The following is a 57,671-nucleotide window of genomic DNA, read 5'->3' as shown; positions in this document are numbered from 1 at the left end:
CCGCAGCAGCTCCTCTTCTGCCAATGGAGCCGGATCTCTAATATGAATATGCTCCGAATCCGAGGACAACCAGGTCCAAAGGGCATACACGCTTTTCCACTTCCGGTAGTGGTCACGGTACATATTGAACGCCACCTGGAACAGCCAAGACTTAAAGGGACGCTCTACATCATACTTCTCCAGCTTGCGGAGCACACGTACCCATACCTCCTGGAACAAATCCTCCGCATCCTGCCGGTTCAAGGTAAGATGGCGGCAGAACCGGTATAAATCATCCCTATACCTGACAATGAGAAGCTCAAGATGCTCATGTTGACCGGACTTGCATCCTTCAACGAGCTGTTTGTCGGTCATCATCTGTTCTCCGCCGCCCTTTCAACCTACATTACGAAGTGTTTTGGATATTGTTCGAAAATTCACAAAGTTATTTTCGGGAAAAGTTGCGACTACTGTTCATGGAACGCTGAGAAACGAATCTCCTATTCAAACAGAACAAACTCACCCTAACGGGTGGGATATGCTCGTGCCTTCCTTCATAATAACATTTCATTAAATAATCTCCCTCAAAATAAAGAGCTATCCCAACAGCCATTGATATGGCTTGGGACAGCTCTTGATAAGATCTTAATTTCAATTCTTCATCCGCGGGTCCAGCACATCGCGCAGGCCGTCGCCCATCAGGTTGAAGCCGAGGACGGTCAGCATGATGGACAGGCCCGGGAAGACTACGGTCCAGGGGGCCTTCTGGATAAACTGCCGGGAATCGGAGAGCATCTTGCCCCACTCCGGGTCCGGCGGCTGGGCGCCGAGTCCAAGGAAGCCCAGGGCCGCGGCTTCAATGATGGCTGTAGCGATGCCAAGGGTGCCTTGGACAATGATCGGCGTCAGGCTGTTCGGCAGAATATGGCTGAACAGAATCCGCCCGTTTTTCATCCCGATCGCCCTGGCCGCCGTAATGTACTCCTCGGACTTCAGGCTCAGCACCTTGGCCCGGACCAGCCGCCCATAAGTCGGAATGTTGACGATGGCAATCGCGTAGAGCGCATTCTGCAAGGAAGGCCCAAGAATAGCTACAATAGCGATGGCCAGCAGAATACTCGGAAAAGCCAGCAAAATGTCAAACAGACGGGAGATCATCATATCCATCCATTTGCCATAGTATCCGGCGAGTATGCCCAGTGCGGTGCCAACAATGATCGAGCCGATTACGGAGAAAAATCCTACCCAGAGTGAAATCCGTGCCCCGTAGATCACCCGGGTGAACAGATCCCGCCCCAGATCATCCGTACCGAACCAATGCTCCGCCGACGGCGGCTTCAGGCGGTTCACTAATTGCTGGGCCTTGAAATCATACGGAGCGATCCATGGCGCGAGCAGCGCAATCAGTACAAAGAACAGGATAATGCCAAGCCCGGCCATGGCCGTCTTGTTCTTACGGAAGGCCTTCCACGCATCGCGCCAGGGGCCGGAGGCTTGATCCGCCGGAGCCTCAGGAGGTGGAGCCTGTAGTGCTGCCTGTCCCATAGCTGCTCCCCCTCATTTGTAATTGATGCGCGGATCAATAGTGGCATACAGCAGATCCACCAGCAGATTGATGACCACAAAGATAAAAGCGATAATCAGAATCCCCGTCTGAATCACCGGATAATCCCGCGAGCTGATCGCTTCATAGATATAACGCCCTACCCCGGGCCAGGCGAAAATCGTCTCGGTCAGCACCGCCCCTCCGAGCAGCGCCCCCGTCTGCAGGCCGATTACCGTCAGCACCGGAATGAGTGCATTCTTCAGCGCATGCTTATAGACCACGAGGAACTGCGACATACCCTTAGCCTTGGCTGTACGGATATAATCGGAATTCATCACCTCCAGCATACTGGAGCGGGTCATCCGGGCAATGACCGCCATCGGAATCGTGCCAAGCGCAATACTCGGCAGAATGAGATGCTTAATGACCGTCCACAGCTGGTCCCACCGCCCGGCCAGAATTGTATCCAGCACGTACAGGTTGGTTATCGTCTCCACCGGATTGCGCTGGTCCATCCTGCCGATGGATGGCAGCCAATGGAGCTTCAGCGCGAAGAGCAGCTGCTCCATCAGCCCCAGCCAGAATATCGGCATCGATACCCCAATGAGCGCGATGATCATAGCCGTATAGTCGAACCAGGAATTCTGCCTCCAGGCGCTGAGGATACCGGCGTTCACTCCGACGAAGGTTGCGAACAGCATACTGGCAGCCGTCAGCTCCAGCGTAGCGGCCAGATACGGTACGATTTCCTTGGCAATCGGCGTTTTGGTACGGATCGAAGTCCCCAGGTCCCCCTGCACCAAATCACCCATGTAGTTAAAATATTGCTGCAGCCAGGGCTTGTCGAGGCCAAGCTGGTTACGCAGCGCCTGCTTGGATTGCTCCGTCGCCTTCTGGCCGAGAATGGTCTCGGCCGGATCACCCGGAATGGCATGGATGATGGAGAAGACGATCAGGGTCATGCCGATCAGCACCGGAAACAGCACCATCACACGTTTTATGAGGTAAGAGTTCAATTCCGTTCACCTTCCAAAGGTGTATTTATTCAAAATAAATCTCACTGTAATATTCTGTCCCTGTCGGTCCGGGAACAAAGCCCTTCAGATTGGCCTTACCGGCCAGCAGCGGTGTGGTATGAACCAGCGGAATCCATGGCGCATCGGCTTTGATCATCTCCTGAGCCTGCTTGTACAGCTCGGTGCGCTTGCCCTGGTCTATCTCCTTCTGGGCGCCGGTCAGGAGCGTATGCAATTCTTCATTCACATAAAAGGCACGGTTATTGCCGGGAATAGCATCCTTGTCCAGCAGGGTGTACAGGAAGTTGTCAGGGTCACCGTTGTCGCCGGTCCAGCCGAGCATGAAGATATCGTCCTTCTCCCCGGCCTTGGTGTCATCGAGATAAGTGGCCCATTCCGGGGACTCAATCACAGTCTTGACCCCGATCTTCTCCCACTCTGCTTGAATCGCTTCGGCTACCTTCTTGCCGTCAGGCATATAAGGACGGGATACAGGCATCGCGTACAGGGTCACCGGGTCAGGCAATCCGTCAGGATAACCCGCTTCGGCCAGCAATGCTTTGGCTTTGTCCAGATCATACTCATAATCCTTCACGCTGTCGTTATAGCCCCACAGGGAAGGCGGCATAGGATTGACCGCAGCCTGAGCCTGGCCGGCGAAGAATGCATCGATAATCTCCTGCTTGTTGACCGCATGGCTGAGTGCCTGTCTGACCTTCACATTGTCAAACGGCTTCTTCTTGAAGTTGAAGCCGAGGTACGCCACATTGAACGGCGGACGCTCAATCTTGGTCAGAGCGCTGCTATTCTCCAGCGTGGACAAGTCGTCCGGGCTCAGGTCTTCCATCAGGTCGATTTCCCCGTTTTGCAGCGCCGTGAAGCGGGCCGAGTTGTCCGGGATCGAGCGCACGATGACTTTGTTCAGCTTGGGAAGCCCTTCCTTCCAGTAGGCAGTATTCTTATCCAGCGTGATGGAATCGTTGCGCTTCCACTCCTTGAACACGAACGGGCCCGTCCCTACCGGCTCATTCTTGAAATTCTCCTTCTTCTCCTTGATCCCAGCAGGACTGGCAATTCCGAAGGTGGTCATGGCGATATTCTGCAGGAACGGCGCCTGCGGCTGGTTCAGTACAAATTGAACCGTCGACTCGTCCACCGCCTTCACTTCCTTGATCACCCGCGACCCGTCCGGGCCGAACATGGAGTCATAGTAGTCGAAAGAATCGCCTTCGAATTTGTATTCACTGGCCGGATCACTCCAGCGCTGGAAGTTGAACACAACGGCCTCGGCGTTGAAATCGGTTCCGTCATGAAACTTCACGCCGGGATGCAGCTTGAAGGTGTAGCTCAGCCCATCCGGCGTTACTTCCCAGCTGTCGGCAAGGGAAGCCTGGACTTCGGAGGTGCCCGGCTTATATTCGAGCAGCGAATCGAAGACCTGATGGGCAATCTTCAGCGACTCCCCGTCCGTCACAATCGCCGGGTCAAGGGAAGCCGAGTCGCCCCCGCGCCCCAGAATCAGGGTATCCTGTGCTGTCCCGGATGTCTCAGGTAGGCTTGCCGGAGCGTTCGTTGCCGCCGTATTCCCTCCGGTATTTCCTGTGTTGCCTGCGTTGCCTGTGTTGTTCCCTCCGCCGCAGCCGCTGAGCGCGAGCCCCGCGCCAAGCATCAGTACCAATGCGAGATTACCCCATTTCTTCATCTCCAGAAAGCTCCCTTCTTTCATTGAAATATCAAAGTGTTTATATAGAGCGGTGCAGGTAGCACAGCTATAAACCAAGGTTCTTCTGTATATGGCTCTAAGATGCATGCGGATCAGGCAAGCGGTGTATTGGCTTCTCCATCATAGAGATGACAGGCTGTGAAGTGTCCGGCTTCTGTCTCGAGCAGCGGAGGTCTGATCACCCGGCACCGCTCCATCACGCGCGGACAACGCGTGTTAAATGCACATCCGACTGGCGCATTGGCCGGACTCGGTACCTCCCCCTGCAGAATGATCCGCTCCTTGCGGATATCGGGATCAGGTTCAGGAACCGCAGAGAGCAGGGCCTGCGTATAAGGATGTTGCGGCCGGGCATAGAGCGTATGCTTGTCCGTAATTTCGACAATCCGCCCCAGGTACATTACTGCTACCCGGTCGCAGATATGCTTCACCACACTAAGATCATGGGCGATAAATATGTAAGTTAAGCCGAATTCCCGCTGCAAATCCTGCATGAGGTTAATGACCTGGGACTGGATCGATACATCCAGCGCAGAGACAGGCTCATCCGCGATAATCAGCTTCGGATGGAGTGCCAGCGCTCTGGCAATGCCAATCCGCTGGCGTTGTCCGCCCGAGAACTGGTGAGGGTAACGCTGCAGATGCACCCTGGACAATCCGACCACATCCGCCAGCCGCTCCACCTCTGCCTTACGCTGCCTGGCATTGCCGGTGGCGTGTACAATCATCGGCTCTTCGAGAATACGCTGCACAGTATGACGCGGGTCCAGAGAGGAGAACGGGTCCTGGAAGACGATCTGCATCTCCCGGCGCTGCTTCCGCATCTCTTCCGCAGACAGCTTCGTAAGCTCCTGCCCTTCGAACCAGATCTCACCCGCTGTGGGCTCAATCAGCCGGAGCAGCGCGCGGCCGGTGGTCGATTTGCCGCAGCCGCTCTCTCCTACCAGACCGAAGGTCTCGCCCTTGCTAACAGCGAAGGAGATATCATCCACAGCCTTCACACTGCCGCGGTCCCGGCTGAAGAAGCCCTTGTTCAGCGGATAATACTTCCGGAGTCCCTTGACCTCAAGCAGGCTCTCACTCATACCGCATCCTCCTGTGGACTGTCATGCAGCCAGCATCTGCAGCTGTGCTGTTCCTCTTGCCGTGTCAGCGCCGGAAGGCTCTGCATGCAGAGCTCCATGACCTCCGGGCAGCGCGGTGCGAACCGGCAGCCCTGCATATCTGTGCTGAGAACCGGCACATTACCCGGAATGGAGTAGAGACGTTCCTTAGCTTCATCCATCCGGGGGACGGAGGCAATCAGTCCTCTCGTATAAGGATGCAGCGGATTTTTGAAAATATCTCGAACACTGCCTTCCTCCACCACCTTGCCGGCATACATCACAGCCACACGGTGGCACATCTCAGCCACTACGCCAAGATCATGGGTAATCAGCATGACAGCAGTGCCTTGCTCCTCATTCAACTGGCGGATCAGCTCCAGAATCTGGGCCTGAATCGTTACATCCAGCGCGGTTGTCGGCTCATCGGCAATCAGCAGCTCCGGGCTGCAGGAGATCGACATGGCAATCATGACACGCTGGCGCATGCCTCCCGAGAGCTGATGCGGGTACTCGTCGATGATCGCTTCCGGCCGGGGAATTCCAACCTTGCGCAGCATACCGACAGCATGCTCCCGCGCCTCCTTCCTGGAGAGGCCGCGGTGCAGGCGTACCGTCTCCATAATCTGCTGGCCAACTGTGAATAAGGGATTCAGCGAGGTCATCGGCTCCTGAAAGATCATGGAGACCGAATCTCCCCGGATCTTGCGCATATCCTTCTCCTTCAGCGGGACAATATCGCGGCCCTTCAGCAGGATGCGTCCGTCTACAATTCTCCCTGAGGGGCTTGGGACAAGCTTCAGAATAGATAGGGAAGTAACGCTCTTGCCGCAGCCCGATTCCCCCACCACGCCCAGAACCTCGCCCGGGTTAATGTAGAGATCGACACCATCCACTGCAGGAACCTCACCGCGGCCCGTTAAAAAGTGAGTATGCAGGTTTTCAATGCTCAGAATCGGCTGGATCAAGTCTCTCCCTCTTTTCTGTTAAAAATTGAACGAAGGTCAAATGACTAGTTAGGAAAAATTATTTAAAAAAGTTAGATATATTAACCAATACCTAACATACTAAGTGATATAATTAACATTAGATACATATTACTGTTATTTAATGTATAACATTGCTATGGATATCCTATCTAGGCAAGGGGAATTTGTGCATATAACTAACCCTATGAATTTTATATGAATATATCAGAGCATAAAAATCCGGGGAAAATATACTTATCGTTATTTGTACAGCGACAGCCACTTCTCCAGTTGATGCTTCAGCACATCCCGGTAGTACAGCGGCTCCATAATCTCAGCCTCTTCCTTGTATTTCATAATCCAATGGACGAAGCCGATGTCCTGCTCCACAGCGACCTTGAAGTGCAGGCTGCGGTTCTGGCGGTCCACTCTGCTCGGCTTCACAAACATTTCCTCCTGCTTCAGCCGTTCCATCATCCGCTGCGAGAATTTGACTCTGAATTCAACCTGCAGGCTGTCCTGCTCCAGGGACCACTTCTGCTCCATGAAGGACTGCAGATCGAACTGATCTTTGGAGAACCACCTGTCCAACTGATTCACACTGGAGAAGCCGTTAATATGAAAGGTACGGATAATTCCGAAACGGTGACAGAAACCAATCAGGTGAAAACGATTCTCTAGCGGGACCAGGCAATAGGGATCAATCCGGATACCTTTTTCTTCGTAGGCATTCTCACTATAGTCGGCCTGTATGCTTCTCTGCTTCATCACGGCATCCAGAATGTCGGTCAGAAAGAGGGGCTGGTCTCCCTGAGATCTGCTATTTTCCGTCCAGTTTGGTCCGGCTTCCTTTTTCGTACGCTCCATTGTTTCTTCCCTTTCTGCCTTTTGCTTATAATCTGCCGCCATCACTTTCTCGTATGCATCTTCAAAGCCCGGGGGCAGCAAAGGTTTGATCTCCGCCATAATACTGCGCAACTGTGAAAAAGCCTCTTCTTCCTCTTCTGACCAATCCAAGGGGTACAGCGCGAAATTTCCGATAAAAGCATACCCCTTGCCGTGTCCCATATGAGTAATGGGGATATGCATGGCACTGAGCGCATCCATATCCCGATAAATCGTTCTCTCGCTGTTGCCGCATCGTTCCGCCAGCTCACGGGCCAGAATTCCCGGTTTGGCTTGAACTAGCGTAATGATGCGCATCAGCCGGATCAATCGGTCTGTCATATTCAGTTCTCCTTGACTTATGGTAAAATAGACCCATTATTTTTAAATAAACTAGTTATATATATCTATAACCAAGGATGTAATAACCGAGATAAGAAAATATAATAGAACTATTTTACTATGTTACCACATTTAGATATTACGCCTTTCTTTATCTGCTCCGCCGGGTGTGATACTATATTTGAGCCCTATGTATGGGTAATTCCTATTCTATCTACGCAGCTTCCCTGCAATTATCTCATTCCTGTCCTGCTGAGCGGCAGATTCTCTGCCTCCAGTCGTTTATACAGTGATTCCGCTTCTCTGAGCAGCTGCATATCCCCGGAGCGGGCAGCCATCAGGAGTAGTTGATCGGCCTGCCTGTGAAGAATCTCCGAGGGCACTTCCGGCTTGTTCTTCATCCGGGCCTCCTGGGCTTCCGCGATTAGCGCCTCTGTCTGCAGCAGTGCCAGATGCTTCTCCACATGGAAGCAGGAATGTGCCCCCAGCAGGTCGGTACGATGGGAATATTCGATTCCCAGCTTCTTGAGCGGCAGCTCGCGGATACGCTCCACCGTAGGCTGCTTGTATTGCCATTGCAGCCAGAGGGCTTCATGTATGCCTGCAGGCATACCCGCCATGATGAATTCCAGGGCGATGTACCTGCGCTGCCCGGAATGGATTTTGCCAAGCTTCAGGAGCAGTGATCTCCCCTCTCCTTCTTCTGCACTACACCCGTAACATCCTGTTACCTTGACATGACTTTCGAGCCAGACACGCAGCTCAATATCCCTGGCTACCACCTTGCGGCTCTTCTTGCGGAAATCTTCGCCTTGCGACACTCCTTTCCACTCCACCAGCAGCACTACTTTCTTGGCACCGCCCGCCAGAATACGCTCCTGGCTCCATGTAAACAACGTCTGAATACTTGCTTGCATATTTCCACCTCTTTCTTAATTTGGGTCTTCTATTAATGTACCAATATTGGCGGACAACTCCTTGTCATGGAATGTATGTTCGGTCCTATAATATCGACAAAAAAAGAGCCAACCTCCCCCTAAAGGGGATTGCCTCTTTACGAAAGTCTATCCTTTTGTCAAAATATGACGAACAAAGTTTTACGCATTACATCAATCTAACCCGTCTGCCCGCCTTCTCATGCCGGAAGAACAGCCCAAGGGCCCAGGTTGCACACAGCAATGCGAAGAGGAAGAACAGGAGTGACCACACAGGGGCCGGTAAAATGGTTAATCTGGACAGATTCGCTGCATCCCCTGCCCGGGAAGGTGTCACAACGGAAGCATAGACCAGGAATAAGGTCCCCATTACGGACTCCTCCAGGGTCAGGAACGCAAGAAACAGGTAGTACACCTTGCTGACCTTCGGCCAGAGGAACAGCATCGCAGCATTCAGCAGAATGAAGCCGCTCAGCCAGATCATCCCGAAGCCACCCCTCACATAGAGCACAAGCATAATTAGCGCAACCATGCTGGCCAGAACCAGCCCCCATTCCCGCTTATCTCTACTATAGAAATAGAAGAGCAGCAACGCAAACAGTGAAGCCAGAGGATAACCCGCCAGCGACACCAGGATCGCCTTGCCTCCGGCAGCAATCGCCGAATAGGTCACACCGCTGTGATCAGAATACAGCTCAATGCGCAGCACATTGCCGGAGAGCAGCAGAGTCATCAGCGCGTGGCCGAATTCATGGAACATGGTATCCAGATTACGGAATAAGGAGGAGAACGGAATAAACCGGGTTAACAGGGCGGAGCCCGCCAGGAACAACAGTGTTTTGAGCCATTTATTCATTGAATACAGCCCCTTTCCGTTCACAGTATACGTTAATTTGCAGCGACACTCAATATCGCGGGAACCATCTCTGGCTTAACGCTGTATTACCTGTATGGTTCTCTGTATGGTTCTCTGTATGGACCTGAAGGGTAATTATGCCTACAGCCTTCCAGGTTGTTCAAACGGCAAGCAGCTATGATAAAATAGGAAGACAATAGCTCTAACAGGTGGTGATCAGTTGATGAAAAGACGGGTAACAGGAGTGATGCTGAAGCTGCTGGGTTCGTCCCTGCTTCTGCTTGGCCTTACTCTCACTTGGCCTGCCCCCGAGGCCAAGGCCAATTATCTGAATGATATATACAATGGAATACAGAGCTTCTCGGAGCTTCCCGGAGAAGTCACCAAGCTGCAGGAGAGTTACCAGAAGACTGCAGAAGAGCTTCAGCAGACGAAGGAGGATCTCGGTGAAGCCAAGGACCAGCTGACGGACAGCCTGCAGCAAATGCAGACGTATCAGTCCCAGAATGCCGCCCTGCAGGAGCAGAACCGTCAGCTCAGCCAGGTCGTGGACGAGCTGAAGAACGACCGGACAGCGAGAGAGAATTATTTCAACCGGATCAAGGTGACGGTCATCTCCGGGATTGCTCTTCTTCTCGGCTACTTCCTGCTGATCCGGGTGCTGCGCTTCACAATGCGCCACCGCTCCAGAAGAAGTGACCGGCTGCGTTAAGGAGGATGAATGAAGAATGAATATTGACATTCAGGATGAAGGCGACAGCGGCAGCGGACAGGCGGTTGCTTTTACTATTCAGGAGAACGAGGAGGTCCATGTGCTGCACCCGCAGCAGATTATTGCTTACCAGGGCCCTTCGGCAGGACGTGCCGACCGGTTCATGGATGTGAAGGGCATGTACCGCAAGCGCAAGCTGATCCGGGCGGATCTGACCGGCCCTTGCCGGTTCACAGCCGCGCTGCCGCCCGGCTACCGGGTCAAGACCATCCAGCTCGACAGCAAAAGCGATCTGCTCTACGACTTCAGGCATCTCTTCTTCTACAGCAAGGGAGTCACGATGCAGACGAGAGTCCTGAGCATGAAGAATATGCTGATTACCCGTGATATCGTCAAGGTCAAATTCTCCGGCCGCGGCAGCATAGGCATTCTGACAGAGGGCACGGTCTGCGAAGCGGAGCTGCATCCCTTTGATCCGCTGTATGTCGATGCCGGGAGCATTATCGCTTATCCTGAGAACGCCAAGCTGGAGCTGACGGTCTACGGCAACCATCTCGCCAGCCAGCATATGAGCTATCACTGGAAGATGACCGGCCACGGGCCTGTGCTGTTCCAGGCCGGACGCCAGAGCAGACGCTTCGAGCGCGACAATAATGAAGATGGCATAATCAAGCGATTCCTGCGGGAGGCACTGCCCTTCGGCGGTGTATTTATTAAGTAAGTGGAAACGGCATTGCCGTCTTTTTAAAGGACGGTACCGTTTCAGCGAGAAATAGAAGGATAAGTTATCGTGTGAAACATATAAATTCTAGAGTAAAGGGCTGGTGCAACCCAGCCCCTCCTCATCAAACCGTACGTGAGGTTTTCCCTCATACGGCTTTCCGATGTTTGTCATTCATCGGCATGCAGATTACAATAGCGTTTTTAGTCCATATTGGATGGTCAAATATCTAACTTCTGACCGGGATCTCATCCATCTTCCTCGTTGTCTCTTCTTCGCATACCACCGGGTAAATCGTTGCAGAATATACCAATCCAGTTTTGCTAACCTCTTTTGGCTGTACTTTGTGTAATAGTAGTTTCTCCATCCTTGAATCTTGGGATTGAGCCATTCCACGTGTTCCGCAAACGATTTCGAACGCATGCTGGGCGGTGCTAATCTTTCTTTAACCACGCCTCGAATTCGTTCCTCCGCCTTCTTCGTTAGCCACTGCTGCGTGGTGTAATACACCTTGCCTTGGGATGTTTCTGCCTTCTTTTTCCGGTGGTGCATTCCTAAGAAGTCGAATCCTTCGTCTCCTGTCCATAAGCCGACAATACGGGTTTTGGTTGGGTGTAGCGTCAGCTCCAGACGTTCCATGATTCTGCGTATGAGTTCATACGCATGTCCGGCGTCCTTTTTAGTTTTACAGACCACCACAAGATCGTCTGCATACCTCGTGAGTTCACCTACTCCTTTCCCGTGTTTTTCCCACAGTCGGTCAAAATAGTTCAGATAGATGTTCGCCAAAAGTGGTGAGATCACTCCACCTTGTGGTGTGCCTAAATCGGAACGTCTTACGTTTCCTTCTTCCATGACTCCCGCCTGAAGCCACTTCCGGATTAACTTCAGGATTCGTCTGTCATTGATACGCATTTGTACCAATTTCATCAGTTTCTCCTGGTTAATATTGTCGAAGTAACCTTGGATGTCGACGTCGACTACCCAATTTCCTTTGCGGTTGCAGGCTTTCCGGATTCGATCCAGTGCTCCTTTCGCACTTCGCTTCGGGCGAAATCCGAAGGATACTTCTTCGAAATCCGCTTCGAAGATCGGTTCAATGACGAGTTTGGTTGCCATCTGCACCACTCGGTCGCGCACGCTGGGTATGCCCAGCGGTCTTGGTTTCCCGTCTTTCTTTGGGATATAGTGCCGCCGTACGGGCTGTGGGTGGTAGTTACCATCCTTTAATGCTCGCTCGCAGTCTTTGAGAAATTGCACTTCTCCTTGTTTCTCAATATCCGCGAGCGTCACCGTATCTACTCCGGCAGCCCCCTTGTTCGCTTTCACCCGTTTCCAGGCTTCACTCAGCACATCCCAGCGGTAGACTTTGTCGTACAGTGCATGGAATTTACGCTTGTTGTTCTCCTTGGCCGCATGACCTAGCTTTTCTTGGAGTTCTTGAACTTTTTCCTTAGGTGTCGTTAGCCTACTGGCATTCACTCACTCGTACCTCCTCCAAAAGCATAAACAAAGCAGGGCTCCTTCTCTCCCTAAGGTTATGTTGTCCTTAGGTTCCTCGGTACTATGAGCCCCTCGGACTCCCTTCCCACAGACGGTTCATTTCATCTTTTGGACTTATAGAGCGTCTTTTTACGGGTTTCTAAAAAAAAAATCCTCCCGTGTGGGGGAGGGTCTCCCCAGTTCACTATGTCTTCTTTCCTTCCATGCCGATCCCCATACGCCGGAGGATTCTTCACTGCCGTTCCAAGTTCTCTGCAGCTTCCATGGTCTTCACCCATATAAGCGAGGTTCGACTTCCTCTCTTCCCCCTTGCGGGGCCTTTATGACGACGCGGCAGGATTCACTTCATGTTACGGCCTGGCGGGTTGCTCGCCCTGTCTCTGACCGGACTTTTGTCGATGCGCTTCTACGCACGGATTTCGCCGTACGCAGGCATCCTAGCTACACGGGGGCTTGGCCCCTCCCGTGACCGGACTTTCACCGGTTAGAAGATACGCGCTTTCTGGGCACGCCTTATATTTTAAGCAAAGAGCGCCCGCATGTGTAACGCGGGCGCTCTTCTATATGTCCTGTGCGGAATTACGCAAGTGGAAACGGCATTGCCGTCCTTTAAAAGGACGGTACCGTTTCAGCGAGAAATAGAAGGATAACGTATAGCGTGAAACCTATACGTTCTTATATTCCAGGTAAGCGTTCAGCATCCAGGCTGTCTTCTCTACACTTGTCCGGATTCCGATCAGCAGATCGGCGGTAGGCTGGTCGCTGACCTCCTCTGCGCTAGTAATGCCCTGCTTCAGCTCTTCAGCTACGGCAGCGAAGTCTTGAACCAGCTGTGCCACCATTTCCTTCGCGCTCTCACCGCCCGCGGCTTCCTTCAGGCTGGAGAGCTTCAGGTACTCTGCCATGGTGGAAGCAGGGCGTCCGCCGATGGCGAGCAGCCGTTCAGCCAGCTCATCCACATAACCCGCAGCTTCGTTGTACAGCTCTTCGAATTTCTCATGCAGCGTGAAGAATTGAGTTCCGCTGACATACCAGTGGTAGTGATGCAGCTTCACTCCCAGCAACGTCCAGTTCGCGGTCTGACGGTTCAGGACAGCATGCAGTGCAGTGTGGCTATTAACTTGTGTACTCATTCAAAAAACCTCCCGGAGTGTGTATTTTACAACGTATTGTATTTAGACTCATTCTAAATCTATATACAATTTAACATACTTTTTTACGTATTGCAATCTATTGTCCTGCAGCCTTGATGTATTGCACATTCTAGCATTCTTCCGGGAGCCTATCCTATAATTTGAATCACAATTCTGCAAAAGCACATGGATTGACATAAATCACCTGAACCGGAAGAGAAGCTTACATCCCTCCCGTAGGATGTCCCTTATACCGTAGGGATATCCTTCTCTGCCGCCCGTCCCAAGCCGCTGCGGAAGATGGCGCGCATCTCCTCCCGCTTGCTTTTGGGACTAAGCACATATACCGTATCTCCAGGTTCAATAACCGTGCTGCCATGCGGCGTCACAATGGTCTTGTTCCGTATAATGGCCGTGAACAGAATATCGTCCGGCAGGCCGATCTCTGCAATCTGCATGCCCGCAATCGGCATCTGCCGCTCAATTCCGATATGATTGAATTCGGAATCGGTCTTCCCGAGCGCGACCAGCTCCATCAAGGAGGGCTGGGACCCAGGCTCCCGGCCCACCAGCCTCAGCCGCGAGGCCAGAGGCGAAATGGTGGTTCCCTGAATCACTGCCGAGGTCAGGACCACGAAGAATACGACATTGAAGAATAGCCTGCCATGCGGCAGCCCCGCGAGCAGCGGGTAGGTCGCCAGGACAATCGGGACGGCTCCCCGGAGCCCGGCCCAGGAGATCAGTAGCTTTTCACGGAAAGAGAACCGCGACACAAGCAGGCTGAGGAATACGCCAAGCGGTCTTGCTAGGGCCATCAGGATGACAGACAGCAGCAGCCCTTGCCAGGCCACAGCCGCCAGCTCCTGCGGGAAGACCAGCATCCCGAGCAGAATGAACATGGCAATCTGCATCATCCAGGCGAAGCCATGATTGAAGTTCATAATGGTGCGGTGGTACATCAGCTCGGAATTCCCCAGCACCAGGCCCATAACATAGACGGCAAGCAGCCCGCTGCTGTGTACCATGGCCGAGACCCCGTAAGTCAGAACTGCGAAGCCGACCGCCATGACCGGATACAGCCCGGTGGAATCCAGATTAATCCGGTTAATCAGATACACTGCAAGCTTGCCAATGATGATCCCGATCAGCAGCCCTACCCCCATCTCCCAGAAGAACGACAGCACCAGGCTCCAGACTGCAGTATCCGGGTGCTGCACCCATTCAATCAGCGACACGGTAAGGAATACAGCCATCGGATCATTACTGCCGGATTCGGCTTCAAGCGTCGAGGTTAGCCGTTTGTCGATATTTTTGCCGCCCAGCACGGAGAATACCGCCGCTGCATCTGTGGAGCCGACAATGGCCCCGAACAGGAAGCTCTCCGCCCAGGGTACACCGAGTACGAATTTGGCAAAAATACCAACGATCACCGTAGTCAGCAGTACCCCGAGTGTAGCAAGCGACAACGCCGGCTTCAAAATCGGGCGAATATCCTTCATGCTCGTCTGCATGCCGCCCTCAAACAGAATCACCACCAGGGCAAAAATGCCGGCAATCTGCGTGAGTGAAGCATTGTTGAAATAAATAAAATGGCTGAGCACCATGCCGGCTGCAATAAACAGGACCAGAGCAGGCATGCCAAAACGGGTGGAGAATTTGGTGGAGAGCACGGCGATCAGCAGCAAAGCCGCCAGCAGCAGGATGATTTGATCTGCAAGATGAGTCATGAACCGGTTCACACCTTCCCCGGAGCCGGGTATCCGCCATAGCCCCATTTACTTCATAATAATGTTTATGATTCCAGGGCAGAAAAAAACCCCGGTGGGCTGAATTCCACGGAGGTTATTATGCCGTCCTTCATTCTCTTGAATACACCTGCAGCTCCTGAATCGACCAATAGTTGCCGCCGGAGCCTGTCTGGGTAATCTTGATATGCCGGGTCTTGACCGGAGCAAACGTAATCTTGGTCTTCTCCAGCTGGCCTTTGCCCGCTGCGACCTGTCTCCAGCTCTTGGCATCATCCGATACCTGGACAGTGTAGCCGCGCGGATAATCATATGGCGATAAAGGGTAATCCATGTCTATAGCTTCTACCGTATGTTCTGCGCCCAGATCAATCTGGAAATACTCCCCCGAAGCCTGATGCTTGACCGTATCCCAGCGGGTCCGCCGGTCTCCGTCAATGGCACCTGCCGGATTGGAAGCCTCCTTACTCACACTGGACGTCACCTTCCAGCCTGCCCGGTCCAGCGGGACAAGTCCGGTTGCTGTAATCTGTGTCTTCTCTGACATCACACCAGAGCCGGACACTCTTACAGCATAAGTATAAAGTGTGCCTTCCTTCAGCTTGCTGTCGTTATACTCCGTTCCCTTCACCGCTGTAGCGATGACCTTCAGCTTCTCGTCCGGGCCGTCCGCCCGGAGCACTTCATAGCTTGCTCCGGGGGCTTCCAGCCAGTTCAGATGCATCGATAATCCCTTGACAGCAGTCGCCTTCAGGCCCTGCGGCGCCGTATCCGCTACCTCGGAGGAAGGCTCCAGAATATACTGCACGCCTTCTCCCGGAGCCAGCGTCTCCGTGAATTCCAGCTCCGGCGAAGCGGCTCTGCCGGTTACATAGCTGCGGGCCTCCTCATAAGTATCGCCCTTGCCGAACCGTTCTCCTTCGTACACTGTCTTCTTCGGCATTGTGACCTTGACCTTAACGGTCTGCTCGGTGCGCTCGAAATTGACGAAGTTCACCAGCACCTTGTTCGATGTCGCCTTGCTCCCCGCCAGCGGCTCAAGCGTGGAGGTGTCCACTGCTCTTACGTAGACCAGCTTATCCTTCAGCTCCTCCTTATTGCTGATCTGGTAGGTCAGCGGAGCGCCGTGTGTGGCATAAGCCAGATCCAGCCTGCGCATGATACTGACGCGGGATTCTTCGCCTTCCTTGGTGTAGTAGATCTCTGTAGCCGCCGGATCATGATCCTCCAGATTAAAGCCGTATTTGAACAGGCTGAAATTCTTGAAGAAGGCGGCATGCTGCACGAACATATCCGCATAGCCGAGATGTGCCCGCATAATCCGGTCGAACACCGCCGAGGTCCGCTGCTTGGCCCCGTATTGATACGCATCTACATGAGAGTCCGAGGTGCCGAACTCGGTGGCGAGCATTTTTTTGCTAAGGCCGTCTACCGATCCCCCGAAGGTCTTCAGGTTCTCCGTGAAGCTCCCGCCCTGTCCGAAAATATAGGAATCGCCATAAGAATGTCCATTCGTCAGATCCGTTACCGCCTCCAGCTCATCACGCTGCTTCGGGTCGCGTTCCCAGCCGTCGGGGTCTCCGCACTGCTTCACCGGCCCCTTCTGGTTGCCGCACGAGTCTTCGCTGTAGCCCGGCCAGTAGGCCCATCCGGGTGCAACCGTCTGCAAATGGGGCGCGATCGTCTTACCCTTGCTGTTCAGCCACTCGGCTATAGCCAAATTTATCGCTTTGGAACGGTTGAACAGGCCCGGTTCGTTATCCACCTCGTAATACTGGAAGTACGGGCTGTACTTCTGGAAATAATCCGTCAGCTTCTTCTCCGCATCCCCCGGCAGCGTTCCGTCCGCCTTCAGCTTGATATCGCCTGTGTACAGATAGAGCGCTACGGCCTGCATATTGTAATCCTTCAGGACCTTGTAGTACTCCTCCATCTTCTCACAGGAACGGCCCACATCGCTGGCACAGCTGGTACGCATGATATTGCCGCTGTAGGCTACGCCCAGCCACTTCATAATATAGGGCAGATGCGTAACCGCCCCCTCGTCAAAATAAAACTGCTTGTTATTGACCACCGTCCCGGTCACCGTATAGCTGCCGTGAATCGGCTCCTTAATCGGAGACTTCAGCGCCTCCAGACTGAGATTATCCCATGTCCACCAGTTGTACTTATCCTCAGCTTCTGAGGAATAGATTCCCCTGGCCGTCCGCAGCGTCAGCTCGTTGGTGCCGCTGATGAGCTGCTCTTTGGGAATGTACAGCTCATAGGTTTTGCGGAAGTCGTATTTGCTGCCTGTTCCGGCAATCCCGGCGATCTGAATGATGCCTGAGAGCTGACGGTTGGAGAATACGCCCATCTGGGGTACGGATTTGTACGCATCGATAATGCTCACGCGAAATAAGACCCCGTGCTCCGGGATCTTATCCAGCTCATACTGAATCCGCAGCTCCGGGTTGGTCTCCCCGTGCAGGCCGGAGGGAAGTGACTTCAGCTCTGCCGACCTGGCAGTGGTTGAGGCTATGCTGAGCGTCTTCTTCACCCCGCTTGACCCTGCCGCCTTGAACTCATCGGCAGAGCCGTCATGCTTGCCAAGCTTCCATAGAACCGTTCCTTCCGGCATCTCAGGACCGGCATCCTTAGCCGCCGACAATGAAGACAGATCCACATCCGCTTCACCGTCCTTCGTCCCGTAATCTCCGAAGATAGAGACGGACAACAGAACCAAGATGATCAGTGCTGCAAATTTTAGTAGCCTGTGGAGATATTTACCGGGTTTCTTTTGAACTCTAGTCCTCATTCCCTTGTCCTCGCTTTCTTCCGGAATTCTATGCTGTACCGGGATAACGTTACGCTTCTTCTGCTGCGGGGCTTCCTTAAGGAAGCGTCAGCGCACTCTGGGGAATTATCATCTGCTTCTGGCTCTGGCTTCTCCACATCAGACTGACGCTGGCATCCCCGCGGTTCTCGTAATACTCTACCTTGATGGCGTAGGGGGTATTTGCGGAAAGTGTGATGCTGCCCTCCTTGCCCGCGCTGCTCTGATTCTTCCAGCTGTCGATCAGGAGCTTGCCGCCGATCCATACGCGGATGCCGTCATCCGAAGAAGCGGTAAACGTATACTTTTCACTGTAGAGAGGCTTAAGGGTCCCGGTCCAGCGTACCGAGAATGCATCCTTGGGCAGGCCGGAGGCTGGTGAATTGCCATGCCAGTTGAATTGAAGGGTGCTGTCGTTACGGGTAAGCAGCGGTGTGCCGGACAGGTCCATATTGCCATAATACTGGCCCCTCAGGCCATTCCTTGAGCTTACAGCCGCCGCATGGGTTTTGGTACCCACCGCAAGCTTATAGTCCTCCCGCGATACCGTGTATTTATGATTCATAAAGCTTTGAATTTTCACGGTCGGGTTATTCTCAACCAGCATCTTGCCCCATGTCATCGTATATACCCATTTGCTTTGTTTTTGAGACATGATGACAGGGTCTGGAAGCTCTCCGCTCTCCCCGATTCCGATCGGTTTGCCGCCCGCAAGCTTCAGGAGGCTGTCATAATAGGACTGCTTGAAATCATTGTCATAAATATCGGCGGCCAGAATATCCACCTTGGCGGTGCCGGGAAAATAGGCGTGATACGGCTCAGACGACTTATTGGGGGCATTCGGATTCCACACCCACAGCAGATTGTTCAACTTATGCTTATTCACCATGCGGTCATAGACCAGGTCCCAGAGCTTCGCAAAATCATCCTTCTGCCCCCACCAGAACCAGCCGCCGTTCATTTCGTGATAGGGCCGCCATAACACCGGAACTCCGGCATCGCGCAGCTCGCCCAGATACTTGGCCACTTCATCCAGCTCAGCAACTAATGCTTTGTACTGCGGCGTTCCGGGAGTGACGTACTGCTTGAATTGATCCTGGCTAAGCGGCTTCTGCACATTGGTCCATACCGGCGCGGTTCCCGGCAGATTCTGATGGAAGGTCATGGCGACAATGCCGCCGCCCTCATGCCATCGTATGGCGCTGTCCACGACAGCCTGACGCTGTCTGGCAATGATCTCCTTAGACTGGTTGCCTATGGCTCCCAGCTCATAGCCATGCAGAACGGCATAGCGGCCGCTTGTTGTGCGGAGCTTATTATTGAATTCATCGGGGCTCTCCAGGTAATCATGCTGGCCGGATATCATCCCCTTGCCGCTAAGATCACTAAGATAGCTTAACAGTGCGGAAGCCTCCTTGGAGGCCGATGGATTAATGGGTTTAATGGGCCCCATGGGAGCGGAGGCGGCAGGTGCCGTAACCTTAGCGGCTGCGGGCAGACTGCGCCCTTCCCCCCATGGAAGTAATGAAAGGATAAGGATTAGAGGAAAAATAATTGTATATAGCCTGTACTTACGGTAAGTGTTCAATGTAATCTCCTTTCTCCAGCCACACTCTCAGGCAGGCCCCGGAGGTTAAGCCTCGCGGATTATCTACCTTTCTATAGCTTAGTAGCCCTGCTGGTAAGCAGGGCCATTAAGAGTGGCTTACAGGATTTATAATTGTAACGTCTTAACCAGTAACAGCGCCAATGATGAACACAGCTGCGGACCTTATGAGCTTAGGAAGCGGACGGGAGGAACAGCGCGCTTGCCGGAACGGTACCTTTGGATTGGCTTGGACTCTGCCACATTAGCCGCGCTTTTGCATCCCCTTGATTCTCATAATACTCTACCTGAATATCATACAGCTCGCCTGCGGTCAGGCTGATGCTGCCCATGCGTTCGGTGCCGCTCTGCTTCACCCAGCTGTCAATCACAAGCTCACCGTTAACCCGTACGCGGATACCGTCATCGGAATTGGTATAAATCTGATACGTCTCTGTGTACAGCGGCTTAATCTTCCCGCTCCAGCGGACAGAGAAGAAGTCTATACCGATAGCAGCATCCGGCGAGCCTTGGCGCCAGTTGAAATCAAGCACCGCATCGGTGCGCACTGCAGCGGGTTCGCCCGATAGCGTCATGTTATTGAAGTATTCCGCGTACAACCCATTGGCAGCAGGGACTTCTACCGGCAGATCCACCGGTGTTGCTGTAGGAGAAGGAACGGGAACAGGAGCCGCTGTCGGTGTTGGTGCCGGTGTTGGCGTTGGTGTCGGTGCTGCTGTCGGCGTTGGTGCCGGTACTGGCGTCAGTGTTGGTGTCGCTGCTGGTGTTGGTGTTGTTACTGGTGCCGGCGTTGCTGTTGCTGCTGGTACCGTTGTCGGTACTGCTGTTGCAGCCGGAACAGGTATGGATATGTTGCCTGCTCTGGAGAAAAGCGCACTTGCAGGTACGGTTCCCTTCACCTGGCTAGGGCTCTGCCACATCAGATGGACATTGGCATCGCCAGCATTCTCATAGTACTCTACTTTGATATCGTACAATTGCCCGGCAGTTAAGGCTATGCTTCCTGTGCGGGCAGTTCCGCTCTGTTTGACCCAGCTGTCAATGACCGGTGTGCCGTTCACCCACAAGCGGATACCGTCATCCGATGTAGTATAGAACTGATAAGTCTCACTGTAAGCCGGCTTAATCTGTCCGGTCCAGCGAATTGAGAAGTAATCTACGCCCAGTGCGGCATTAGGAGTCCCCTGACGCCAATTGAAGCTGATGACATCATCGTTACGCACCATAACCGGTGTCCCCGAGAGCGTCATGTTCTTGAAGTATTCTCCAAGCAGGCCATTCTGGCCAGGCTTACTCTCCGGGTCGCCGAAGGTTGGGACCGGCTTCTGAGTCGGCGCAACGGTTGGTGTTGCCGTCGGCGTTGGCGTCGGTGTTGCGGTTTGTGTCGGTGTTGCTGTTGGTGTCGGTGATACTGTAGGCGTCGGCGTTGCCGTTGGCGTTGCGATTGGCTTAGGAGCCGCCGCCGGAGCAGACCAGGCCTTATATTGGTCACGGGTTAGTGTGTAACTGTCATTCATGAAATTCTTGATTGTCGCCGTGCTGTTATTCTCATAGAGCATCTTGCCCCAGTTCATCATGAACACGTAATTCTGCTGGTTCAGCTTTAGCTTCGATATATTTGGCATTTCACCGTTCTCGCCGATGCCGATCGGTTTGCCGCCAGCCAGGCTGGTCAGATCATCATGATATTTATTGGAGTAGTCGTTATTATATATATCTGCTGCCAGCACATCCACTCTGTCCGCACCCGGATAAGTCCGTGGATAGGGATCGGAGCTTGCATTAGGCGCATTCGGGTTCCATACCCAGAGCAGATTATTTAACTGATGAACGTTCACGAACCGGTCATACATAATATTCCACAGGGCTGTAAAATTATCTTTCTTCCCCCACCAGAACCAGCCGCCGTTCATTTCGTGGTAAGGTCTCCAGAGGATCGGAACCTTAGCATCCCGCAGGCTTTTCAGAGAGACCGCTACTTTATCCAGATCGGTGATCAGTGCATTATACTCTGGCGTTCCGGGGGTTACGTATTTGTTAAATTGCGCCTGGGTGATCGGCTTCTGCACATTGGACCATTCGTACTTGGTGCCTGGCAGATTCTGGTGGAAGGTCATGGCGACAATGCCGCCCGCTCTGGACCAGTTCGTCGCACTCCAGACGATATTTTTGCGTTGTGCAGCTACTCCGCTCTCACTCTGCCCACCGATTGCTCCCAGCTCATAACCATGCAGTGCTGCGTATTGTCCGCTTGTTCCCTTCAGCTTGTTGCTCAGCTCATCCGGACTCTCGAAATAGTCATGCTGGCCTGTAATGATTCCATTTCCCGAGATATCATACAGATTGTTCAGCAGCTTGACCGCCTCCGCTGAGGCGTTAGGGTTCACCGGCGCTCCTTCAGAGGAGGCAGCCTTGACGGTGGAAGGGGCGATTCCCAGTCCCACAGGTACAGCAGACAATACCACGGCCAGCGACAGCACAGCGCAGAGCAAACGAGACTTACGGTAAGTTTTCACAATATTCTCTTCCTTTCGGTAGCCAGGCTGCCACTCTTGCGAAGGCCCTATAGCTTTGCGTCCCTGTCTTTCGATCAGGTTTGCCTTTGTCGTTTTGGAAGGATCAATCCCTCTTACCGTAAATTATCGTCTTTATGCAATTTTTTTGTAGAGCAAACGCGAATTTCTCCGAATAAATAGTTCCGAGTACCTGTTTTGATTCTGTAACAAATGGTTAAATAGATAAGTTAGACCTACGAAATGAACTGATGTAGCGCTATATCCTCCCAGTCCAGAGTAATACGGATGTTATCTTCCTCTACCAGCTCCGACCCCGTCTGCACCTCAATGAACTCCACATCGGTAAGAGCAAGAATGGCATGCTTGGTCCCTTCCGGTATCCGCACCACATCTCCTGCCTTCACCGTATGCATCTTCTCATTGATGACAATGCTGGCTTCCCCGCTGACGAAGGTCCAGATTTCACTGCGTTTGTGATGCAGCTGATAGCTGATATTTTTGCCCTCATTGATGAAAATCCGCTTGGTCAGCACCTCGTTGCCTTCGTCATACTTTACATAATCTATCACCTTGTAGTGGCCCCAGCGGCGCTCCTCGTACATCGGTCTTTGTTCAAAAGACTTCAGCACTTCCTTGATCCGCGGACTCTCAGTCTTGTGCGTCACCAGAATGCCGTCCGGGCTGGCAGCGATAATCAGATCCTTCGCCCCGATCACGGTAATCGGAATATCCAGCTCGTTAATGAGGCAGGTCCCCTCGGAGTCAGCGGTCACAAAGCCTTTGCCGACATGGTTGCTGGTCATTTCCTCGGTCAAGGTGTTCCAGGTACCCAGGTCCTTCCAGAATCCGGCATACGGCTGTACGACGATGTTCTCTTCTTTCTCTACCACTTCGTAATCGAAGCTGATGGAAGACAGCAGCTTATACTGCTTCTGCAGTTCCTCATAATTAAGCGGCAGCCCTTTGCGCTGCAGGATATCCAGCAGGTAACCCAGACGGAAAGCGAACACCCCGCAGTTCCAGAGAGCCCCCTGGCTAATCAGCTCCTCGGCCTGCACACGGTCCGGCTTCTCCTGGAAGTGGCTGACCTGCAGATAACCATTCGCTCCCGCATCTGCACCCGTTGGAATAATGTAGCCGTATTTCTCCGAAGCATGCTCGGGAACTACGCCCATCAGCGCCAGGTTCGCCCCGCTCACCAGCATGGTGTTCTCCAGTTGCAGTACCGTTTCGAAAAAGGAGGATTCCACGTATGGGTCCACCGGCAGAATCGCCACGGTCTCGCTTGGGGAAACCCCTGCGATGGAATAGAGGTAGGCCGCCGTCAGCGCAATGGCCGGGAACGTATCCCGCCGCTCCGGCTCCACGATGATCGGCACCTCGCTGCCGAGCTGGCTCTGGATCATCTCCACCTGGCTGCGTCCGGTCGCCAGATAAGAGGACCCGGCCATGCCGTTCTCCTCCAGCTGTCTCCATACCCGTTGTACCATTGATTCCGGTTCACCTGCCGGACTTGCCAGTACCTTCAGAAATTGCTTGGAGCGTGAATCATTGGACAACGGCCAGAGCCGCTTGCCGGAGCCGCCTGATAGAAGTACTAGTTTCATAGTGAACCCTCCATATCGTATTGTTATTGGGTATTTCTTATTGCGGCTGTGTGTTAAAATCCCGCCTGTTATGAGGGTCGCTGCAAGGAATTTTGGGCTTACGGCCGCTGTTGTCTCCAGATGTTGTTGATTATATTGCTTGCAGCAGATAATATCCGGAGACAAAGGCGGACGCTACCGCTCCTACAGCTCCAAAATTCCTCTCCGCTCCATTTCATAACAGGCTTGTGATTTCATATCCGCTTCGCCCGCAGGCGAAGCTCCCGGTTAAAGATCCGGGTATTGCCGCTTGTTGTAGCGGCAAGGGGGGCCGGGCTGCCGCTTGTTCCAAGGCGTCGCCGCTGACCTAGCGGCTAGAGAAAGCAAGAATTCCAAGACAATGGAATTCAAGACCGGGATTCAAGACTCTTGTTCCAAGGGCTTGCCGCACAAATTTGCGGCGGCAGAAGCTGGTTAGTTTAAGTACGTGACACAAATGCTGCTCAGTTGCTCCATTTGGCTCGAATCCGAGAAATCAAGGGCACTTGTGCTCCTCATTTGCTCGTTTAGCCAACTTTCCCAGGATTCAGGGGCACTTGTGCTCCTCATTTGATCGTTTAGCTAACTTTCCCGGGATTCAGGGGCATTTGTGCTCTTCATTTGCTCATTTAGCCAACTTTCCCGGGATTCAGGTGCACTTGTGCTCCTCATTTACTCATTTAGCCAACTTTCCCGGGATTCAGGGGCACTTGTGCTCCTCATTTGCTCATTTAGCCAACTTTCCCGGGATTCAGGTGCACTTGTGCTCCTCATTTGCTCATTTAGCCAACCTTCCCGGGATTCAGGAGCACTTGTGCTCTTCATTTACTCATTTAGCCAACCTTCCCGGGATTCAGGGGCACTTGTGCTCTTCATTTCACCGTGCAGCCCACTTTCGGCACATCCAAGGGGATTTATCCCTCTTATTTCACCGCGCAGCCCACTTTCAGCGCATTCAAGAGGATTTATCCCCTTCATTTCGCCGCGCAGCCGATCCGGCGCAGCTCCTCCAGAAAAGGCTGACTCGCCGTGGATCGCTGCCCTTGACCGCAGGTCTACACCGCGCCAGCCACGCTAGCGGAGAATCCGCTAAGCCCGCCCATCTGCGGGCGGCCGACGGAGATGTACTCGAGGCCGGTGCCTTCGATTTGCTCTTTGCTATAGACGTTGCGGCCGTCGATCAGCACCTGGCGGCGCATGGTTCCGGCGAGCTGGTGCAGGTTGATCTCCTTGAACTGGCTCCAGTCGGTCAGCAGGCAGACGGCATCGCTGCCCTCGGCAGCCTCTTCCGCCAGTCCGCACCAGCGGAGCTGCGGGTGATCGTATTCCTTACGGAAGTTATCGGCCGCAATCGGATCGTACAGCTTGACGATGGCGCCTTCGGCCACCAGCGCCTCAACAATCTCACGGGCCGGGGCCTCGCGGACATCATCGGTATTGGGCTTGAAGGCAAGCCCCCAGATGCCGATGACCGCGCCTCGCAGGCTGCCGAGTGATTCATGGAGCTTGGAGATAATCATGAAGCGCTGGCCTTTATTGACTTCAACGACGGATTTGAGCAGCTTGAACTCATAATCCACGTTACCGGCAATCTGGATCAGCGCATTGGTGTCCTTCGGGAAGCAGGAGCCGCCATAACCGATACCGGCTTGCAGGAAGGTCGAACCGATTCTCTGGTCCATCCCCATGCCGCCTGCGACTTCGGTGACATCTGCTCCTACCTTTTCGCAAATGTTGGCAATCTCATTAATGAAGGAGATCTTCGTCGCCAGAAAAGCATTCGAGGCATATTTGATCATCTCAGCGCTGCGGATATCCGTAACGAATACGTTGTCTGTGAAGCCCTTATGAAGCTCACGCATGGTCGGCTCAAGCGCCGAATTATCCAGTCCGATGACGATCCGGTCGGGATGAAGCGTGTCGCGGATGGCAGAGCCTTCACGGAGGAATTCAGGCGCAGAGACGATATCGAAGGGATGATTCGTGAGGGAGGAGATCAGCTGGCGGATACGCTCATTGGTGCCAACAGGGACGGTCGACTTGGTCATGATGATCTTGTAGCCTTCCATCGCCTGGGCAATCTCGGCAGCGGCACCTTCGATATACCTCAGGTCGGCTTCGCCTCCCGGCAGGGAAGGTGTACCCACGGCAAGAATGACGATATCGGAGCGGCGGACCGACTCCTGAAGATCGGACGAGAAGCTCAGCCGGCCCTCGCGCAGATTCATTTCGATCAGGGCCTCAATGCCCGGCTCATAGATGGGAGATTCCATCCGGTTCAGCTTATTGATTTTCTCCTCATCCTTATCCACACAGATGACATGATTTCCATTTAAGGTAAAGCATACGCCTGATACAAGTCCTACATAGCCGGTACCAATCACTGCGAGTTTCATACTTTCATCCTCCTTTTAGGAAATTGACGTAGGCCTGTTCCACATACTGCTTGAACTGGACCATAAACGCCTGCTCATCGAATTTGCGTGCATGGCCCATAATCTGGTCGATATCCCACGCATAGGACTCCACCTCATCAATGGCCTTAAGCAAATCATCAACTTCCTGGTGCTGGAAAAACACGCCGTTAACGTATGGGATAATCGTGTCCAGCGCGCCCCCGGCCTGATAGGCGATGACCGGTCTTCCAGCAGCATTCGCCTCCAGCGGCGTGATGCCAAAATCCTCTTCCCCCGGGAAAACAAACGCCCGGCACTGGGACATCAGCCCTGTAACTTCCTCATCCTCCAGCCGGCCCAGGAACGATACATTCCCCTTGGCCATGCCTTCCAGACGCTTACGGTCCGGTCCGTCCCCGACAATATACAGCTTAAGCCCGTTACGGTTGAACGCCTCCACCGCCAGATCGATCCGCTTGTAGGAGACCAGCCGCGAGACAATCAGATAATAATCCCCAATGCTCGGGGAGCTGGTGAAGCGGGCTGTATTGATCGGCGGGAAAATCACATCGGAATCCCGGTGGTAATAATTCTGAATCCGCGTCTTCACGACGGAGGAGTTGGCGACGAACTGGTTCACATTTTTGGAGGTGCGCTGGTCCCAGTTCTTGAGCCGCTGCATATACACCTTGAGCAGTCTTTTGAATAAACCTGAATTCGATTGCCGCTCCATGTACGTGTCATAGTCCCAGGCGAAACGCATCGGCGTATGACAGTAGCACAGATGGAAGGTGGACTCGGGCACCTGAATGCTTTTCATAAAAGCACTGCTGGAGCTAAGAACGATATCATACCCGCTGAAGTCCAAATCGCGGACAGCCATGGGGTAGAGCGGGAGCACCCCTTTGAAGTTACGCTTCACTCCCGGAATCTTCTGCAGCCAGGAGGCCCGGATATCGGCATCTTTGAGGTTATCGGTCAGGCGGCTTCCGTTAAAAACCGTTGTGAAGATCGGAGCTTCCGGGTACATGTGATGGAAAACCTCCACCACCCGTTCCGCCCCGCCCATCTGGATTAAATAATCGTGCGCGATCGCAATTTTCATGTGAATCATCCTCAAAGTTTTATGGAGCAGCATCATTAAGCAGTACACGCATGGCTAGAGACAGATATGATGCAAGCCTTAAGCATTATGGAGCGGGAAGGTCAGGTAACTGCCAGCAGACCTTTGTAGTAAGCGACAATATCCTTGACCGTGTTCTCGATGACAAAATGCTCTTTCACCCGTCTCATGCCATTATCCGCCATCCGTCTACGCTCTTCGGGATGGTTCAGCATCCAGGTGATGGAGTCTGCAAGTACAGTAGCATCTCCCGGCGGGATCAGCAGTCCTGTCTCACCAGGAACCACGATCTCCACCGGTCCGCCTTCATTGGAGGCAATGACCGGCAGTCCGGCCGCCATGCCTTCGACGATGACCTGGCCGAACGGCTCAGGGGTAATCGACGTATGAATCAGTAAATCCGCTTGGTTCATCAGTCCTTGTATATCATCCACATGACCCAGCAGGCTGACATTGGTGATGTCGTCCCGCTGCATCTGCTGAATTAATTCCTGCTTGTATTCTTCCTCTCCGAACAGGGCATCACCGGCCAGCCAGAACTTCACGCGGCTGTCCTGCTTGAAGGCCTTGGCCGCTTCCAGCACAATGTGCTGGCCTTTCCAGTGGGCAAGCCGACCGACCAGCAGAACGTTGAAGTCCTTCCGCTCCCGCCGGCCGATCCCTTCGCCGATCGCCTTAGCGAAGGCCGAGTAGACGACCAGCGTCTTCTTCGAGCGCGGCAGCTCCAGCGCATTCAGCGTGGAGTGGGAATTGGCAATGACCCCGTTCGGCAGCAGGCGTGACAGCAGCCGGATCGCCTTGGCGACAACCGGCTTCAGATAAGGCGCCCCGATGTGGTCCCGGATGTGCCAGATCAGCGGCACGCCTGCTTTTTTGGCGGCGACGGCTCCGTAAAAGGCTGATTTCAGGGAATTGGTGTGCACACAGTCCACCTTCTCCTCCTTCAGCAGCGGAGCCAGCTTACGGCCGTAAGCCAGCAGCTTCATCGCAGCAGCCGGAGCCCCGAGGTTCACGGCGTTGCGGCCGCGGCTGCGGATGCTCTCATCCAGCGGGATAATGCGGACATCGATGCCCTTCTCCCGCAGGCGTTCAGCAAGCGTCCCCTCTTCCGCCAGGATGACCAGCGGCTCAATCTGCTCACCGATGTTGGTGAGGATGTTGAACAGGGCGACCTCTCCTCCGCTCCATTTGGCGGTGTGGTCGATATAAGCGACTTTGATCATCCTACGCTCACACCCTTTCCCAAGGTTTCGAGGAATACAGACTCAATCTTGTCGCCTACATGCTGCCAGGTGTACTTCTCCAGCACGTGATTCCGGCATTCGTCCCGGCCCGGCAGCAGCTTGCGGTTACTCAGCATATGAATCATACCTTCCGCCATATCCTCGCTGGCTGCACTCTTGAACAGCAGCTCCGGCCGGAAGCCCTGGAGGATCTCCTTGTTGCCGCCGACCGGCGTAGCCATCACCGGCAGCCCCGAGGCCAAAGCCTCAACGGTGATCAGGCCGAAGCCTTCCAGCGCCTGGGAAGGAACAACGAACATATCCGCTGCCTGATAATAGGAGGCCAGCTCATGATCGGGAATGTAGCCGAGCAGCCGGACCTTGTTCCCCAGCCCGTAATCGGATATTTTCTCTTCCAGCTCCCCGCGCAGCGGACCCTTGCCCCCGATCAGCAGAATCGCGTTCGGGAACCGCTCGGATACCTGCTTCCAGGCTTCAAGCAGCTGCAGCAGCCCCATCCGGTTCATCAGTCTGCGGACGGTCAGGACCGTTGTTGCGCCTTCCGGCAGATTCAGCGTCCGGCGGACCGCCAGCCGGTTCGTGGCGGGCGTGAACCGCTCGACATTGGCCGCTCCGGGAATGACGGTAATCTTGTGCAGGGGCACGCCGTGCAGCTCGTGCAGCATATTACGGAAGTAATCGCTGAGGACAATGAATTTGTCTGCCAGCTTGTAAGCCTTATGTTCAATCGATTTGGCAATCGTTGTTTTGACTTTATGCTTGATGCCTTGACCTTCGATCTTCATCTCTTCGTTCCATGGACCGTGGAAGGTCATAATGACCGGAATTCCCCGCTTCTTCGCTTCAATCGCCGGCCCGATGCCGTAAGGGGCGAAGTGAGTGTAGAGGATATCAATCCGCCCGCTGCCATCCCCCATCAGGGAGGCCGCCTTACGCTGGAAGGCGTCCTTGCGCTTCCAGATGGTCTCCTTCGGATCACCGGCATTGTGGATGATCAGTTCCTTCGGCGTCTCCGGCGTTTCTTGGCTGCAGATTAGGGCATGCACCTGGTTCCGCAAGGAGAGCTGCTCACACACAGATTTGAAATAGGTGTTCAGTCCTCCGGGCTGTAACGAGGGCCAGCTGAGGCCGGTCGTCATAATGTTAAGTCCGTCATTGTACGACATAGCTTCTCTCCCCCTTGTTCTCCTTCTCGGCCTGACCCGCTTCGTTATGCCGGGCCAGCCTGCCTGCGCTGTGCAATTCGTAATGCTTGAAGCCGACCATGAATTCATACATCACCCAGAAGACGGATACTGCGAAGCCCGAGATGCCTTTCTTGAACAGGCCATGCAGGAAATACTTCTGCAGGAACCGTGCCGGCGGACGCAGCAGCAGGTGGCTCAGCTTGAACGGCTTGCCGCTGGCGAACGCACTCTCTGCTTCCAGATCAGTGTATTTGTTGAACCGGGCCACATGATCGTTGATGCTGCGGAAGCCTTGATGCCACAGCGTTCCGTTCAGCTTCACCGTCCGCTCCTCGGACACCTCGGGCATCTCATGCACCAGAGAGTTGCGGATACCGTATTCCTTGCGGTTATACAGCCGCACCAGATATTCGCCTTTATCCAGCCATTTGCCAAGGAAGTCGCCAATCCGGTACAGCGAGAACGCCACCGTAGCATCGGTCAGTCCCGGCTTGCGCTCCAGGATATCCCGGGCCAGCTCCTCGCTGACCACTTCGTCGGTATCAATCAGGAAGACCCAATCATGGATGGCACGTTCCACTCCGAATTCCCTTTGCTTCGCATATCCGGGCCATGGGTTGACATACACCCGGCATCCCAGGCTCTCGGATAGCCCTACGGTCCCGTCTTTGCTTCCCCCGTCGATTACGACCACCTCATCGGCGAATAACCGGCAGGACTGAATGGCTTTGGATATCCGAACTTCGTCGTCCTGGGCAATGATGACCGCCGAGATGGGGTAGCTGCCCCGGCCGCCAAGCACGCTTGTTACTGAATCCATGATAGGTATCCTCCTTTGCCTGGTAGGGTCCGGTGTGTGTCGTCGCTCCGAGAAAAGTTTGGGCTTCCGATCGCTGTTGTCTTCTGATTTCCTGATTAGGACCGCTTACTGCGGTAGAAATCAGAAGACAGCTTATGCTTCCGATGCGAGCTTTTCTTCGAAAAGCTTTCAGGCGAACGCTGACGCTTCTACAGCTCCAAATTTTCTCTGCGCTCCTCCAAGCACCGTCCCATGGTTTTTTAAGCAGATAGGGGCTCGCATCGTGTCTCTGCTCGCTGAAACAAATACAAACCATTTGATTCATAAGCAAAACACTTGAATCAAACCCTTAACTGCCTAGACATCTTCTACACATCCATAGGCTTCTTGCGAATATACGAATTCATCGTCGTCTTCATCCACTGAAGGTCCTGGGCGTTAATAAGCAGCCGCGGAAGCTTAACCTTCAGGTTGTACCTGATATTGAGAATAATGAACAGGAACCGCAGTACAGCTGATGAGAGCATAGCCACCCCGGCTCCGAACAATCCGAACTTCGGCACCAGCAGGAAGAGCAGCGGAATCACCAGGATCAGGCCGACCCCCTGCAGGATGGATACGAACTTCGGCTTGCCCAGCGCCATGAACACCTGAGCCAGAATCAGCGTCCCGCCGCTGATGGTCACTTCCAGCAGCAGCAGGCGGAACACGGTAAGCGCGGTATTGAAATCCTTGCCGTAGAGCAGCGGGATGACAAAGGGCGCTACCAGCATCAGGAACACTGCGCCAAGCAGAGTACAGGTAGTACTGATCCGGAAAGCTTTGAAGGTAAGGGCAACCGCTTCGTCCTTCGCCATCTCGGAGGCCTTCGGGAAGAGCACCACCGTGATCGAATTCGCGAAGAAGTTCACCATACGCGACAGGCTGACCGCTACCGCATAGAGCCCCAGATCTGCCGGTCTGAGTAATCCGGCAATGATGATCTGGTCTATGTATACTGAGAATTGTCCGAGCAGGTCGTTTCCGTAGGAGCCCAGACCATAGGTGAACAATCTTTTGAAATTAAGATAGGAATCCCGGAGCTTGACCTTGTAGGTCCGCAGCAGCAGGATGGTCATCCAGATGAACAGCGGAGCCGACGGAACCAGATAAGCCAGTGCAGTTGTATAAGGATTCATGTAGCCGGTCAGGATCAGAATCCCGATGGCTCCCAGCGTCAGCAGCGGTACCAGGTACCGCATCCAGTTGAAGGTCTTATAATCCCCTCTGAACTGGAAGGCCGCGTTGTTGATCTGCGACACCACAATCAGCGGGCAGAGAATCATCGACCACTGGGCGAAGACCACTACCTCATGACTGAAGGACCCCAGCCAATACGGTAGCACGAGTATTCCGACGGTCATGGCGATGGTTCCGAACGTTAGGCCGATCAGCAGGGCGATCCGGTACAGCACCCCGGCTTCCTCCGGATTCTTCTTGGCGTTATAGATCAGCGCCGAGGGAATGCCGAAGCTCATGCTGAAGGCCAGGAACTGCGACCAGTTCACCATCGCTGTCTGCTCCCCCCGGCCTGACGGGCCGAGATAACGGGCGGTCAGTACGCCGGTCAGCATATTGACCAGCAGGATCAGCACGCTGACGAACATCGTTTTGACAGCAGCCGAGCTATTGTCCTTACTCTTCGTGAATCTCCGGAAGGTGGACCATACCCGGTTAGCGGGTAGTGATTTGGCGCTTGACTGCTGCATGCGGTAGTCCCTTCTTTCTGCTTTGAGTGAGCTCCTTGGCGCTGAGGCCAAGTCCGATCAGCATCCAGATCAGATACCCCTTAAGACCGGGAAAGCCATTATCCGAGATCAGGCTGGCTACAGCTCCCATCCACGCCGCCAGCGCCAGTCTGGCGTAAGGCTGAAGTTCATTCCTGCGGGTGACTCTGGCGCCGATCTCCTTGATGACCGCACCGAGGGCTCCGAAGAAGAACAATGCACCGAGTACGCCGAAGGTGAGCAGCAGCGCGATGAAGCCGTTATCCATGTTTCCGTATTCCCCCAGCTCTCCGCCGTTGCCGAGCTTGGTGCCCTGGCCTACACTGCCGATCCCCTGCCCTACCGGATTGCCAGCCACCATGGGCAGCATATTGGTCCAGAGGCTGAGGCGTTCATTGTAGGAATGATCCTCCTGCACGGAGGTCAGGGTCTCCATCCGGGCCACCAGCCCCTCTGCTCCAGGGAGCTTCGGAACGATCCAGAACAGCGCGGCTGCCACGAAGGCGAGCTGGAGCAGCGTCTTCCATTTACCCTTGGAGGGAGAGGAAGCGATGTAAACCAGCAGCATCACCAGCAGGACCAGCCAGGCGGACCGGACGAGCGTAGTCAGCAGGCAGACTACTACGAGCAGAACACCGAGCCAGCGCAGGGTACCCTGCCATCTTTTCTCCAGAATCATCGGCACCAGGGCGAAGACCAAGAAGGTTGCTGCCGGACCCGGAGAGTTCAGGGTCGAGAAGACCCGGATCTCCAGCGGATAGGGAGTCCCGATGGAGATCATATCAGCGTTCCGCATCCAGAAGGCGTCCCAGGGAGGAACGGTCAGATACTGCACGATCCCGTAGATCGCAACCAGCACGGCAATATTGGCAAAAGCGTACAGCAGCCGGTCGATATCCTTCGGCTTAAACGGCGTGACCGCGAAGAAGGGAATCAGCAGCAGCGGTACGATGTAATTCGCCAGATCGTATACCGAGCCGATACCGTTCTTCGCCAGGCCAATCAATGCGCCGTAGGCGAGTGCGATGGAGAACAACAGTATGATCCGGGTGGAGGACTTGCGAATCCGGTGAATTTCCCGCAGCACCGGAATGGCTAAGGTCGCTCCGGTCAGCAGCGGGGCCAGACTGAGCAGGGATACGGAGTGATAGACCCCTTCGTACCAGTCTGCAATCCGCCGCAGCTCCGGGGCAATCGCCCAGATCAGCAGAGTGTACGGGATAAGCATCCGTGTATTCAGCAGGGCCAGCAGCAAGGCCGGAAAGAGAATGCCCGCCAGAATAATGCCCTGCAGGCTGTTCGACGCGCTCAGGTTCGCACTGGCGAAGCCGATCGCAAGCGGCAGGGCCAGCGCCGCAGCGCAGATCAAGGTCATCATTACAGCCGACTTCACGGCCTGTGCCGATGGAAGATTCAGACTATTCTCATCTCTGCTTAGCATCTTCATTCCCTGCCTCCCGTCTTTCGCCGCTTTCTTCAATCCGTACTGCTGTTCTTCACCTTACCCCGTTTGCGCATCTCCTTGAGCAGCAGCACCAGGAACTGGGCATCGTCGACAAGGTATCTTTTCCATAAACGGCCCGGCTCCTGGCTAAGTCTCCATAGCCACTCCATGCCAGTTCTCTGCATGAAATCCGGTGCCCGCTTCACCGAGCCGGACAGGAAGTCGAAGGTGGCACCTACGCCGATGGAGACCGGCGCCTGGTAGGAGGTATAGTGACGGTAGATCCACTTCTCCTGCTTCGGTGCGCCTACTCCTACGAACACGATATCGGGCTGACTCTCGGTCAGCAACCGGATAATATGCCGGTTCTCTTCTTCGTTATGCTCGAAGCCGTAGGAAGGCGAATAACAGCCCACTACGTTAATGCCAGGGAAGGCGGCCTTCAGATTCTTCGTAGCCTGCTCCGCCACACCCTCGGCAGCACCGAGGAAGAACAACCGGTATTGCCTTTGCTCGAACGCATTGCCCAGGCGGCTGAACAGGTCAGCCCCGGACACCTTTTGCTTCAGCGGCTTGCCGAGCATCTTGGACGCCCAGATCAGCGGCATCCCGTCTGCGACTACGGCACCTGCTTCGGAGTATACTTCCCGGAACTCTTTGTCTTTGCGCAGCTTGATCACATGATCGACATTGCAGGTCAGGATGTAGGACTGGTTCCTCTCCTGAATGGTTCTGTCGATATAATCCAGCAGGTCCATGAAATCATAGTTATCGAAATTGACATCGAACATATTCACTTGGTTCATCGTATCACTTCTTTTTGTGGGGAATCGGTCAGCTGTGAAGATCGGTACAGGCAGTTCAGGTACCAACAGAACGGAATGATGAATTGGACCGTCGACAGCGTGTTATCCGTGAAAGAATAGATTAGAAATGCTGCAATAAAGAGCAGATAATAAGGTTTGACCGCCGGCAAAAGAACTTTGTATACCATAAAAAACACAGCGAGCAAGGACAGCAGCAGCAGGATGGCCCCGACGTATCCCCCATCGTAATAAAAGCGGATATATTCGTTATGCGGAACCACGAACCCTCCGTAGAGCGTTCCGTCATTAGCCACCGTTACAGCTCCAAGACCCCGTCCTGCCACCGGCGAATCCGCCGCCTTGTTCAGGAAGTACTCCCAGGCCTCCGCCCGCCCTGACAGGTCAATTCCCGTCTCGGTCGTCCGTTCGAAGGAGCGCTTCTTGATGTTGTCGAGTTGCATATACACCGCCGAGGTAATGATCAGCAGGGAGCCCAGTAGCGGGAGCAGGTACTTCTTCTTGCCCTTCAGAAAAGCGCGGGAGATGTCATAGAAGTAATAGAGTACCATCAGCACCAGGGCGAGAATCGGCCCCCGCGTGCCTGTAATCACCAGAATGAAGAAATTCAGCCCCAGCATGATGTAATTGAACCGGATATACTGCGGACTGCGCTTGATCTCGATGAATGCGATCGCTACTCCCATGAAGGCCAGCATCGCCAGGTGAGGCGGAATGTTCGCCCCCTGCACCCGCACCGCGCCTGTGAACTCAACGGCTACCAGTGAATGTATATTCGCCGCTTGAAGCACTACACCCAGCAGCATGCTGACCAGCGGCAGCAGGGTAATGATCCGAATCTGCTTCTCGGCGACCTCCTTCTTCCAGTTGATCAGCAGAAGTACGAAGGGCAGAGACAGTCCGATGAAAGCTTTGACCGCAATCGATGTGCTCATCTCCGGCAGCCAGATGGAGAAGCTGAAGGTGAGCAGAATCAGGGCCAGCATCGCCCATAAGGGAGGGCTGAGCTTGAACCTGAGGCCATTGACCAGGATACACGGCACCAGCAGCATTAGAATAACCAGCTTGTAGAGCGACAGGATCTCAATACCGAACATACTCCCGCTGTACAAGAAGTTAATCGAGACCGCCGTGGTCAGCAGAACGAAATAGCTGATCAGCTCAGGGCGTGATAGGGAGGCAACCAGCAGCAGAATGAAGAATACGGCCGCTACTGCGATGACCGGCTGGAAGATGACAGCTGTTCCCAGGAACAGTGCAGTTACGAGATAGAGCATTCCGTATGGCAGACTATTTATTTTGGAGCCCCACTCAAAATTGATCATCGCGCGTCCTCCCCTCACCCCGCTGCGGATTCCCTCTTCCGGTTAAGAATCATATGGAGAGTTCCGCGAATACTCTCCAGCCGGCATTTATTCAGCAGCTTCCTTCCCTTACTGCGGGAAAGAACGGAATCTGCCAGGATGTAGATCACTTTGGCGCCCGTCTTGCCCAGGAGCAGCAGATGCCCTATCATTCCTTCACTTTTCATAGCGTTCGATATGCCTTGGCTGTAGTACCGCTTCATGATCCAATCTTCCGTCAGCCGGTTAGCGGGAACGAAATGATCCACGGCCATCTCAGGATGATAGAGAATGGAATGTCCTTCCTGCTGTAGCTGGCTGAACAACCAGGTCTCTTCACCTGAGAGCAGCGAATCTCCCTTGCGTCCCAGCTCAAGCGGGAACAGGCTGATATCGAACACCGGCTTGCGCATCGCCATGTTGGCACCGCAGGGGTGAAGGCGCTTCGGATACTCTTTGATCCGGCTGCCCAGATCGACAATCGTATACGGAAGCTCGAACGGCTTGATCAGCCAATCCGGGCGCTTGCTCTCGAAGATCGGAGCAATCTTGCCACCCATTGCCATCACCTCCGGCTTATCCGCAAAGGTGTTCACAATGGTTGTAATCCAGGTCCGGCAAGGGATCGCATCATCATCCAGGAAGGCGATGAGCTGCGATTTGGAAGCCAGAATCCCTGTGTTCCGGGCTGCCGACAGCCCTTGAACCGGCTCCAGCAGATAACGGATATCCATATCGGCACCATAGGTCTCGATGAACCCCTTAATGGCGGCCGCCGTATCATCCGTGGACTGGTTATCCACGACGATGATTTCGGCCTGGTGCAGATTCTCCAGCGGCAGCAGCGAATGAAGAGTCTTCACCAGCAGCGCCGACCGGTTATAGGTGCATATGATAATGGAAATCTCAGGTACAGCTCCGTGTACGAACATCGGCATCACCTAATTTCCATATTTTTAATAAGCATTTTTGGAACCGAGCAGCATCAGGCCGGTCTTGACGATAATCTTCAGATCGAGCATTGTGCTGCGCATGTGGATATACGTGAGATCCAGCTGAACCATCTCGTCGAAGCCGACGCTGTTTCTGGCGTTCACCTGCCAGTAGCCGGTGCAGCCGGGGGTTACCATCAGCCGCTGCTTGTCGTATTCCGTATACTGCTCCACCTCTTCAACGAGCGGAGGACGGGGACCCACCAGACTCATATGCCCCATCAGCACGTTCCAGAGCTGCGGCAGTTCATCAATACTGGTCTTGCGCATGAATCTTCCAATCCGCGTAATACGGGGATCATTCTTGATCTTGAACATCGCGCCGCTTACTTCGTTATAGGCCATGAGACTCTCCTTCAGCTCCTCGGCATTAGAGACCATGGATCTGAACTTGTACATAGGGAACAGCTTCTCGTCCTTGCCGACCCGCATTTGGCGGAAGAACACCTTGCCCTTCGGATCTTCCAGCTTAATCAGGACAGCCACCACTGCGAAGAGCGGGAGCAGGAACAGCAGCCCCAGGGCAGAGAACAAGATGTCGATGATCCGCTTCATAACCAGATAGGATTCCATTCCCTTGCTTTCTTCACCCGAATGCAGCATGTAAAGTTTCGGCAGGACGGCCTCATAGTCTTCCGGCAGTTTTTGCATGCTCATCTCTCCTCATTTCTCGTAAAGGTTTATGCAGCCTTACTTCTTGACTCCGGCTTGTGCCGCTCACTTGCGGGGAACCGTCTCAGCTGCTGAGCGTGGTCTGTCCCGCTTTGTTCAGCCATTCCGCCATAGCATCCATGACCTGATAACGCAGATCCTCGCTCTCTAAGGCAAATTCCAGTGTGGTCAAAATATAACCAAGCCGTTCGCCGACATCATATCTGGTACCGTCGAAGTTATAAGCGTAGACACGTTCGCTCTGGTTCAGCTTCTGAATGGCATCTGTCAGCTGAATCTCGCCGCCCGCGCCCTTCTCCTGAAGATCAAGATACTTGAAGATCTTAGGGGTAAATACATAACGGCCCATGATCGCCAGATTGGAAGGCGCCGTGCCGAGTGCCGGCTTCTCCACGAAGTTGTTCACCCGGTAGAGCTTCCCGTCCTGCATATCCGGCTCAATAATCCCGTAGCGGTTCGTGAATTCATCCGGGATCACCTGTACCCCGATTACCGAGTTCTGAGTCTCCTCATACTGGTCGATCAGCTGCTTCAGGCAAGGGACCTGTCCGGTTACAATATCATCGCCGAGCATAACACCGAACGGCTCGTCGCCGATGAACCGTCTGGCACACCATACGGCGTGGCCGAGACCCTTGGGTTCCTTTTGCCGGATGTAGTGAATTTCCACCTTGGAGGACCGCTGCACCTCTTTGAGCAGTTCCAGCTTACCGTCCTCCAGCAGCCGGGATTCAAGCTCAAAGGCGTTATCGAAATGATCCTCGATCGCCCGCTTTCCCTTACCGGTTACAATGATGATGTCTTCAATCCCGGAGGCAATGGCCTCCTCCACGATATACTGGATCGTCGGTTTGTTGATAATAGGCAGCATTTCCTTGGGCATTGCCTTGGTCGCCGGAAGGAAACGTGTGCCTAACCCGGCCGCCGGGATAATTACCTTTTTTACCTTTTTCATCACACATACCTCCCAATAGCTTCGTTCACATTGCCGCTTCAGTGTTCTACTTGGTCTGGTTCATTGCTATTCCGAGAATCCTTACACCTGTCTGTTCCATGAGACCCTTCAGCTTGCGGAGAGCTTCGCGCTTCGTCCGGCCGTGTCTGGCGACAATGACCACCCCGTCCGAGAGCGGGGCCAGAATCCGTGCATCGCTGTAATCAACCGCCTGCGGAGAATCCAGCAGAATCAGATCGAAGCTTGCCTTCAGCTCCGTAAGCAGCCCGGTCATTCTTTCGCTGCCGAGCAGATCCGGCGGACTGACCGTACTCACTCCGGCAGGGATGACCGCCAGATTCGCCAAGCTGCCGTATACCAGAACGTCCTTAGCTTCCTCGTAGCCGCTTAAGTAAGCTGCCAGCCCCTGGCTGCCTTCCACATCGAAGACGCTATGCAGGCCGGGCTTCCGCAGGTTACAATCCACCACCGCCACCTTCTTGCCGTCCTGTACGAAGGATACGGCCAGATTGGAAAGAATGGTGGTCTTGCCTTCACCGCCCTCTGCTGAAGTGAAGAGCAGCACCTGACCGCCTGGTCCCTTCAGCAAGCCGAGCTGGCGGATATACGTGCGCAGCGAGCGGAAGGATTCGGACACATGCGATGACGGGTTCATATCCGCGATTAGACTTCTATTCAGCCGTAACATATTTGCCCTCCCCTACTCTTGCCTTATCATTATCCACACTGCCGAAATCGCGTTTGCGGATTGCCGGAATACTGGCAATGACCGGAAGACCAAGCTCGAATTCCGCTTCCTTCTCATTTCTCAGCGTACCGTTCAGCGTCTCCATCAGCAGGATAAGCCCGACCGCGGCCATAAGTGACACCACGAAGCTAATCAGAATATTCATGGTCACCCCGCCGTTGACCGGCAGAGGCTGGGCTGCAGGATCAGCCGGAGTCAGGAATGTAACATTATCCAGATTCATCAGTGCCGGCAGGCTGCGGATGAAGGTCTGCGAAACCGCATTTACAATCGTAGCTGCGGTGCCGTAATCCTTATCCTCCACGGTCAGATTGATCACCTGGCTTTTCTCCGAGGATTTGATCTGCAGCTTGGCAGCCAGTTGGCCCGCCGTCAGACCGAACTCGGGATGCTCCGCGATCACACTCTTCATAATGGTTGGGGACTTCATGATTTCCTTATAGCTCTCGATGAGGTTAAGACTGAAGTTCAGCGCGTTGAGATTATTGCTCTCGGGGACATTCACAACGTTGTTGACCAGTAGCTGTCCAGAGGCGGAGTAGACGGGTGCAACGAAGTTTTTACTGACGTAGAAGGTGGTGGCGCAGGAGATAAGTACAAACACCATGATTAACCATAATTTTTTCTTTATCAGGTTAATGTAATCCAGAATCGTCTTTTCCACAGTAACCCTCCTTCCGCTTGTGTTCGTTTTGAAAGCAATCATGAAAGTTTCAGATGTCTTGCTTTTATTCTAACAATGCGCAGGATTTATCACATGCCCCCTCGCATCACTTTACACTTCACTTTTGAGTGACTGCGTTTGGTCCGCTAGAGGGGGCGGATGGTATACTTTAGTACCATATCCATGGAAAATACTAACACCTCCGGTGAGCCTTGCCTGCTTCAGTTGTTTACTTGCCCAAACACAAAAATCACCCAGCCGGGTGAAATCTGCTGGTACGCCTTCACATCAGCCCCCGTTTGCGAGTCCAATGTATGCTGTTTTCCGCATACATTTGGGCCGCGGGCTGCTTGCGAGTCCAATGTATGCTGTTTTCCGCATACATTCGGCCTGATTTCCCTGAACGCAAAAAAACACGGACAACGTGGTCCGTGCTCCGTCCCCGATCATTCACAGGGATGATTATTAATCGTATGACATCTCATATTTGGTAAGCCCGACAGCATTGGCGTATAAAGCCGCCTGCGTCCGGTCCGCCACCTGCAGCTTCGCCAGAATCTGGCTGACATGCTTCTTGACGGTGAATTCGCTGATGAACAGGCGTGAAGCAATCTCACGGTTGCAGGCCCCCTGTCCCAGCTCAATCAGAACTTCCTTCTCTTTGGGTGTAAGCTCATCCGTAGGACTGCTGCCGCTCATACGCATCTTATCTTCCATCAGCCCGGGATCGTAATACTTCCTGCCCTTGTGAACCAGTTGAATTGCGAACAGTAATTCCTCAGGCAGAGCTTCCTTCAGTACATAACCGTCTACCAGCACTTCCTCCGCCTTCAGGAAATCTTCCCGGCTGGCTGAGGACGTTAGCAGGATAAACTTGCATGAGAATCCGCGCACGCGTGCTTCCTTGATAATATCCAAGCCCGATTCATCGGCAAGCTTCAGATCAATCAGCACAAGATCAGGCTGTATCTCCTCAATCACGAGAAGTGCTTCTTGGCCATTCGTTGCTTCGCCGGCAAACTGCAGATTGGACTGCATCGATATCACAGATGCCAATCCTCTTCTCACCAAAGGGTGATCATCAACAATGACGATTTTCACTTGAACGACCTCCTGCCTAAAGTTTATGCATTTTTCAGTTCAGCCACACCGACAGGTATAGAGATTAAAATTCTGGTTCCAGCGTTCTCACTGCTGGTTAACTGGAAATCGCCTCCAAGGGACTGTGCCAGATATTGCATATTCTTCATTCCCAGTCCGCCTGAGTGATCCTCGGATTCAGCCAAGATCAGATCGGCCTCGAAGCCGACACCATCGTCGACAATTGATAGTCTAATCCATTTCGGCTTAAGCGACAGTTCTACATCCACCCGGCTGGCAGCACCATGTCGTATGGCATTGCCGGTAGCTTCGGAGATAATCCGGAAGAGTGCCTTGTGGTAAGGATAAGGGAGACTGAAATCATCCCCCGTTATTTTCAGTTCAATCTCAACATCGTTAAGCCGGGAGAGGCTCTTCAGATGCGAGCGCACCATCCCAAGCCAGCTTGGGCCGCCGCTCTTCTTGGAGCTGAGGCTGTAGATGGTAATCCGCAGCTCCTTGGCCACCTTGGTGGCTGAATCATGGATAAGCTCAATCTGCTCCTCCAGCTCCCTATCAGACATCTTACGCCAAGTCTGCTTCAGGGAATGGGTCGCATAGACGATGCCGAAAAGACTCTGGGAGACACTGTCGTGCATCTCATCGGCTATCCGGTTCTGCTCGTTCGTGATGATCAGCCGGTTCTCGATCACGCCCAGCTCGTGGCGCTCCAGAATAATCGCACTCAGCTCCGACAGGAACATCAGCTGCTGAATGTACCATCTGCGGCCCTCCAGCCCTTCCGACGCTTCCAGCTTCACTCCGATCATACCGACGAACCGGGTGCTCATTCTTACCGGCATCAGCAGGAAGTCACCGATTCCCGGCATACTTTTGAATACCGGTTCACGCTGCAGCCTCCATTCATGCTCGTGCTTCTCCAACTCCATGAACAGAAAGCGCTCCTCCTCATGCTGCCATCCCGTCTGGCGGCTCTGTGGAGCAGGCTCCCCGCTCTTTTTGGCGAACCAGAACAGGGCCTTCTCCAGCTTGGTAAGCTTGACCACATAGTCAGTAATCACTTGGCCAATATTCATGAAGTCATGCTGGCTTGATGTTTCCACGATGTGATAAAGCGATTTGATATGTTCCATGGTATCGTTGGTCCGCGCGTTCGCTTCCTCCCGCTGCCGCTTTATCCCCTTAACCATCTGCATAACTATAACCGCGAGAGCCAGGGCTAGAAACAGGTTACCATTGGCAAGCATAATTTCAGCAATCGAAGGACCGGGAGAACCGGATTCCATATAGCCCGATGCCGCCACTATGGCAATATAGCCCAAGATCAGACTCCAGGCAAAATAAAGAGAGAGCGCACCCGCCGCAAACAGCACCGGATTCAGTACATATAGCTTAAAAGGACTATCGTATCCTCCAGTAAATAACATCATCACCGCAATGAGTGCCGTCTCCATACTGATCATTAGCATGAGAGGACGGGCTCTTGCATGAAACCTCCGGTAATAGTACGGGAATAGTTGGGCAAATAAGAATAGCACGATGATTAGTAGGGATTTGTATATTACGGAAGGTCCCGCAGGAACCATGAGGTACATAAACGATGTGAGGGACAAAGAAAAGATTCTAAAAAAGGCGATAGTACGATCTTCTGCTGTTAATTTAATGTTCATCCCACCACCCTATTCTCCAGTTTGTGGAAAATTCGAGTTTATTCTAAGCTATGTTTAAAAGCATCATACATGAGAAAAATCACAATAACAAGTTTCGATTTCTAATGATAGCGTTTACTTTGAAAATAAAATGGGTATAATTATTCTTTTTTCATGAAAAATTAACCAGCTCTATCCATCTTCTCAAATGATAGCGTATGCAATATTATCCAGTTCCGCTCCGGTCATGACAAAGAGCCTTTCCCTCCAGGGACAGGCTCTTCGAAAGACAGGATGTCTTCAGTTATCCGGTGAGTTCACCCGGCACAGTCTATTCAGTCGCCGCCGGAACAACCTGCTCCAGCTTGGCCTCATTGCATATACAAATTTGATAGCGCTGTTCGCCAACGATATGATACCCGGTGGACAAAATACGCAAGGTATGACTAGGTCCTACCACTTTATGGAGACTGCGGCAACTGATGCAGTAATACTCTCTCAATAGTCTCATCTCCGGCATAGTCTAGAAGTACTATTCTAGAACTGCTAATATTATCTAGAGCATAGCACTGTTTTTTTCTGCGTGTCAACAAAAATCTGCAAAATACGACATTATTCCAAGATCATTTTGAGGAAATAAGTAGAAAAATGTCGTTTTTTTTATAAAACATAAGAATTTATATGTTTCACAAGATACCTTATTCTTCTATTTCCACTTGTCATATATGATTCCGGCAGATCTGCGGAGAGAGGCCCATATATTTTTTGAATAACCTTGAAAAATAAAAACTATCCCTATAATGAAGCATTCCCGCTATCTCCTGCACCTGCAGGGAGGTATTTAGCAGCAAATGCTTGGCCTCGGCCATCTTCAGCCGGTGGATATATTCATGCAGGGGGTACCCGCTGCTCCGCCGCACGGTGCGCCGGAGTGTAGACATGGACAGGTGCAGGTCTTCGGCTATGCGCGGCAGATCCGGCTTCTCATAGATGCAGGCATTCAGCGCCTCACGGATCAGCGGCATGGCTTCCTGCTGCCATGGGCGGCGGCTGCCCTGGAGCTGCAGCGAGTATTCCAGCAGCATCTCCTCCAGCAGCAGCGCAGCCCGGTCCGCCTCACCGGGAACATCCCCGGTCATGTACGCCAGAACCTTTTCAAAGGAGGCTTTCAGCTCTTCCGCCTTATCCCCCCGGGTTACCTCTCCACCCGCAATCATTCCGGCTTCCAGCCACTCTGTGACACGGCTTCCGCTGAAATTAATATAGTATTCATCCCAATACCCGCCAGGTGGCGGTCCGAAGCTGTAGCTGCAGCCGGGTCTGAAAAAAAACAGGCTTCCCTCCCGGACCTGCTGCTCTGGTCCTCCGTTCTCCGTATAAGTTCCGCCTCCTGCGACTATATATACAAGGGCCCAGTGTTCAAAGGTGACACCCGAACGAAACAACGTTCTTCCCGGCAGATGGCCGGCTTGCCCGATACGGATCGACTTCAGGCGCAGCCTTGCGGCCTCCACCTTCGGATCAATAATTCTTACAGGATAGGGACTGATCATATAATCCATGAGCTTGGGCATACACTGCATTCCTCCATGTGTTCAGGAGTGATATGTTGATAATGAAGATGATCATATTCTACATGAATAAGAGGTGTCCACGCTATGTCTGATGATGTTCACTTACAGCTTTTTCCCCGGCCGCATAAGATCACGGTATCCGCAGGACAGTTCCACCTTCCTTCCCGGGGCAGCATTGTGCTGGCCGGTGAGGACCCGTTGTCCGCCCTTCCCGCAGCCCGCAGGCTTCAACAGACCGCTTCCGAGGTGGTCCGTCTCAGTTTGCCTCTGTCCATAGGGCAGCGGTCTGCTGCAGTTCCGGCTTGTACTTTCCACTATAACGCACTACTTGCAGAAGGAGCCTATGAGCTGCACGTTAACGAAAAAGGCCTAATTGCCGCTTACGGTTCGCCGCAAGGTGCTTATTATGCAGCCGCGACGCTGAAGCAGCTCCTGCAGCAGTACGGCCGGACGCTGCCTTATCTGCATATCTGCGATCAGCCGGATTTCGCAGCCAGAGGACTGATGCTTGATATCAGCCGCAACAAAATCCCCACGCTGGATACCCTGTACCGGATCATTGATCTCATGGCGGATCTCAAGCTGAATCAGCTGCAGCTATATATAGAAGGAGCTCCATTTGCTTACGAGTCCTTCACGCAGGTATGGGAACTGGAAACTCCGCTCACCGGCGATGAAATTCTGCGCTTAGATGCCTACTGCCGCGAGCGGTATATTGAGCTGGTGCCAAACCAGAACAGCTTCGGCCATATGGAGGGCTGGCTGACCCGGCCGGAGTTCAACCATCTGGCGGAGATCCCCGCAGGCTTCATGCTCCCGGATCAGATGGTTGATAGCGATTTATACCCGGAAGGATTGTTCATGCCTCCCGGGACCTTCCATACGGAGGACCCTGAGGTATTGCAGCTCCTGGGCTCGATGTACGATGACCTTCTTCCCTACTTCAGCTCAGAGATGTTCAATGTCGGCTGCGATGAGACCTATGAACTGGGACTTGGCGCAAGCCAGGCGTTGGCGGAGTCTTCCGGCAAAGGCGAGCTGTACCTCTCCTTCCTGCAGAAGATTCATGGACTGGTCAAGCAGCGCGGTAAAACCATGCAGTTCTGGGGCGATATCATCATCCAGCATCCCGAGCTGATCCCCCGGCTGCCGAAGGATATCATCGCCATGGAGTGGGGGTACAGCGCGGCTCATCCTTTTGAAGCGGATACCCGCAAATTCAAGGAAGCAGGCATCCCGTTCTATGTCTGTCCGGGAACCAGCTCCTGGAACTCGCTCACCGGGCGGACCGACAACATGCTTGCCAATCTGCGCAGCGCTGCGGTACATGGCAAGAGAAACGGCGCTATCGGCTACCTGATTACCGATTGGGGCGATTTCGGCCACTGGCAGCATCTGCCGGTCAGCTATGCCGGATTCGCTTACGGGGCAGCGTTGGCCTGGAATGTAGAGGGGAATCTGGAGGCGGATGTGGCTCATTATCTGAACACGGCAGTCTTCCAAGACCGCTCAGGAACCATCGGGCAACTGCTGCTTGATCTGGGCAACTACTACAAGCTGGAGTCGGGCACAGTCCGCCCGAATGATACAGAGATGTCCATGCTGCTGCGCAGCCATCTGGAGCATGTTCAGCTGGCTGTGAAGCTGCCTGTAGAGCAGCTTCACCAATTGGAGAAATACATTCTTGGCCTCGAAGCCAGGCTTGAGCAGCCGGTTCTGGAATGCAGCGATGCCGGGCTGGTCATAGAAGAGCTGCGCAGCGGCATACACTTCGTGAAGCATGCCGTGCAGCTCACCCGGCTCAAGCAGCAGCTCGCCGCAGCCGATCCGAAGCTTAAGGCAGCGAAGGTTCAGGCGCTGATCCATGACCTGGATCTGCTGCTCCACCAGTATCGCCAGCTATGGACCCGTCGCAACCGGCCGGGCGGCTTGGAGCGCAGCATCTCGAAGCTGGTCCGCCTGCGCGGGGAATATACCGCACTTGCCGCCAAGCTGGATGCAGAGGCTGTTCGGTAGACTACATTACGTAAGAACACAATGGAACATACTTAAGAAACCTCTCCTTTGAAATGGTTGTGTGAGTACTCCATTTCACCAAAGGGCGGTTTCTTTTTTTGGTACACTCCTGTTCCTCCGGTGATACTGAGCCACACAGCAACAAACTTTGGATTGAAATAGGACCACCGCAGGATTATAATAGGATCGAATAACCACTTTTTGCCTATTATTAGAAGGAAAATACATAATTGACAGGGGACAAGCCTATGGATTGGCTTCATGCTTATGAGGACGAGCTCCGTGTAGTTTTTGAGGAGAACCGCAGGGTGATCTCTGCGTTTCCAGAGCCGCTTAACGCCCGCGGCCTGTCGTATCTCAATCAGTTCAACGTGTTCAACCCGGACAGCAACAAGAATTATATCTGTTACTTGCTACCCTTCTGGCTCCAAGACCCTTGTGGCCTGAATCCTGAACTGGCCCGCAGGATGTCCGCAGGTAACGTCTTCCTCATGCTCTACTTCTTCCTCCAGGATGACCTGATGGACAGTCCGGAGGCCTCGGCTGCGCAAGCGCTGCCGCTTGCCAATCTGCTCTATGTGGAGTTTCTGGCTACCTACCTTCCGCTATTCCCGGCAGATTCCCCCTTCTGGTCCTGCTTCAGCCGTTACATCAGCGAGTGGGCAGACAGTGTGAGCAGTGAAGCCGGCAGCGATTACTACCTGAATGACCGTATCCGTATCTCTCATAAGGCCAGCCCGCTTAAGCTTAGCAGTACAGCCGCGCTGCTGCTCTCCAGCCAGTCCTCGTCCATTCCCGAAGCCGAAGAGATGATTCACACCGTGCTGCTGACCCTCCAGCTGCTTGACGACTACGAAGATTGGGAGCAGGATCTGGAGGACGGCAGCTACAACTGCCTGCTGTCACTGGTACGATCCTGTACAGGGATTGCCGCGGGAGAACCGCTGACCGTAGCAGCAGTGAAGGACTTCATATATGTAGCAGGCGGATTTACTGAATATACGGCAACGGCCCAGGCCAACCATCTGATGCTGGAAGAGGCCGGCTTGCAGCTGCCCTTGCTGGTATCCTTCCATCTCATGCTCGTGCAGAATCTGCAGCAGATCGCCGCTGCCATTGAAGCACAGAAGCAATTACTGCTGGGCGGGGGGCTGGATTACTGGCTATCTACGCACGCAAACCTCTCATAATTTATACAAATAGCAATAGAATTATAGAATGGCCTATGCTATACTAAAAAGGCAATTATAACCATTTTGAAAGGGTGATTGTATTGTCAGTAGGAGTTCTTAAGAATCAGGTAATTCAGAAGGCGTGGGAAGATCCGGCATTCAAACAAAGACTGCTTGCAGATCCGAAGGCAGCACTCCAGGAAGCGCTGGGCATTAACCTTCCTGACAACATTACACTGAAGACCGTAGAGGAAGGCTCGAATGAATTCTACCTGGTCATTCCCCCAAGCCCGTCTTCCGATGTAATGAAGACACGTATCACCCCAATGGGAACCTGGTAGCATCCTCAAGTCATACTATTATCGGGAGTTGGAATCGTCCGGTCCTTCTGCACGCGGCAGAAGGGTGATGGACTCGGTTCCGGCTCCTTTTTTGCTCATAAAGCGGATTTCGCCCTCCATCGCCTCAATAATACGGAAGGTAACCATCAGCCCTAGCCCTGTACCCTTCGTCTTGTTGGAGGAGAAATACGGCTCGCCCAGACGGCTAAGTACAGCCGGTTCCATGCCTGCCCCGTTATCCTTAATATGAATATGCACCTTATCCCCCCGGCTGTAGGCCAGCAGATGAATTGTACCTTCCTCCCCCAGGGATTCAATGCTGTTCTTGATGATATTAATCATCGCCTGCTTGAATTTCGAGGAATTCCCTTTGACCCACAGGCCGTCTTCCACCTCCAGAATCATTTTGCCCCCGTTCAAATGGCATAATGGCAGCAGTATGCTCTGGATATGCATGAACTCTTCATTCACATACAGCAGGGAGACATGTTCAAATTCCGGCTTGGCAAAGGTCAGAAAATCGGTAATAATACTCGCCGCCCGGTCCAGCTCACTGAGTGCCATGGACAAGTATCTCTGCTCGTCCCCGCTCGACTTCTCGCTGAGCAGCTGGAGGAACCCCCGGGTCACCTGGAGCGGGTTACGTACTTCATGGGCTACCGATGCTGCCAGCTCGCTGATAATCTCCATTTTCTCCGAACGCTGCAATTCGTTGTTGAACAGCTCCAGCTCCTGCGAATACTTCACCACTTGGCTGTGGTTCTGCGCCAGCCGCCGCCCCAGAATCACAATCAGCGAGAGAATGAATACAACCAGCGCCCATTTCCAGTAGAAGAGATCATAATTCCCGCGTCTGAAATAATACCACAGCAGCTCCAAGATCCCGGTAAGAGCAGCCGTACCGAAGCCGCATGCGAAGATGATCGCATCCTTGTTGCGCTTCAGGGAGAACACAATTACGCAGCCGATCAGCAGAATGAATTGTAGAATCATAATAATGCCGATAATGTTGGTGGAGATGAAGTAGTAGAATTCCACATACCGGCCCCCGGATAGAGCATTAATAATAAGGAGAAGACAGCAGAATAAGGAATAGGCCATCTGGAATTTGCGGAACCTGCGGATGATGCCGTATTTGCCTGCGCCGAATATTTTCTCGAACAGGAAGGTCAGGGCGGGTAACAGGGACAACAGTGCCACATCGAACAAAATTACATTGAGCCCGCCTAAATAGCTATAGAAGGTATACATGAAGGGCGAGTAGGTTACAGATAGCACACCGGTAGAGGCAATGACAATGGAGAGCGAAGCTGCCACGGGGAAATACTCCTTGTTAAGGAAAAATGCGCACACAAACAGAACCGCCGCCACAAAGATAAAAGCGCCGCCCAGAATCACATCTATAAGCCCGTTTTTGATATAGTCCTTGATTAGAATACTGTGCTCACCGAGCATCACCTGCTCTTTGATTCCGATCCGGTCCTGGAGCGTCTGCGTCCAGATATAGAGCGTCTTTCCGTTATCCCGCATATCCAGAGGCACAAGCAAGGAATAATTATCCATAATAAAGCCGCGATCCCCTTCAAAAACCAGCCGGTCCTCCACATACACCTTCACATGCAGCGCATAGATCGTCTGAATATAGACGGAGGGGGACACGTAATGATAGGAGGGCAAAGTAATCTTGGTCCAGGCAGACGATACCCCGGAAGGCTTGAGCGGCATCTCGGCCTTCGCCTCCACATCGATCCACCCCTGGTCTTCCGTTACCGGAGCCTGGAGTCCGCCATCATCCGGCCCCTCCTGCCACTTCATCTGCCAATGTCTGATCTCACTGGCAGGGGAGGCACTTTGCGCGGACACCAGGAGGCTTCCGCAAGTTAGGCAAAGCAGAAACAATACTAACGCTGTATGTAAACTTTTGACCATCAAAGACATGCAAGCACCTCAGAGGATAGTTTTAGAAGCAAAGTTCTGTAGTGTTACTATTTCGCCCCACACTCTGCCCATTCCTTCAAAAAAACGGAATAAACCAAAATTTTTACTAATTCCTGGTGGAGGCCGGCAATTTAATAAGCACCTCGGTCCCTTCGCCCTTGCGGCTGTTGAACTTAATCGTGCCGTTCATTGCTTCAATAATACGGAAGGTGACCATGAGGCCAAGCCCCGTGCCCTTGGTCTTATTGGAGTAATACGGTTCTCCCAGCCGGGCCAGCTCGCTGACCTTCATCCCCTCGCCGTTATCCTTCACGCTGATGATTACCCAGTTGCCTGTTCTCCAGGCCGTTACGACAATCTGCCCCTCCTCCTGCAGTGATTCAATGCTGTTCTTGATCAGATTAATAAATGCCTGCTTGAACTTGGCCGGACTGCCCGTCACTTGAAGCTCCTGCTGCAGACGCAGATCTATCGAGCCGCCCTGCAAATTAGCCAGCGGCAACAGGATTCCCGACACATGCCTCAGCTCCCCCGAGACTTCGAATACATCCACGATATCCAAGCCCGGCTTCGCAAAGGTCAGGAAATCGGTAATGATCACCGAGGCCCGGTCCAGCTCCCCCACAGCCATCTTCAGATACTCCTTCTCCTTATTGCCGGAGCGCTCCCCCAGAATCTGCAGGAACCCGCGCGTGACCTGGAGCGGATTACGCACCTCATGGGCCACCGAGGCGGCAAGCTCACTGATAATCTCCATTTTCTCCGAACGCTGCAGCTCATTATTGAATTTCTCCAGCTCCCTGGCGTATTCCAGCGCCTTCTCATGGCTTCCCGCAAACCGTTTCCCCAGAATAGCAATCAGGGAAAGAATGAATACCACCATGCCCCATTTCCACCAGTACAGATGATATCTCTCCATTGAAAGGAAGTAACGCAGCAGCTCCGCCACGGAGACCAAGGCAAATACGGAGAAGCCGGCAGTGAAAAGGATGGCATCTGAATTGCCCCTGCGGGCATAAGAAAACGCCAGATACAGCAGGTAGACAAACTGGGCAATCATTAGTACACCGGTTGCGTTAATAGTCAGAACGGCATACAGCGCGTCCAGCCGGAAGGAAAGTGCGGCATTCAGAATAAGCGCTGCGGTACAGATCAGGGAATATGCCAGTTGAAATTTACGCACACGGGTAGTGAAGCCCCGCTTGCCCGGTCCGAATAACTGTTCAAAATAAAGCGTGAACGCCGGCATAATGGTAAACAGGGCCAAATCGAAGCTGATCTGTCTCAGACGATCCCCCCGGCTTAAAATCAGCGTCAGAAACGGAGAGTATGTCAGCAGCAGCACTCCAAAGGACAGGATGACCAGGGCCAGAAAGAAACCGCTGTAGAAAAATTCAGGCTTAAGGAACAGCAGGCAGATCAGCAACGCTCCAGCCATGAAGATCATGGCGGCTCCGAGCACAACGTCCACCAGATCCTGCTTCACATAAAAGGACAGCAGCTGATTATAGCTGCCGACCCTTACATCCCCCTCGATTCCAAACTCCCCGCTTCCCGCATTCCACAGATAGAGCGGCTTCGCACTGTCTAGCGCCGGGATCGGAATCAGCACCTTGTTGCCGCTATATTCCACATCCCCGCTGGAATCGTAGATTAGCCGGTTGTCTATATATGCTTTCAGGTTGTCGCCAAATACTCTATCGATCAGAATAGCGGAAGTTGCTCCAGTAGGGGGCAAGGTAAGCCGCATCCAAGCGGAAGGGGTACCAGATGGCGGAAGGGGCCTGGCCTCCCTGGCCCGTACCCGCGTCCATTCGGCGGCCGGCCCTGCCGTTGCAGCTTCTATACCGCTATTCCCAGCCGTTTCCCACTTCAGCTCCCAGGATGGAATTTCCGCTTCTGTATGTCCGCCCCATTCTATGGCGATTCCCGCTGGAATGATGGTTATTACAAGCAGCAGCATAATGAAGACTGCGGCTGTTTTGGTTGATGCTAACTTCATTGTGGCACCTCAGTGAATCGTTAGTTGTATTTATGTAGTCCATATGATTCTTATTTTCGACAACGTTTGCACTATACCTGCCTTCAGACTGCAAATAACCTCGAAACGGCTCGGTTAATTCATCTATTCCGGTTATTCTGCCGGAGAAATGAATATATTAATCAGATGGCCAGCCTGGATGCCGGACAGATTCGCCGCTGCTTAAACGGGTATAGTTGTACTATAAAGATGAAGAAAACTTACATCAAGGGATAAGGGAGCTGATTGACGATGGGTAATGAATTCAATAAGACGGAAGCCGACTTTGCATATGAGCGCTATACCAAAATGGGCGGTGTCTCCCCGGAGCAGGATATTCCGCTGGAAGAATTGCGTCCGCTTGGCACGATTACTGAGCAAAGCCCCAGTGAGGAAACCGTTGGCGCCGGGAACCGCCCGTTGGAATCTGCACTGGCCAGTCATGACCCTGCTCACTTCACACCGATCGATTTCGACGGTGTAGTGGATGACGGCTCGGATCCGGCGCTTGAGAGCGATCCTATTCTAGCAGCCGACATCGGCCTGAATGTACCGGACGCCGGGCTTGGGCCGCGTGCAGACCGCCCCGCTCCTGCTTCTGCCACAGCCGGTCCGCAGCGGGATGAGCTGCTGGAGTCGGATGCTATATACACGGCTGGCGCAGCCGGATTAACCGGCAGCGTGATTGATTATTCGGATTCGGAGGAAGAGGTGACAGGAGAAGCGGAGGAATCCGCTCCGCTGGAGGATGTCCCGGATGCAGATGAGCTGGTTCCCGGAAGCAGCGTTGACCCGGTCTCCCCGGACCCTGATGCCATGCCCGGTACCGATGTGCTGAATGGCTCGAACGGTGACGAATAGATACGGCTAAGCGTTCCTGCCGGAGCGTTCACACACAGTCCAGGTTCATATTGACTTTTGGAGATAATCGGCTTACGATAGTTTCATTCAATTGCGGCGATGGAGTTCGCCATAACCGCCCTTCGGGGCTAATGACTCCTACCAGTGGTTAACTACGCTGGTAGGAGTCTGTTTTGATTTCAGGTTAGTATTTATTTCGGGTCGGGGGGCATTAGCCATAATGAAGAGGAAGTATGAACGGTGGGCAGAGCTTGCAGCGCGCCAGAGCCAGCTTGCGCTCTGGAGTACATTCGTGAAATGGGTGATTCTGGGGGGAATGGTCGGGCTGCTGGCAGGAAGTGCCTCGGCCTTGTTCCTGGCCAGTCTGAACGCGGTCACCCAGGTAAGGCTGGAGCATGCCTGGCTGCTCTTCCTGCTTCCGGCAGGAGGCGCGCTCGTCAGCGGAATGTATATGCGTTACGGCAAGAGCAGCAGCAAGGGGAATAACCTGATTCTGGAGCAGATCCGCCAGGGCAACGAAGCGATTCCGCTGCGCATGGCCCCGCTGGTCCTTGGCGGGACGCTGATTACCCATCTCTTCGGCGGCTCGGCCGGACGTGAAGGCACGGCAGTGCAGATGGGCGGCAGTCTGGCAGAAGCACTCGGCCGCTGGCTCAGAATCGGTCCGCTAGACCGCCGAATCCTGCTGATGTGCGGCATCAGCGGCGGCTTCGGCTCCATCTTCGGCACCCCGCTGGCCGGAACGGTGTTCGGCCTCGAGGTGATCGCCATCGGGCTGATCAGCCATAAGGCACTGCTGCCCTGTTTTGCCGCCAGCTTCACCGGTGATCTGGTAGCCTCCCGCTTGTGGGGCGTTCACCATATCCACTATCAAGTAGATGTCTTCCCCGGCATGGATGCACTGGTGCTGGTCAAGGTTATAATCGCCTCCATCTTGTTCGGCCTATGCAGCCTGCTGTTCAGTGAGCTTACCCATTATCTGAAGCGGACCTTCACCGCCATAATCCGTAATCCTATGCTCAAAAGCGCCGCCGGCGGGCTGATCATTATCGCCCTGGTCTACATAGCCGGTTCCCGGGACTATCTGGGGCTGGGCCTTCCACTGATCAGTAGTTCCTTCGAAAACGGCGTATCGCCCTTCGCTTTTCTATGGAAGCTGATCTTCACCGCGTTCACTCTGGGGACCGGCTTCCAGGGCGGCGAAGTGACGCCGCTGTTCGCCATCGGAGCTTCCCTGGGGAGCAGCTTGGCCGGAGTTCTTCATCTATATGGGCCTTTTCTGGCTTCACTTGGCTTCATCGCTGTCTTCTGCGGAGCAACCAACACACCGCTTGCCTGCTTCATAATGGGCATCGAGCTGTTCGGCTCCGGCGGAGCGGTCTATATGTTCATCGCCTGCATCATCAGCTATCAGTTCTCCGGGCACAGCGGAATCTACAGCTCCCAGCTCATCGGCATCTCCAAAAGCGCCTTACTGCCGGTTCCCGAGGGAACGACGCTCGCTTCCGCCAAAGAGCAGCCCGCACCAAAGTAGCAGAATCCGGCAGGCCGCAGAAGCAGACTTTGCCAGAAGCAGGACAAAGAAGGTATGATACAGAAGTGAATGCACCAGATTATTCAACAAGTGGAAACGGCTTTGCCGTCCTTTTAAAGGACGGTACCGTTTCAGCGAGAAATAGAAGGATAATTTATCGTGTGCAACATATAAATTCTTATATTTGGACAAAAGGAGAGATTCTGAAGTGAAGTCTATCACAAGAAAACCCGTCATCCTGCTTGCGGTGATGTGCATGATGCTCGTCATTCTGGCGGGCTGCGGCAATAAGCCAGTGAATAATAATGCCGCCGGTAATGGTAACAGCAGTTCCGGAGCAGGCAGTGAGGCCACAGCAGCACCGCAGGAGAGCGTCACCGTTACAGAAGGTGTGCCTTCAGCCACAGCCAGCCATCCGGTGGTTACGATCGAGTTGGATAACGGCGCTGTTATTAAGGCCGAGCTGTATCCTGAGGTTGCCCCCAATACGGTCAACAACTTCATTTCATTGATTAAGAAGGGCTTCTATGACGGAACCATCTTCCACCGGGTCATTCCAGGCTTCATGATCCAGGGCGGGGACCCGGATGGCACAGGAATGGGTGGACCGGACTACAGTATTGCCGGAGAATTCAATAACAACGGCTTCACCAATAATCTGCTGCATACTGAAGGCGTACTATCCATGGCGAGAAGCCAGGATATGGACTCTGCCGGCTCCCAGTTCTTCATTATGGCCGCAGCTTATCCAAGCCTTGACGGCGATTACGCCGCCTTCGGCAAGGTTACTGAAGGACTTGAAACGGTCCAGGCCATCGTCAGTCTGCCGCGTGGCAAGAATGACCGTCCGGATCAGCCGCCGGTCATGAAGAAGGTCACCGTTGATACGCTTGGCGTTACTTATCCCGAGCCGCAAAAAGCACAATAAGCAACCTGCAAGCTGGCTGCACAGACTAGTCTTGCTTCAAAATCCCGAAATCCACACAGAAGAGCCATCCCCCATAACCGGAGAATGGCTCTTCTTCGCATCTTAAGAATATTTGAAGCATGCAGCTTCTTATTGAAAGTGGGTATGCTTCGTTCTCCACTGCTCCAGCTTAATGACCACCCAGAAGCCGTAGATCCCGAGCGTAATCACTGTCAGCAGGAACCACTTGATCCATTGTCCGAACAGACTGACGGCTGAACCGTCAAACCGCAGGCGCTGCCCTTCCACCACGGTATGCTCGATCTTCCAGCGGTAGAGCATTACTACTGACCAAGGATAGCAGATACCGAAGGTACAGACCGTAACCAGCCAGCCGGCGAGGCACCACCCAATGTACTCAATAAGCTTCCCGTCAAAATAAGATTCCCTGCTTCCATAATTCATCGCTGCCGTATTCATGTGCAGTGCTCCCATGGGTCTCCGCCTTTCATTCATGCAAAATTATTCCTGGTTCTATTTTCCTTATTGTCCATGGTGAGCACTACTACATTTCTCACAATTCTAACTAGGAATGGATAAAAAGCAGAATAAAGTCGAAATTAGGCGCCCCGACTGGGGACTTATCTCCGGCTAAGGGCATGCTGTCCGTTCCGCAGGAAAGTGCTGCGGCTGTTGCGCAGCAGGGATATCCGTTCTTCTGCCAGCTGATCCGCAGCCGCATAGGCCGGAATCCCCTTCAGGCGGGAAATCTCCAGCACACAGGTGATGCTGTCATAGATTCGGGCTATCTGCTTGTACGCCCGTTCCTTGTGGTAACCGTTCAATTCATCGGCAATATTAATAACGCCACCGGCGTTAATTACATAGTCCGGAGCGTAGACAATTCCCATCTTGTGCAGCGCGTCCCCGTGACGCGGCTCCTTGAGCTGATTATTGGCAGCTCCTGCAATCACCTTGGCTCTAAGCCGCGGCAGCGACTCATCATTAATGGTGGCACCAAGCGCACATGGCGAATAGATGTCACAATCTGCCTCAATAATGTCGGCCGGGTCTACAGCCGCTGCCCCGTAAGCCTGGACGGCCCGGTTCACTGCCTCACTATGAATATCTGCTACCAGCAGGCGTGCGCCTTCTTCATGCAGATACTTACATAGTGTAAAGGAGACATTGCCGACACCCTGCACGGCGACGGTTCTGCCTGCCAGGGAATCACTGCCGAAGGCAGCCTTCGCTGCGGCCTTCATGCCTTGATATACGCCGAAGGCTGTAGCCGGTGAGGGGTTGCCGGACGAGCCGTAGGAAGCCGATATTCCGGTAACGAAGTCGGTCTCCTGATGGATAATATCCATATCCTCTTCCGTAGTGCCTACATCCTCTGCTGTAATGTAACGGCCGTTCAAGCCCTGTATGTATCTGCCGAAGGCGCGGAACATCGCCTCGTTCTTGTCTGTGTGCGGATCACCGATAATAACGGTCTTACCGCCGCCCAGATTCAGCCCGGCCACCGCATTCTTATACGTCATGCCTTTAGCCAGACGAAGGGCGTCGATAAGCGCCTCCTCCTCCGTTGCATAGGTCCACATTCTCGTTCCGCCCAGCGCCGGTCCCAGCGTGGTGTCGTGAATCGCAATAATCGCCTTCAGCCCCGATGCCTTATCCTGACAAAACAGCACTTCCTCGTAATCCTCCCGCTCCATCGCCGCAAACAAATCCATCCGCTTCATTTCTCCTGTCTTTTCTTATGTACATGTTACGTTTCATAACAAAGCTAGTCGTTCTGGAACGTATTGTCAAGTTCATTTGTCCCATTTTCATCTATTTTCATAAAAGCACATGAAGCAGCAGACCCCGAACCTCACGCCTATTGTAAGCACATGGGGTGGAGTCTGCGAAGGGATTAGGCCCAGTATTGATCTGGCCGGTATTCGATTTCGGACTGCACGGCTATCGTTAAGCGCCCGGAGTCTGCATCATAGGTTACAGGCTGATCTCCAACGTAGTACCAATGCTTGATGACCGGCCCGTCCGCAGGCTCCTCGAAGCGGAATACATTAAGCTCCGCCTTCAGCTCCACCACCGCAGCGCCCTTATCTGCCGCCACATTCGTCAGGGTGATCAAGGTTAGCCCGCCCTGCTCATCAAAGGTGTACCCGGCTCCCTCCATGCTGTTCACAAGCATGCGCCCGGTTACGGAATGCTTCACCAGCACTCTTTCCTGTTCTGCCATTCGCGCTCCTCCTTCATGTCTGTATCCCGCCGCTCATTACGGCAGATCAATCACCATGACCAGTATATTCTCATCAGCCTTCAGCTCCAGCTGCGCTATGTCCTCGATTCTTGCCGAATCGCCCGGCTTCAGCACATCCTCCCCGTTCAGGGTAAGCTGTCCTTCAACCAGATATACAAAGCCGCGCCGCCCCGGCTCCTGCCGGAAATCCAGTTGCCCGCCCGCTTCGGCCTTCCCCAGATAAATCGTCATATCCTGGGCTATATCGACAATCTCCTCCGACGCTTCGGCCGCTACTACCGGAAGCAGGCGTCCTTCAAGCTTGGCCGGATCGAAGCGTCCGGTTGCATAGGAGGGAGCCGTCCCCCGGGTCTTGGGCATGAACCATAGCTGAAGCAGGCGGACCGGCTCACTGTCCGAAGGG

At 53.5% G+C, this 57,671-nt stretch carries 47 protein-coding genes and 2 riboswitches (2 of these 49 cut by a window edge); of the genes, 8 read left to right on the top strand and 39 right to left on the bottom strand.

Translation table 11 applies throughout. The features are described 5' to 3' along the window. The 9 genes from MKZ07_RS28710 to MKZ07_RS28670 all read right to left on the bottom strand — a co-directional run. Positions 1 to 357: the 5' portion of an RNA polymerase sigma factor gene (locus tag MKZ07_RS28710; RefSeq protein WP_083677904.1), read on the bottom strand. 198 nt of this gene lie to the left of the window's left edge; 357 of the gene's 555 nt are visible here — the first part of the coding sequence; the start codon lies at positions 355 to 357; its stop codon lies off the left edge, out of view. A 273-nt stretch (positions 358 to 630) separates the two neighbouring features. Beyond that, positions 631 to 1,524 (bottom strand): nickel transporter permease, encoded by an 894-nt coding sequence (nikC, locus tag MKZ07_RS28705; RefSeq protein WP_036693642.1) that lies wholly within the window; start codon positions 1,522 to 1,524, stop codon positions 631 to 633. Positions 1,525 to 1,536: 12 nt separating this feature from the next. Further along, positions 1,537 to 2,541: an ABC transporter permease gene (locus MKZ07_RS28700; RefSeq protein WP_341028947.1), complete on the bottom strand. Its 1,005-nt coding sequence runs from the start codon at positions 2,539 to 2,541 to the stop codon at positions 1,537 to 1,539. Between the two features lie 25 nt (positions 2,542 to 2,566). Continuing rightward, the gene (locus tag MKZ07_RS28695) at positions 2,567 to 4,243 is read right to left on the bottom strand and encodes an ABC transporter substrate-binding protein (protein ID WP_341028945.1); all 1,677 of its coding nucleotides are present in this window, start codon (positions 4,241 to 4,243) and stop codon (positions 2,567 to 2,569) included. A gap of 113 nt (positions 4,244 to 4,356) precedes the next feature. Then, positions 4,357 to 5,349 carry an ABC transporter ATP-binding protein gene (locus MKZ07_RS28690; protein WP_036693639.1) on the bottom strand — a complete coding sequence of 331 codons (993 nt, stop codon included), beginning with the start codon at positions 5,347 to 5,349 and terminating at the stop codon, positions 4,357 to 4,359. Beyond that, the gene (locus tag MKZ07_RS28685; protein ID WP_036693637.1) at positions 5,346 to 6,335 is read right to left on the bottom strand and encodes an ABC transporter ATP-binding protein; all 990 of its coding nucleotides are present in this window, start codon (positions 6,333 to 6,335) and stop codon (positions 5,346 to 5,348) included. Before MKZ07_RS28685 ends, MKZ07_RS28690 begins: the two co-directional genes overlap by 4 nt. A 261-nt stretch (positions 6,336 to 6,596) precedes the next feature. Further along, the gene (locus tag MKZ07_RS28680; protein WP_036693636.1) at positions 6,597 to 7,562 is read right to left on the bottom strand and encodes a helix-turn-helix transcriptional regulator; all 966 of its coding nucleotides are present in this window, start codon (positions 7,560 to 7,562) and stop codon (positions 6,597 to 6,599) included. A gap of 233 nt (positions 7,563 to 7,795) precedes the next feature. Further along, positions 7,796 to 8,479, bottom strand: coding sequence for a hypothetical protein (locus tag MKZ07_RS28675; protein ID WP_036693634.1), 684 nt, complete (start codon positions 8,477 to 8,479; stop codon positions 7,796 to 7,798). 187 nt (positions 8,480 to 8,666) lie between these two features. Next, positions 8,667 to 9,353, bottom strand: a complete 687-nt coding sequence (locus MKZ07_RS28670; RefSeq protein WP_036693633.1) for a M50 family metallopeptidase — start codon at positions 9,351 to 9,353, stop codon at positions 8,667 to 8,669. Positions 9,354 to 9,573: 220 nt separating this feature from the next. On the opposite strand from MKZ07_RS28670, the gene MKZ07_RS28665 reads away from it, so the two are divergent. Beyond that, entirely contained in the window at positions 9,574 to 10,065 is a 492-nt protein-coding gene (locus MKZ07_RS28665) for a hypothetical protein (RefSeq protein WP_143804286.1), read from the top strand. 16 nt (positions 10,066 to 10,081) lie between these two features. Then, positions 10,082 to 10,786, top strand: a complete 705-nt coding sequence (locus tag MKZ07_RS28660; protein ID WP_036693630.1) for an AIM24 family protein — start codon at positions 10,082 to 10,084, stop codon at positions 10,784 to 10,786. Positions 10,787 to 10,975: 189 nt separating this feature from the next. Here the strand turns inward: MKZ07_RS28660 and ltrA are convergent, their stop codons facing one another. The 24 genes from ltrA to MKZ07_RS28540 all read right to left on the bottom strand — a co-directional run bounded on the left by ltrA (position 10,976) and on the right by MKZ07_RS28540 (position 44,210). Continuing rightward, complete coding sequence (gene ltrA / locus MKZ07_RS28655; RefSeq protein ID WP_036694821.1) at positions 10,976 to 12,268, bottom strand: group II intron reverse transcriptase/maturase; 1,293 nt, start codon at positions 12,266 to 12,268, stop codon at positions 10,976 to 10,978. Positions 12,269 to 12,954: 686 nt separating this feature from the next. Next, entirely contained in the window at positions 12,955 to 13,422 is a 468-nt protein-coding gene (locus MKZ07_RS28650) for a Dps family protein (protein ID WP_036693628.1), read from the bottom strand. A gap of 248 nt (positions 13,423 to 13,670) precedes the next feature. Beyond that, on the bottom strand, positions 13,671 to 15,149 hold the full coding sequence (locus MKZ07_RS28645; RefSeq protein ID WP_036693626.1) for a potassium/proton antiporter: 1,479 nt from the start codon (positions 15,147 to 15,149) through the stop codon (positions 13,671 to 13,673). A gap of 130 nt (positions 15,150 to 15,279) precedes the next feature. Further along, positions 15,280 to 17,964 (bottom strand): discoidin domain-containing protein, encoded by a 2,685-nt coding sequence (locus MKZ07_RS28640; protein ID WP_341028937.1) that lies wholly within the window; start codon positions 17,962 to 17,964, stop codon positions 15,280 to 15,282. Positions 17,965 to 18,040: 76 nt separating this feature from the next. Next, positions 18,041 to 19,570, bottom strand: a complete 1,530-nt coding sequence (locus tag MKZ07_RS28635; protein ID WP_036693624.1) for a glycosyl hydrolase — start codon at positions 19,568 to 19,570, stop codon at positions 18,041 to 18,043. A gap of 191 nt (positions 19,571 to 19,761) precedes the next feature. After that, positions 19,762 to 22,104, bottom strand: coding sequence for a PA14 domain-containing protein (locus tag MKZ07_RS28630; RefSeq protein WP_235218385.1), 2,343 nt, complete (start codon positions 22,102 to 22,104; stop codon positions 19,762 to 19,764). Between the two features lie 14 nt (positions 22,105 to 22,118). Continuing rightward, positions 22,119 to 22,199, bottom strand: a riboswitch (cyclic di-GMP riboswitch). 138 nt (positions 22,200 to 22,337) lie between these two features. Next, positions 22,338 to 23,711 carry a sugar phosphate nucleotidyltransferase gene (locus MKZ07_RS28625; protein ID WP_036693623.1) on the bottom strand — a complete coding sequence of 458 codons (1,374 nt, stop codon included), beginning with the start codon at positions 23,709 to 23,711 and terminating at the stop codon, positions 22,338 to 22,340. A gap of 1,073 nt (positions 23,712 to 24,784) precedes the next feature. After that, positions 24,785 to 26,125, bottom strand: coding sequence for a UDP-glucose dehydrogenase family protein (locus tag MKZ07_RS28620; protein ID WP_036693621.1), 1,341 nt, complete (start codon positions 26,123 to 26,125; stop codon positions 24,785 to 24,787). 4 nt (positions 26,126 to 26,129) lie between these two features. After that, positions 26,130 to 27,230, bottom strand: coding sequence for a glycosyltransferase (locus tag MKZ07_RS28615; protein WP_036693619.1), 1,101 nt, complete (start codon positions 27,228 to 27,230; stop codon positions 26,130 to 26,132). A 101-nt stretch (positions 27,231 to 27,331) separates the two neighbouring features. Further along, positions 27,332 to 28,471 carry a glycosyltransferase family 4 protein gene (locus tag MKZ07_RS28610; RefSeq protein ID WP_036693617.1) on the bottom strand — a complete coding sequence of 380 codons (1,140 nt, stop codon included), beginning with the start codon at positions 28,469 to 28,471 and terminating at the stop codon, positions 27,332 to 27,334. After that, positions 28,468 to 29,658, bottom strand: a complete 1,191-nt coding sequence (locus MKZ07_RS28605) for a glycosyltransferase family 4 protein (protein ID WP_036693616.1) — start codon at positions 29,656 to 29,658, stop codon at positions 28,468 to 28,470. Before MKZ07_RS28605 ends, MKZ07_RS28610 begins: the two co-directional genes overlap by 4 nt. After that, complete coding sequence (locus MKZ07_RS28600; RefSeq protein WP_036693614.1) at positions 29,645 to 30,499, bottom strand: glycosyltransferase family 2 protein; 855 nt, start codon at positions 30,497 to 30,499, stop codon at positions 29,645 to 29,647. Before MKZ07_RS28600 ends, MKZ07_RS28605 begins: the two co-directional genes overlap by 14 nt. 347 nt (positions 30,500 to 30,846) lie before the next feature. Further along, positions 30,847 to 32,226, bottom strand: coding sequence for an oligosaccharide flippase family protein (locus MKZ07_RS28595; protein ID WP_036693612.1), 1,380 nt, complete (start codon positions 32,224 to 32,226; stop codon positions 30,847 to 30,849). Next, complete coding sequence (locus tag MKZ07_RS28590; protein WP_156949594.1) at positions 32,192 to 33,622, bottom strand: O-antigen ligase family protein; 1,431 nt, start codon at positions 33,620 to 33,622, stop codon at positions 32,192 to 32,194. Before MKZ07_RS28590 ends, MKZ07_RS28595 begins: the two co-directional genes overlap by 35 nt. 98 nt (positions 33,623 to 33,720) lie before the next feature. Then, positions 33,721 to 34,494, bottom strand: coding sequence for a WecB/TagA/CpsF family glycosyltransferase (locus tag MKZ07_RS28585; protein WP_036693609.1), 774 nt, complete (start codon positions 34,492 to 34,494; stop codon positions 33,721 to 33,723). Further along, positions 34,491 to 35,837 (bottom strand): O-antigen ligase family protein, encoded by a 1,347-nt coding sequence (locus MKZ07_RS28580; protein WP_036693608.1) that lies wholly within the window; start codon positions 35,835 to 35,837, stop codon positions 34,491 to 34,493. The genes MKZ07_RS28585 and MKZ07_RS28580 overlap by 4 nt, the downstream gene beginning before the upstream one ends. Before the next feature lie 14 nt (positions 35,838 to 35,851). Beyond that, positions 35,852 to 36,787, bottom strand: coding sequence for a glycosyltransferase (locus MKZ07_RS28575; protein WP_036693797.1), 936 nt, complete (start codon positions 36,785 to 36,787; stop codon positions 35,852 to 35,854). Positions 36,788 to 36,811: 24 nt separating this feature from the next. Further along, on the bottom strand, positions 36,812 to 37,504 hold the full coding sequence (locus tag MKZ07_RS28570; RefSeq protein WP_036693606.1) for a sugar transferase: 693 nt from the start codon (positions 37,502 to 37,504) through the stop codon (positions 36,812 to 36,814). A 79-nt stretch (positions 37,505 to 37,583) separates the two neighbouring features. After that, the gene (gene galU, locus MKZ07_RS28565; protein WP_036693604.1) at positions 37,584 to 38,474 is read right to left on the bottom strand and encodes a UTP--glucose-1-phosphate uridylyltransferase GalU; all 891 of its coding nucleotides are present in this window, start codon (positions 38,472 to 38,474) and stop codon (positions 37,584 to 37,586) included. Positions 38,475 to 38,520: 46 nt separating this feature from the next. After that, positions 38,521 to 39,162: a CpsD/CapB family tyrosine-protein kinase gene (locus MKZ07_RS28560; RefSeq protein ID WP_036693602.1), complete on the bottom strand. Its 642-nt coding sequence runs from the start codon at positions 39,160 to 39,162 to the stop codon at positions 38,521 to 38,523. Beyond that, on the bottom strand, positions 39,146 to 39,886 hold the full coding sequence (locus MKZ07_RS28555; protein ID WP_341028917.1) for a YveK family protein: 741 nt from the start codon (positions 39,884 to 39,886) through the stop codon (positions 39,146 to 39,148). The genes MKZ07_RS28560 and MKZ07_RS28555 overlap by 17 nt, the downstream gene beginning before the upstream one ends. A 465-nt stretch (positions 39,887 to 40,351) precedes the next feature. Then, positions 40,352 to 40,987, bottom strand: coding sequence for a response regulator (locus MKZ07_RS28550; protein WP_036693598.1), 636 nt, complete (start codon positions 40,985 to 40,987; stop codon positions 40,352 to 40,354). A 23-nt stretch (positions 40,988 to 41,010) separates the two neighbouring features. Beyond that, the gene (locus MKZ07_RS28545) at positions 41,011 to 42,456 is read right to left on the bottom strand and encodes a sensor histidine kinase (protein ID WP_235218384.1); all 1,446 of its coding nucleotides are present in this window, start codon (positions 42,454 to 42,456) and stop codon (positions 41,011 to 41,013) included. A gap of 899 nt (positions 42,457 to 43,355) precedes the next feature. Next, entirely contained in the window at positions 43,356 to 44,210 is an 855-nt protein-coding gene (locus tag MKZ07_RS28540) for an AraC family transcriptional regulator (RefSeq protein ID WP_036693594.1), read from the bottom strand. An 84-nt stretch (positions 44,211 to 44,294) separates the two neighbouring features. On the opposite strand from MKZ07_RS28540, the gene MKZ07_RS28535 reads away from it, so the two are divergent. The 3 genes from MKZ07_RS28535 (at position 44,295) to MKZ07_RS28525 (ending at position 47,739) form a co-directional block, all read left to right on the top strand. Beyond that, a complete protein-coding gene (locus MKZ07_RS28535; protein ID WP_051493337.1) occupies positions 44,295 to 46,226 on the top strand; it encodes a beta-N-acetylhexosaminidase in 1,932 nt (643 codons plus the stop codon). Positions 46,227 to 46,474: 248 nt separating this feature from the next. Beyond that, positions 46,475 to 47,416, top strand: coding sequence for a hypothetical protein (locus tag MKZ07_RS28530; protein ID WP_036693794.1), 942 nt, complete (start codon positions 46,475 to 46,477; stop codon positions 47,414 to 47,416). Between the two features lie 74 nt (positions 47,417 to 47,490). After that, positions 47,491 to 47,739 carry an NHLP leader peptide family RiPP precursor gene (locus MKZ07_RS28525; RefSeq protein WP_372238068.1) on the top strand — a complete coding sequence of 83 codons (249 nt, stop codon included), beginning with the start codon at positions 47,491 to 47,493 and terminating at the stop codon, positions 47,737 to 47,739. Between the two features lie 18 nt (positions 47,740 to 47,757). Here MKZ07_RS28525 and MKZ07_RS28520 read toward each other — a convergent pair whose 3' ends face one another. Both MKZ07_RS28520 and MKZ07_RS28515 read right to left on the bottom strand, forming a co-directional pair. Then, entirely contained in the window at positions 47,758 to 49,602 is a 1,845-nt protein-coding gene (locus MKZ07_RS28520) for a sensor histidine kinase (RefSeq protein WP_235218383.1), read from the bottom strand. A gap of 181 nt (positions 49,603 to 49,783) precedes the next feature. Continuing rightward, a complete protein-coding gene (locus MKZ07_RS28515; protein WP_341028911.1) occupies positions 49,784 to 51,679 on the bottom strand; it encodes an ATP-binding protein in 1,896 nt (631 codons plus the stop codon). 270 nt (positions 51,680 to 51,949) lie between these two features. On the opposite strand from MKZ07_RS28515, the gene MKZ07_RS28510 reads away from it, so the two are divergent. From MKZ07_RS28510 to MKZ07_RS28500, 3 genes are all read left to right on the top strand, one after another. Beyond that, positions 51,950 to 52,558 carry a hypothetical protein gene (locus tag MKZ07_RS28510; protein WP_341028908.1) on the top strand — a complete coding sequence of 203 codons (609 nt, stop codon included), beginning with the start codon at positions 51,950 to 51,952 and terminating at the stop codon, positions 52,556 to 52,558. Between the two features lie 86 nt (positions 52,559 to 52,644). Then, a riboswitch (Fluoride riboswitch) is annotated at positions 52,645 to 52,706 on the top strand. Between the two features lie 72 nt (positions 52,707 to 52,778). Next, positions 52,779 to 54,092 carry a voltage-gated chloride channel family protein gene (locus tag MKZ07_RS28505; RefSeq protein WP_036693586.1) on the top strand — a complete coding sequence of 438 codons (1,314 nt, stop codon included), beginning with the start codon at positions 52,779 to 52,781 and terminating at the stop codon, positions 54,090 to 54,092. A 250-nt stretch (positions 54,093 to 54,342) separates the two neighbouring features. Next, complete coding sequence (locus tag MKZ07_RS28500; protein WP_341029794.1) at positions 54,343 to 55,020, top strand: peptidylprolyl isomerase; 678 nt, start codon at positions 54,343 to 54,345, stop codon at positions 55,018 to 55,020. A gap of 129 nt (positions 55,021 to 55,149) precedes the next feature. On the opposite strand, the gene MKZ07_RS28495 is transcribed toward MKZ07_RS28500, so the two are convergent. The 4 genes from MKZ07_RS28495 to MKZ07_RS28480 form a co-directional block, all read right to left on the bottom strand. After that, on the bottom strand, positions 55,150 to 55,494 hold the full coding sequence (locus MKZ07_RS28495; RefSeq protein WP_445670311.1) for a DUF6693 family protein: 345 nt from the start codon (positions 55,492 to 55,494) through the stop codon (positions 55,150 to 55,152). 146 nt (positions 55,495 to 55,640) lie between these two features. Further along, positions 55,641 to 56,735: a Glu/Leu/Phe/Val family dehydrogenase gene (locus MKZ07_RS28490; RefSeq protein ID WP_341028904.1), complete on the bottom strand. Its 1,095-nt coding sequence runs from the start codon at positions 56,733 to 56,735 to the stop codon at positions 55,641 to 55,643. Between the two features lie 182 nt (positions 56,736 to 56,917). Continuing rightward, complete coding sequence (locus tag MKZ07_RS28485; RefSeq protein ID WP_036693580.1) at positions 56,918 to 57,247, bottom strand: hypothetical protein; 330 nt, start codon at positions 57,245 to 57,247, stop codon at positions 56,918 to 56,920. Positions 57,248 to 57,283: 36 nt separating this feature from the next. Then, positions 57,284 to 57,671, bottom strand: partial view of a pirin family protein gene (locus MKZ07_RS28480; protein ID WP_341028900.1) — the 3' portion only. The gene runs 314 nt beyond the window's last position; 388 of the gene's 702 nt are visible here — the last part of the coding sequence; its start codon lies beyond the right edge, outside the window — the gene reads right to left on this strand; its stop codon occupies positions 57,284 to 57,286.

It is taken from the genome of Paenibacillus sp. FSL P4-0338, assembly GCF_038002365.1.
In the GTDB taxonomy this organism is placed as follows: domain Bacteria; phylum Bacillota; class Bacilli; order Paenibacillales; family Paenibacillaceae; genus Paenibacillus_AQ.
The sequence above is the reverse complement of the archived record's forward strand: the minus strand, read 5'-3'. Positions and strand labels throughout refer to the sequence as shown.

What these genes read in the sequence shown, in the direction of transcription:
- MKZ07_RS28485 (WP_036693580.1), bottom strand. Translation starts at nt 57,247, where the DNA reads ATGGCAGAACAGGAAAGAGTGCTGGTGAAGCATTCCGTAACCGGGCGC.
- MKZ07_RS28590 (WP_156949594.1), bottom strand. Translation starts at nt 33,622, where the DNA reads ATGATGACCTTGATCTGCGCTGCGGCGCTGGCCCTGCCGCTTGCGATC.
- nikC (WP_036693642.1), bottom strand. Translation starts at nt 1,524, where the DNA reads ATGGGACAGGCAGCACTACAGGCTCCACCTCCTGAGGCTCCGGCGGAT.
- MKZ07_RS28625 (WP_036693623.1), bottom strand. Translation starts at nt 23,711, where the DNA reads ATGAAACTAGTACTTCTATCAGGCGGCTCCGGCAAGCGGCTCTGGCCG.
- MKZ07_RS28690 (WP_036693639.1), bottom strand. Translation starts at nt 5,349, where the DNA reads ATGAGTGAGAGCCTGCTTGAGGTCAAGGGACTCCGGAAGTATTATCCG.
- MKZ07_RS28495 (WP_445670311.1), bottom strand. Translation starts at nt 55,494, where the DNA reads ATGGGAGCACTGCACATGAATACGGCAGCGATGAATTATGGAAGCAGG.
- MKZ07_RS28560 (WP_036693602.1), bottom strand. Translation starts at nt 39,162, where the DNA reads ATGTTACGGCTGAATAGAAGTCTAATCGCGGATATGAACCCGTCATCG.
- galU (WP_036693604.1), bottom strand. Translation starts at nt 38,474, where the DNA reads ATGAAAAAGGTAAAAAAGGTAATTATCCCGGCGGCCGGGTTAGGCACA.
- MKZ07_RS28535 (WP_051493337.1), top strand. Translation starts at nt 44,295, where the DNA reads ATGTCTGATGATGTTCACTTACAGCTTTTTCCCCGGCCGCATAAGATC.
- MKZ07_RS28640 (WP_341028937.1), bottom strand. Translation starts at nt 17,964, where the DNA reads ATGAGGACTAGAGTTCAAAAGAAACCCGGTAAATATCTCCACAGGCTA.
- MKZ07_RS28650 (WP_036693628.1), bottom strand. Translation starts at nt 13,422, where the DNA reads ATGAGTACACAAGTTAATAGCCACACTGCACTGCATGCTGTCCTGAAC.
- MKZ07_RS28615 (WP_036693619.1), bottom strand. Translation starts at nt 27,230, where the DNA reads ATGAAAATTGCGATCGCGCACGATTATTTAATCCAGATGGGCGGGGCG.
- MKZ07_RS28645 (WP_036693626.1), bottom strand. Translation starts at nt 15,149, where the DNA reads ATGACTCATCTTGCAGATCAAATCATCCTGCTGCTGGCGGCTTTGCTG.
- MKZ07_RS28570 (WP_036693606.1), bottom strand. Translation starts at nt 37,504, where the DNA reads ATGAGCATGCAAAAACTGCCGGAAGACTATGAGGCCGTCCTGCCGAAA.
- MKZ07_RS28675 (WP_036693634.1), bottom strand. Translation starts at nt 8,479, where the DNA reads ATGCAAGCAAGTATTCAGACGTTGTTTACATGGAGCCAGGAGCGTATT.
- MKZ07_RS28530 (WP_036693794.1), top strand. Translation starts at nt 46,475, where the DNA reads ATGGATTGGCTTCATGCTTATGAGGACGAGCTCCGTGTAGTTTTTGAG.
- MKZ07_RS28670 (WP_036693633.1), bottom strand. Translation starts at nt 9,353, where the DNA reads ATGAATAAATGGCTCAAAACACTGTTGTTCCTGGCGGGCTCCGCCCTG.
- MKZ07_RS28575 (WP_036693797.1), bottom strand. Translation starts at nt 36,787, where the DNA reads ATGTTCGTACACGGAGCTGTACCTGAGATTTCCATTATCATATGCACC.
- MKZ07_RS28515 (WP_341028911.1), bottom strand. Translation starts at nt 51,679, where the DNA reads ATGAAGTTAGCATCAACCAAAACAGCCGCAGTCTTCATTATGCTGCTG.
- MKZ07_RS28490 (WP_341028904.1), bottom strand. Translation starts at nt 56,735, where the DNA reads ATGGATTTGTTTGCGGCGATGGAGCGGGAGGATTACGAGGAAGTGCTG.
- MKZ07_RS28580 (WP_036693608.1), bottom strand. Translation starts at nt 35,837, where the DNA reads ATGATCAATTTTGAGTGGGGCTCCAAAATAAATAGTCTGCCATACGGA.
- MKZ07_RS28500 (WP_341029794.1), top strand. Translation starts at nt 54,343, where the DNA reads ATGTGCATGATGCTCGTCATTCTGGCGGGCTGCGGCAATAAGCCAGTG.
- MKZ07_RS28605 (WP_036693616.1), bottom strand. Translation starts at nt 29,658, where the DNA reads ATGTCGTACAATGACGGACTTAACATTATGACGACCGGCCTCAGCTGG.
- MKZ07_RS28620 (WP_036693621.1), bottom strand. Translation starts at nt 26,125, where the DNA reads ATGAAACTCGCAGTGATTGGTACCGGCTATGTAGGACTTGTATCAGGC.
- MKZ07_RS28600 (WP_036693614.1), bottom strand. Translation starts at nt 30,499, where the DNA reads ATGGATTCAGTAACAAGCGTGCTTGGCGGCCGGGGCAGCTACCCCATC.
- MKZ07_RS28505 (WP_036693586.1), top strand. Translation starts at nt 52,779, where the DNA reads ATGAAGAGGAAGTATGAACGGTGGGCAGAGCTTGCAGCGCGCCAGAGC.
- MKZ07_RS28545 (WP_235218384.1), bottom strand. Translation starts at nt 42,456, where the DNA reads ATGCTAATGATCAGTATGGAGACGGCACTCATTGCGGTGATGATGTTA.
- MKZ07_RS28540 (WP_036693594.1), bottom strand. Translation starts at nt 44,210, where the DNA reads ATGCCCAAGCTCATGGATTATATGATCAGTCCCTATCCTGTAAGAATT.
- MKZ07_RS28660 (WP_036693630.1), top strand. Translation starts at nt 10,082, where the DNA reads ATGAATATTGACATTCAGGATGAAGGCGACAGCGGCAGCGGACAGGCG.
- MKZ07_RS28595 (WP_036693612.1), bottom strand. Translation starts at nt 32,226, where the DNA reads ATGCAGCAGTCAAGCGCCAAATCACTACCCGCTAACCGGGTATGGTCC.
- MKZ07_RS28610 (WP_036693617.1), bottom strand. Translation starts at nt 28,471, where the DNA reads ATGATCAAAGTCGCTTATATCGACCACACCGCCAAATGGAGCGGAGGA.
- MKZ07_RS28695 (WP_341028945.1), bottom strand. Translation starts at nt 4,243, where the DNA reads ATGAAGAAATGGGGTAATCTCGCATTGGTACTGATGCTTGGCGCGGGG.
- MKZ07_RS28680 (WP_036693636.1), bottom strand. Translation starts at nt 7,562, where the DNA reads ATGACAGACCGATTGATCCGGCTGATGCGCATCATTACGCTAGTTCAA.
- MKZ07_RS28585 (WP_036693609.1), bottom strand. Translation starts at nt 34,494, where the DNA reads ATGAACCAAGTGAATATGTTCGATGTCAATTTCGATAACTATGATTTC.
- MKZ07_RS28510 (WP_341028908.1), top strand. Translation starts at nt 51,950, where the DNA reads ATGGGTAATGAATTCAATAAGACGGAAGCCGACTTTGCATATGAGCGC.